Origin of the sequence: Parapedobacter sp. 2B3 (assembly GCF_041925275.1) — a bacterium.
GTDB lineage: Bacteria > Bacteroidota > Bacteroidia > Sphingobacteriales > Sphingobacteriaceae > Parapedobacter > Parapedobacter pyrenivorans_A.
The window spans coordinates 288,357-346,027 of record NZ_JBHEUZ010000001.1 but is presented as its reverse complement, the minus strand read 5'-3'; the positions used below and the strand labels follow the sequence as shown (position 1 = coordinate 346,027).

At 49.9% G+C, this 57,671-nt stretch carries 44 protein-coding genes and 2 tRNA genes (2 of these 46 cut by a window edge); 33 read left to right on the top strand and 13 right to left on the bottom strand.

Features of this window, described 5'->3' with window-relative positions:
• Together ACEVG1_RS01310 and thrC are read left to right on the top strand one after the other, a co-directional pair.
• Positions 1 to 477 carry the 3' portion of a homoserine kinase gene (locus tag ACEVG1_RS01310; protein ID WP_374741739.1) on the top strand. The gene continues 465 nt to the left of window position 1, outside the view, so 477 of the gene's 942 nt are visible here — the last part of the coding sequence; the start codon falls outside the window, past its left edge; the stop codon is at positions 475 to 477.
• Between the two features lie 15 nt (positions 478 to 492).
• Positions 493 to 1,800: a threonine synthase gene (gene thrC / locus ACEVG1_RS01305; RefSeq protein ID WP_374741738.1), complete on the top strand. Its 1,308-nt coding sequence runs from the start codon at positions 493 to 495 to the stop codon at positions 1,798 to 1,800.
• Position 1,801: 1 nt separating this feature from the next.
• Here the strand turns inward: thrC and ACEVG1_RS01300 are convergent, their stop codons facing one another.
• On the bottom strand, positions 1,802 to 2,437 hold the full coding sequence (locus tag ACEVG1_RS01300; RefSeq protein ID WP_374741737.1) for an ABC transporter substrate-binding protein: 636 nt from the start codon (positions 2,435 to 2,437) through the stop codon (positions 1,802 to 1,804).
• Positions 2,438 to 2,464: 27 nt separating this feature from the next.
• On the bottom strand, positions 2,465 to 2,644 hold the full coding sequence (locus ACEVG1_RS01295; RefSeq protein ID WP_374741736.1) for a hypothetical protein: 180 nt from the start codon (positions 2,642 to 2,644) through the stop codon (positions 2,465 to 2,467).
• A 223-nt stretch (positions 2,645 to 2,867) separates the two neighbouring features.
• Between ACEVG1_RS01295 and ACEVG1_RS01290 the strand changes: the two genes are divergently transcribed.
• From ACEVG1_RS01290 to ACEVG1_RS01275, 4 genes are all read left to right on the top strand, one after another.
• Positions 2,868 to 3,884, top strand: coding sequence for a sensor histidine kinase (locus ACEVG1_RS01290; protein ID WP_374741735.1), 1,017 nt, complete (start codon positions 2,868 to 2,870; stop codon positions 3,882 to 3,884).
• Positions 3,885 to 3,903: 19 nt separating this feature from the next.
• Positions 3,904 to 4,620, top strand: coding sequence for a LytR/AlgR family response regulator transcription factor (locus ACEVG1_RS01285; RefSeq protein ID WP_374741733.1), 717 nt, complete (start codon positions 3,904 to 3,906; stop codon positions 4,618 to 4,620).
• Positions 4,621 to 4,775: 155 nt separating this feature from the next.
• Positions 4,776 to 5,012 (top strand): GIY-YIG nuclease family protein, encoded by a 237-nt coding sequence (locus ACEVG1_RS01280; protein WP_374741732.1) that lies wholly within the window; start codon positions 4,776 to 4,778, stop codon positions 5,010 to 5,012.
• A gap of 27 nt (positions 5,013 to 5,039) precedes the next feature.
• Positions 5,040 to 5,113, top strand: a tRNA-Pro gene (locus ACEVG1_RS01275).
• A 315-nt stretch (positions 5,114 to 5,428) separates the two neighbouring features.
• On the opposite strand, the gene ACEVG1_RS01270 is transcribed toward ACEVG1_RS01275, so the two are convergent.
• The 3 genes from ACEVG1_RS01270 to ACEVG1_RS01260 are packed head-to-tail and all read right to left on the bottom strand — an operon-like array spanning position 5,429 to position 5,994.
• Positions 5,429 to 5,662 (bottom strand): PIN domain-containing protein, encoded by a 234-nt coding sequence (locus ACEVG1_RS01270; RefSeq protein WP_374741731.1) that lies wholly within the window; start codon positions 5,660 to 5,662, stop codon positions 5,429 to 5,431.
• A 4-nt stretch (positions 5,663 to 5,666) separates the two neighbouring features.
• Positions 5,667 to 5,834 carry a hypothetical protein gene (locus ACEVG1_RS01265; RefSeq protein WP_374741730.1) on the bottom strand — a complete coding sequence of 56 codons (168 nt, stop codon included), beginning with the start codon at positions 5,832 to 5,834 and terminating at the stop codon, positions 5,667 to 5,669.
• A complete protein-coding gene (locus ACEVG1_RS01260; protein ID WP_374741729.1) occupies positions 5,827 to 5,994 on the bottom strand; it encodes a hypothetical protein in 168 nt (55 codons plus the stop codon). The genes ACEVG1_RS01265 and ACEVG1_RS01260 overlap by 8 nt, the downstream gene beginning before the upstream one ends.
• A gap of 281 nt (positions 5,995 to 6,275) precedes the next feature.
• Between ACEVG1_RS01260 and ACEVG1_RS01255 the strand changes: the two genes are divergently transcribed.
• From ACEVG1_RS01255 to ACEVG1_RS01235, 5 genes are all read left to right on the top strand, one after another.
• Positions 6,276 to 6,659, top strand: a complete 384-nt coding sequence (locus ACEVG1_RS01255) for a hypothetical protein (protein WP_374741728.1) — start codon at positions 6,276 to 6,278, stop codon at positions 6,657 to 6,659.
• A complete protein-coding gene (locus ACEVG1_RS01250) occupies positions 6,656 to 6,862 on the top strand; it encodes a helix-turn-helix transcriptional regulator (RefSeq protein WP_374741727.1) in 207 nt (68 codons plus the stop codon). The genes ACEVG1_RS01255 and ACEVG1_RS01250 overlap by 4 nt, the downstream gene beginning before the upstream one ends.
• An 18-nt stretch (positions 6,863 to 6,880) precedes the next feature.
• Positions 6,881 to 7,372, top strand: coding sequence for a hypothetical protein (locus ACEVG1_RS01245; protein WP_374741726.1), 492 nt, complete (start codon positions 6,881 to 6,883; stop codon positions 7,370 to 7,372).
• A gap of 329 nt (positions 7,373 to 7,701) precedes the next feature.
• A complete protein-coding gene (locus ACEVG1_RS01240; RefSeq protein ID WP_374741725.1) occupies positions 7,702 to 7,896 on the top strand; it encodes a hypothetical protein in 195 nt (64 codons plus the stop codon).
• 309 nt (positions 7,897 to 8,205) lie between these two features.
• Complete coding sequence (locus tag ACEVG1_RS01235) at positions 8,206 to 10,743, top strand: tetratricopeptide repeat protein (protein WP_374741724.1); 2,538 nt, start codon at positions 8,206 to 8,208, stop codon at positions 10,741 to 10,743.
• Positions 10,744 to 10,849: 106 nt separating this feature from the next.
• Here the strand turns inward: ACEVG1_RS01235 and ACEVG1_RS01230 are convergent, their stop codons facing one another.
• The 3 genes from ACEVG1_RS01230 to ACEVG1_RS01220 form a co-directional block, all read right to left on the bottom strand.
• Positions 10,850 to 12,091, bottom strand: coding sequence for a hypothetical protein (locus ACEVG1_RS01230; protein ID WP_374741722.1), 1,242 nt, complete (start codon positions 12,089 to 12,091; stop codon positions 10,850 to 10,852).
• A gap of 71 nt (positions 12,092 to 12,162) precedes the next feature.
• Complete coding sequence (locus ACEVG1_RS01225; protein WP_374741720.1) at positions 12,163 to 12,468, bottom strand: winged helix-turn-helix domain-containing protein; 306 nt, start codon at positions 12,466 to 12,468, stop codon at positions 12,163 to 12,165.
• Positions 12,465 to 13,091 (bottom strand): hypothetical protein, encoded by a 627-nt coding sequence (locus ACEVG1_RS01220; RefSeq protein ID WP_374741719.1) that lies wholly within the window; start codon positions 13,089 to 13,091, stop codon positions 12,465 to 12,467. The genes ACEVG1_RS01225 and ACEVG1_RS01220 overlap by 4 nt, the downstream gene beginning before the upstream one ends.
• Before the next feature lie 108 nt (positions 13,092 to 13,199).
• Between ACEVG1_RS01220 and ACEVG1_RS01215 the strand changes: the two genes are divergently transcribed.
• The 16 genes from ACEVG1_RS01215 to ACEVG1_RS01140 all read left to right on the top strand — a co-directional run bounded on the left by ACEVG1_RS01215 (position 13,200) and on the right by ACEVG1_RS01140 (position 34,247).
• Positions 13,200 to 13,276 (top strand) — tRNA-Pro (locus tag ACEVG1_RS01215).
• Positions 13,277 to 13,561: 285 nt separating this feature from the next.
• Positions 13,562 to 14,635, top strand: a complete 1,074-nt coding sequence (locus ACEVG1_RS01210) for a substrate-binding domain-containing protein (RefSeq protein WP_374741718.1) — start codon at positions 13,562 to 13,564, stop codon at positions 14,633 to 14,635.
• A 358-nt stretch (positions 14,636 to 14,993) separates the two neighbouring features.
• Positions 14,994 to 15,944: a Gfo/Idh/MocA family protein gene (locus ACEVG1_RS01205; RefSeq protein ID WP_374741716.1), complete on the top strand. Its 951-nt coding sequence runs from the start codon at positions 14,994 to 14,996 to the stop codon at positions 15,942 to 15,944.
• A 184-nt stretch (positions 15,945 to 16,128) separates the two neighbouring features.
• Positions 16,129 to 17,481, top strand: a complete 1,353-nt coding sequence (locus ACEVG1_RS01200; protein ID WP_374741715.1) for a Gfo/Idh/MocA family protein — start codon at positions 16,129 to 16,131, stop codon at positions 17,479 to 17,481.
• A 10-nt stretch (positions 17,482 to 17,491) separates the two neighbouring features.
• Positions 17,492 to 18,808 (top strand): sugar MFS transporter, encoded by a 1,317-nt coding sequence (locus ACEVG1_RS01195; protein ID WP_374741713.1) that lies wholly within the window; start codon positions 17,492 to 17,494, stop codon positions 18,806 to 18,808.
• 29 nt (positions 18,809 to 18,837) lie between these two features.
• Positions 18,838 to 20,070 carry an N-acetylglucosamine-6-phosphate deacetylase gene (nagA, locus tag ACEVG1_RS01190; RefSeq protein ID WP_374741712.1) on the top strand — a complete coding sequence of 411 codons (1,233 nt, stop codon included), beginning with the start codon at positions 18,838 to 18,840 and terminating at the stop codon, positions 20,068 to 20,070.
• An 8-nt stretch (positions 20,071 to 20,078) separates the two neighbouring features.
• Positions 20,079 to 20,837, top strand: a complete 759-nt coding sequence (locus ACEVG1_RS01185) for a glucosamine-6-phosphate deaminase (protein ID WP_374741710.1) — start codon at positions 20,079 to 20,081, stop codon at positions 20,835 to 20,837.
• A 110-nt stretch (positions 20,838 to 20,947) separates the two neighbouring features.
• The gene (locus ACEVG1_RS01180) at positions 20,948 to 22,495 is read left to right on the top strand and encodes an MFS transporter (RefSeq protein WP_374741708.1); all 1,548 of its coding nucleotides are present in this window, start codon (positions 20,948 to 20,950) and stop codon (positions 22,493 to 22,495) included.
• Between the two features lie 2 nt (positions 22,496 to 22,497).
• Entirely contained in the window at positions 22,498 to 22,722 is a 225-nt protein-coding gene (locus tag ACEVG1_RS01175) for a DUF6814 family protein (protein ID WP_374741707.1), read from the top strand.
• Positions 22,723 to 22,749: 27 nt separating this feature from the next.
• Positions 22,750 to 24,261 carry a GNAT family N-acetyltransferase gene (locus ACEVG1_RS01170; protein ID WP_374741706.1) on the top strand — a complete coding sequence of 504 codons (1,512 nt, stop codon included), beginning with the start codon at positions 22,750 to 22,752 and terminating at the stop codon, positions 24,259 to 24,261.
• Positions 24,262 to 24,400: 139 nt separating this feature from the next.
• Entirely contained in the window at positions 24,401 to 24,931 is a 531-nt protein-coding gene (locus ACEVG1_RS01165; RefSeq protein ID WP_374741705.1) for a sigma-70 family RNA polymerase sigma factor, read from the top strand.
• Between the two features lie 84 nt (positions 24,932 to 25,015).
• A complete protein-coding gene (locus tag ACEVG1_RS01160) occupies positions 25,016 to 26,194 on the top strand; it encodes a FecR family protein (RefSeq protein ID WP_374741704.1) in 1,179 nt (392 codons plus the stop codon).
• A gap of 155 nt (positions 26,195 to 26,349) precedes the next feature.
• On the top strand, positions 26,350 to 29,811 hold the full coding sequence (locus tag ACEVG1_RS01155) for a SusC/RagA family TonB-linked outer membrane protein (RefSeq protein ID WP_374741703.1): 3,462 nt from the start codon (positions 26,350 to 26,352) through the stop codon (positions 29,809 to 29,811).
• 51 nt (positions 29,812 to 29,862) lie between these two features.
• Complete coding sequence (locus tag ACEVG1_RS01150) at positions 29,863 to 31,764, top strand: RagB/SusD family nutrient uptake outer membrane protein (protein WP_374741702.1); 1,902 nt, start codon at positions 29,863 to 29,865, stop codon at positions 31,762 to 31,764.
• An 18-nt stretch (positions 31,765 to 31,782) separates the two neighbouring features.
• On the top strand, positions 31,783 to 32,994 hold the full coding sequence (locus ACEVG1_RS01145; protein WP_374741701.1) for a DUF4959 domain-containing protein: 1,212 nt from the start codon (positions 31,783 to 31,785) through the stop codon (positions 32,992 to 32,994).
• 23 nt (positions 32,995 to 33,017) lie between these two features.
• The gene (locus ACEVG1_RS01140; RefSeq protein WP_374741699.1) at positions 33,018 to 34,247 is read left to right on the top strand and encodes a DUF4998 domain-containing protein; all 1,230 of its coding nucleotides are present in this window, start codon (positions 33,018 to 33,020) and stop codon (positions 34,245 to 34,247) included.
• A gap of 475 nt (positions 34,248 to 34,722) precedes the next feature.
• Here the strand turns inward: ACEVG1_RS01140 and sprA are convergent, their stop codons facing one another.
• The 5 genes from sprA to ACEVG1_RS01115 form a co-directional block, all read right to left on the bottom strand.
• Positions 34,723 to 41,706, bottom strand: a complete 6,984-nt coding sequence (gene sprA / locus ACEVG1_RS01135; RefSeq protein WP_374741698.1) for a cell surface protein SprA — start codon at positions 41,704 to 41,706, stop codon at positions 34,723 to 34,725.
• 109 nt (positions 41,707 to 41,815) lie between these two features.
• Positions 41,816 to 42,397, bottom strand: coding sequence for a Holliday junction branch migration protein RuvA (gene ruvA, locus ACEVG1_RS01130; RefSeq protein ID WP_374741697.1), 582 nt, complete (start codon positions 42,395 to 42,397; stop codon positions 41,816 to 41,818).
• A gap of 6 nt (positions 42,398 to 42,403) precedes the next feature.
• Positions 42,404 to 44,698, bottom strand: a complete 2,295-nt coding sequence (locus tag ACEVG1_RS01125; protein ID WP_374741696.1) for an NADP-dependent malic enzyme — start codon at positions 44,696 to 44,698, stop codon at positions 42,404 to 42,406.
• 77 nt (positions 44,699 to 44,775) lie between these two features.
• Positions 44,776 to 46,191, bottom strand: a complete 1,416-nt coding sequence (gene dacB, locus ACEVG1_RS01120; RefSeq protein ID WP_374741695.1) for a D-alanyl-D-alanine carboxypeptidase/D-alanyl-D-alanine-endopeptidase — start codon at positions 46,189 to 46,191, stop codon at positions 44,776 to 44,778.
• 26 nt (positions 46,192 to 46,217) lie between these two features.
• The gene (locus ACEVG1_RS01115) at positions 46,218 to 46,937 is read right to left on the bottom strand and encodes a hypothetical protein (protein WP_374741694.1); all 720 of its coding nucleotides are present in this window, start codon (positions 46,935 to 46,937) and stop codon (positions 46,218 to 46,220) included.
• A 178-nt stretch (positions 46,938 to 47,115) separates the two neighbouring features.
• On the opposite strand from ACEVG1_RS01115, the gene ACEVG1_RS01110 reads away from it, so the two are divergent.
• From ACEVG1_RS01110 to ACEVG1_RS01085, 6 genes are all read left to right on the top strand, one after another.
• Complete coding sequence (locus tag ACEVG1_RS01110) at positions 47,116 to 47,712, top strand: RNA polymerase sigma factor (protein WP_374741693.1); 597 nt, start codon at positions 47,116 to 47,118, stop codon at positions 47,710 to 47,712.
• Positions 47,713 to 47,880: 168 nt separating this feature from the next.
• Positions 47,881 to 49,077 (top strand): FecR family protein, encoded by a 1,197-nt coding sequence (locus ACEVG1_RS01105; protein WP_374741692.1) that lies wholly within the window; start codon positions 47,881 to 47,883, stop codon positions 49,075 to 49,077.
• A 194-nt stretch (positions 49,078 to 49,271) separates the two neighbouring features.
• Positions 49,272 to 52,820: a TonB-dependent receptor gene (locus tag ACEVG1_RS01100; protein ID WP_374741691.1), complete on the top strand. Its 3,549-nt coding sequence runs from the start codon at positions 49,272 to 49,274 to the stop codon at positions 52,818 to 52,820.
• Positions 52,821 to 52,913: 93 nt separating this feature from the next.
• The gene (locus ACEVG1_RS01095) at positions 52,914 to 54,449 is read left to right on the top strand and encodes a RagB/SusD family nutrient uptake outer membrane protein (RefSeq protein WP_374741690.1); all 1,536 of its coding nucleotides are present in this window, start codon (positions 52,914 to 52,916) and stop codon (positions 54,447 to 54,449) included.
• Positions 54,450 to 54,866: 417 nt separating this feature from the next.
• Positions 54,867 to 56,375, top strand: coding sequence for a chondroitinase-B domain-containing protein (locus tag ACEVG1_RS01090; protein WP_374741689.1), 1,509 nt, complete (start codon positions 54,867 to 54,869; stop codon positions 56,373 to 56,375).
• Between the two features lie 107 nt (positions 56,376 to 56,482).
• A protein-coding gene (locus ACEVG1_RS01085; protein WP_374741688.1) for a glucuronyl hydrolase crosses the window boundary here: on the top strand, positions 56,483 to 57,671 show its 5' portion. It continues 29 nt past the right edge of the window; only the first 1,189 of its 1,218 coding nucleotides appear in the window; it begins with the start codon at positions 56,483 to 56,485; the stop codon falls past the right edge of the window.

The window sequence follows — 57,671 nt, the reverse complement described above, 5'->3', positions numbered from 1 at the left end:
ATACGGGGCTATGCCCCGCTCGACGTGGTGAAACTGCCGGCACCGTCGTCGCTTTTCGCATCGGTGGTATTTCCTCATGTGGATGTGCCTACACGCGATGCACGGCAGATGATCCGTAAGAAAGTAGCACTCAAGGATGCCGTGACCCAATGGGGAAACATCGCCGGATTGGTGGCGGGGTTATACAGCAGCGACTATGAGCTAATTGGACGGAGCATGCACGATGTGCTTATCGAGCCTACGCGTGCCATCCTTATCCCCGAGTTTTATGAGATGCGCCGCGTGGCGGAAGAAGAAGGTGCACTCGGCTTTGGTATTTCCGGTTCGGGGCCATCGGTTTTTGCGTTTGCGCAAAGCGAAGAGACCGCTGCACGGATTACCGCCGCTGTGCAGCGGCTCTTGGGCCAGCAGGGCATCGAAAGCAATGGTTACGTATCGGGCATCAACACCACGGGACCGAAAGAAATAGACGATTAATCGGATTAGATAACCATGCAACTATACAGTACGAACAATAAAGAACTACGTGTGCCGTTCAAGGAAGCGGTGTTCAATAGTTTGCCGGCAGATAAAGGGCTATATATGCCGGTAATTATCCCGACCTTGGATGCGCATTTCATCCAAAACCTCGCGCAGTTTACCTTTCAGGATATCGCCTTTCAGATAGCGTCTGCATTGATCGGCGATGCCCTTCCTGCGTCTACCTTGCGGCGGATCATCGATGATGCGATTGATTTTGAAGCACCTGTACGTCCGCTGGATAGCGGAACAGCGGTATTGGAGCTGTTCCACGGACCTTCGCTGGCATTCAAGGACTTCGGTGCCCGTTTCATGAGCCGTGTGATGGCGGCCCTTTCGCAATCGGATGAGCGGGTGCTCGATGTGTTGGTGGCTACCTCCGGCGACACCGGGGGGGCTGTGGCGTTGGGCTTTTTGGGCGTGCCGGGCACGCGGGTAACCATCCTGTACCCCAAGGGGAAGGTAAGCCCTGTGCAGGAACTGCAGTTGACCACCAACGGGCAGAACATCCGGGCCATTGAAGTGGACGGTACATTTGATGATTGCCAGGCGTTGGTTAAGGAAGCGTTCAACAACCCCGAGCTGAAAGCCGCGTTGCGGCTCACGTCGGCCAATTCGATCAACATCGCCCGGCTTATTCCACAGACATTTTATTATTTTTGGGCATATGCCCAACTACAGGCACAAGGCATACGGAAGGTAGTCTTCTCCGTACCCAGTGGTAATTTCGGCAACATAGGGGCGGGGTTATTGGCTTATAAAATGGGATTGCCCGTGGAGCACTTCATCGCGGCTACCAACGTGAACGATACGGTGCCACGATTTTTGCAGAGTGGCCGGTATGAGCCGCGTCCATCGGTGCAGACGCTGGCCAACGCGATGGATGTGGGCAATCCGAGCAATTGGGTGCGGATTATGGACATGTTTGGCAATGACCGGGAAGCGTTGGCACGGCTGGTTTCGTCATATACCGCTACCGATGCGGAAACCCAGGATGCCATCCGGGCAATATTCGACCGGTACGGCTACGTTGCCTGTCCGCATACAGCCATTGCCTGGCTGGCCGCTAAACGCTACCGCCAGCGGCATCCAGGTACGTACGCGGCAGTTTTCTTATCGACAGCCCACCCCTGTAAATTCCCCGAGGTATTCCCGGAAGAACTTGCTGCAAAGATTCCGATGCCAACTCAGGTAAATGATTTGGAAGGCCGCGAAAAACAGACTGTGGCACTGGAAGTGGATTTTGATGCGTTCAAACGCTATTTGATGACCGGGCAGTAAGTTATTGGCCCTCGAATTTCATCCAAGCATCTTCGTCACGACCAAAAATGAACTGTTTTGGGTAGAGGATTTCGGCCAGGATTTCGATGTCATCGGCGATGAGGGCTCCGGGCTGCCGCAAGTGGTCCGGGTGATGGATGATATATACATTTCCATGTTTTACTGCTGCCGTTTGTGCCCATTCCGGCAGGGCAAGCATCGCTGGTAATACGGCCAGTACGTGTGGTGTGGGCTTTTCGCAGACGACTACGACTGCGTCGGCGGTGTCTACCGCCGATGCGTTGATGGGGATACCCCCTGCAATGCGGGCAATGATTTCGAGATACGTATCGCTATGGATTTTGACGGGCGACACATCGGTTAGGAACACTACGCGAGGCTTGCTTTCGTCGGCAATAAACTTCAGCTTATGGGCAATGATATTGATGCGTTCTTCGAGGTTTTCAATCAGTTGATCGGCCTTTGGGTTCGCATGGAGTGTGTCACCGATGGAGCGGATGGCAGCATATACGGTATCCGGCGTGTGGGCCTGTAGGAGCTCGTGGTACGTGGGGGCCTGTTCCAGCAAGGGCAGGCAGGCGGCGTCGACATCAAGGGCGGTCAGTATGCTGTGGAGAGAAAGAAGTGTACTTCGCATGTGGGCAAAGGTACACAAGTGGCCCCACTATCGCCATAGCAATGCTTTAAAAACATGGATATCCGGCAACGAAATGAACGATGCGTTCAATTGGATGCGCTCTTGGGTCACGGCACTCTGCGGTTGCGTTGCCACTATTATCAAACCGACAAAAAATGGAATGACAAGTAGCAGGAAGGGCGAAATGTTACTGGTTAACTTCTTCATCTTTCATTGTGTTTCAGGGTTAGCAAATCACATCAATTCCTCTTGCACACTACAAAGAAACCGATTACCTACTTGGTACGGAAAAGTTTTAGACCAACGGTGGGATTTTCTAGACCAACGGGATTTGGGCGTTTGTCTGTCCGAATGCGGGATTGGCCGATGGAAGTAGGGAGTTTGTCGATAAGCGCAGCTGATATTGGCAGCTAGTCCTATATTTGCAATTATGCGCAACAACAGAGCGGTTTTAACTCACGGATTGGTATGGCTGGTGCTACTGGCAGTCCTGTTCCTGTTGAATGTGAGGGAGCACCCGGACCGTGCCGCTATTATGGTGCTGTTGTACGGGGCTTTGAATATCGTTATTTTCTATGTACACTATTTCTTAATCAACCCGTTACTCATCGGCGCTGGCCGGTATTGGCGTGCCGCTACTTACATGGCCATTGTATTGGTGGTGTCAATTGCGGTAAAATATGGGATTGCTCTTTATTACGACGATATTATTCTGCAATACCGCGACAACGATAACCAGCAACAGACATTGACGCCGATGCGGTATTCCGTGGCCGTATTGATAACCGGGTTATTCTTTATGCTGCTAAGCACCGCCGTGTACGTGATTTCGTCCAATTTCAAAACCCGGGAAGACCGCAAAAACCTGGAAACGGAAAAGCTAAATGCCGAACTGGCTTTCCTACGGTCGCAGATCAATCCGCATTTCCTGTTCAATTCGTTGAACAACATCTATTCGTTGGCCTACCAGAAATCGGACAAGACACCCGAGGCCATCCTCAAGCTATCGGCGATAATGCGGTATATGCTATACGAGAGCAATGAGGAGTATGTATTGCTTGAAGAAGAGATAAATTACCTGGAAAACTACATAGAACTGCAGAAATTGCGTTTCAAGGAGAAAGTCTACGTGGATCTGCATGTTAATATCGATGAGAAGGGCCACCGCATCATGCCCTTGCTGTTGATTTCGTTTCTTGAGAACGCGTTTAAGCATGGCGTTTCTACCGATCCAGACAAGCCCATCCGCATAGATATCAGTGTGCAAAGCGGAAGGCTGCATTTCAATGCAGAGAACGCCAAGAACCAAGTGAATAAAGACCAGACAAAAGGCGTGGGGCTGACCAACCTTAGGCGCCGTTTGCAATTGGGGTATCCCGACCGGCATACCATCAACGTCGTGGAATCGGAGCATTATTACAGTAGTGAACTTTTCATATATTTATAGCCCCAAAAAGAATATGCCCATGGTACGATGTATTGCTGTAGACGACGAGCCGCTGGCATTGGATATCATCTCGGATTACGTTGCCAAAGTGCCTGAACTGACGCTCGTGGCCAGTACGACCAATGCCATCGAGGCCCTTGCCATGGTACAGAACGGGGAGGTGGATTTGGCGTTTCTGGATGTGCAGATGCCCGAGCTGACCGGGATACAATTCCTGAAAATCATCAATGGTAAATGTGATGTGATTCTTACCACCGCGTATCCGCAGTATGCGTTGGATGGCTATGAACTGAATGTGGTGGATTATCTATTGAAGCCCATCGCATTCGATCGGTTTTACCGTTCGGTGCAAAAAGTGTTGGCTAATCGCCCGCAGCAGGTCGCGCAGCCTGTTTCGACATCGCTACCGAGCGATACGGTTGATTTTATCTTCATTAAGACAGAGCACAAGATTCAACGGGTAGACCTCGATGACATCTTGTATATCGAAGGGCTGAAAGATTATATCTCGATCTATACGGCAGCCGAACGGATTGTTACCCTCCAAAACATGAAGAAGATGGAAGATATTTTGCCTTCCAACCGGTTTGTACGGGTGCACCGCTCGTACATTGTGGCGTTAGAAAAGATAGCCAGTATTGAGCGTGGTCGTATTTTTATTGAAGACAAGATCATCCCGGTGGGCGATACCTATCGCGATGCGTTCTATAAGTATATCGGCGACAAAAACGGTTAATAAAATGCCGTTATTTTTATCCAACCTGAATAGAAAATTTTTTTATCTTTTCACTCCCAATCGGGTTGTAGTCACGCTATTAGCGTGATAAAATCCGCTAGGTATCGCGTGGCGCTTTGGCGCCAAGGTCGTGCGCGGTAAAACTTCGTTAAGTCATGTATTCTTTTTATATCCTTTCCAGCGAACGTTTGCATCGATATTACACGGGGAGCTGTGTTGATTTGGATAAACGGCTGATGGAACACAACCGAGGGCAAAGCCGTTATACGAAGCACGGCCTTCCTTGGCGCCTTGTATGCAGGTTTGAGGTTTCTAGTCGCAGTGAGGCACTAAAGTTGGAGATGAAGATAAAAAAGCGTGGAGCAGCACGTTTTTTATCTGACCTGAATTGAAAAATTTTTTATCTTTGCACTCCCAATCGGGTTGTAGCGTAGCCAGGTATCGCGCCAGCATGGGGTGCTGGAGGTCGTGGGTTCGAATCCCGCCAACCCGACGAAAAAGCTCAGCGAATGCTGGGCTTTTTTGTTGTTGGGATAGCGGGATGGGAACCCCGGGTTCGATTCGTAGAAGACTCAGGGCCGTGTCGGTGCATTGTGGGGCTGAACCAATCCTGCCAACCCGACAAATCAATAAGGATTGCCAACCGGATTGTCAAGGTATCCGAGGTTTTATTAAGGTCACCAATAGCGGAGCCTTTTTATAACAGCCATATTTCTGGATTTCCGATTGCCCAGATTTATCGGATATTTAGGAATGCCACAATATCTTAAATTCCGGTCAGGGGGGTGGCGCAACTGAAAAATGGGAGTTACAGAAAAGGATTGATGATGGTGATGCTTTTATCCACGATCAGTTTATGTTGCATGTCCTCGAAGTAAAGGATTTCGCAACCGCCCTCGATGCAGGCAGCGACAATGATGGAATCGAACAATTGGAATTGGTATCGTTTCGCAAGCCCTGCGGCATGTTGTAGGGTATCGGGCGACACGGGGACGATGGGACAGCCGTCAAGCAATGCAGCCGTCTGTTCCAACAGTTCCACCTTATCAAATTTCAGCAGCCTCCGGCAGGTGTTGATGTATTCGGAAATGACCTGAGAGGGGGATTTTTGGGATATCGGCAAGCAATCCTTTGGCAATGGCCCTTTTTTCCTGTGCGGAGTTGTCGTGCAGGTATATCAGCACGTTGGTGTCCACCGCAAAAGGTTTAGCCATCGTAGTCATTGGCTTCGTCCCGGTCAAAGGTGAATCGGCTCAAACCCACGAGGGAGGATTTGGTCAGGGCTTCAATCCGGCGGAGACGCTGCGCCCTGCTCAGCTCCTTTTTCGCCGTTTCGATTTCAAAGGCAATCACTTTCACCGTCTTGCCGACCATTTCTTCGGGCAGTTACTGGAAAGAATAAGCAGCTTAAAAACAAGGGGTTGTTGTATGAACCAAAAAAAATTTGGTCTCTTCGTATACAAAGATTATTGCGCATATTTTAGAGTTAGCAGTCATTGTAAAGCGACACCCACTACTTTCCGAAAAACATTAAACTTCAACATACCAACTATTCACATGAAATATACTTCTGGAATTTTTTCTCAAAAAATGTCGCATATACTTTACATTTAGAATGTGTTACTTATCTTTGTGAAAATTATATACGACTTAATATGAAAGAAAAAGTAAATATGAAGAATATATTTTGGGCTCTGATTTTTGCCGTCTGTTTCCCAATCAGCGTGTTTTATCTATCCGAATATTCCCTATCTGTACCTATTGCATTACTAATTGTTGCCATTAATGCTCTTTTGTTCGGGGTTTATGCTTTCAAGCAAATGCAAAGTGTAAAATCTTTAGACGAAGTTCAAATCAGAATACAATTAGAAGCGGTATCCATTGCGTTTGTTTTATCATTGCTATTGATAATGGTATTAGGTATGTTAGGATTAGTTAAAGATTCGGGGTTAGATAATTTAAATTATTTGTATGTTTTTCCCTTGTTCTTTTTGTTCTATTTTGTTGGTTTATTCATTTCAAAACGCAAATACAGATGAAGAATACAATAAAAGTAGAAAGAGCAAAAAAAAACTGGACCCAGGCCGATTTAGCAGAAGAAATCGGTATATCCAGACAAGCAATGAACTCAATAGAAACCGGCAAATTTGTTCCTTCTACTGTATTGGCACTTAAAATGTCAAAAGTATTTGGAACACCGGTAGAAGAAATTTTTCAACTAGAAGATAAAGATTTTAAATAGCACCCAAAACGAATGAAGATGAATGCACATTCCATTGACAATAGGACATTCCAACTGATAGAAAACAATCAGGTATTAAGTGAAATTATTTATGCAGATCCATATTTTTTGAAAGCTGAAATTAACGTATCCAATACGGATGGATATTTAGTAAAACCCGTTGGAGTATTTCAAACAAGTATAAGCGTAACCAATAATGGAACTGAATTTGCCAAATTAGTAATGAATTGGAGTGGTAATATTGTAATTTTCTATCGAGATAAAAATAAATACGTTCTAAAGTTGAACAAGTTTTTCCACGGAAAGTATATCATTGAAAATGAAGATAGGGAAAACATCATCCAACTTAACCCAAAATTTAGTTGGAAGGAATTTCATTATCATTATGATATTAACAACAATATCTCTAATGACGGTATTTCGAAAGACCCATTATTTCTTTCGCTAGCAGTTTATGCAGCGAATTACTTCGTTGCCACTATTTCAGGAGCAAACTCAGGATTAGTGTAAATAACAACGGACGGCTAACATCGGTTTAGCTTCGCTGCCACTCCGTGGTTGCGTCAGGCGTGCTAACGTGGTAAATTGAACGTTAGTGCATTTTATTAACTTTGGTGCAAGATTGAACGCTTGTGCCTCTAATCCCGCCCGAACGCAAAGCCGAGGATCGTTAGCGGCTATATTAACCGACTACTTCCAAGACAAAAACAAATTTTGACTTTTGACAACAACATCTCAAATACTAAATCCCGCAGTTCAAAATGACTATCGGAAAATAAGGGAGACATTTCAGGCAGCGACACTGTTCCTGAACGACTTGATAGAATATTTCAAAGCCAATGGATGGGAAGTTATGGGCGCTGACAAGGCTTACAAGGGGCGTCATTTATAATGAAGCAACTAACAACATTCCAGCAGGAGAAAGCCTCATTTGGACATTGGCAAAACAAACCGGTAGGTTTGAAAAAGCACTAAGGTACCCGGCTGAAGATGGAGACTATGAAAAACCGTTTATAGATAAATTAGGGCCTTGAAACACCGTGTTTGATTGAAGCATCTTGTAACCGCTGTTATTTGTTATTATTGATAAAAGATAGGGTTTTATCGTTGATGCCAAAATAGCATCATTACAAATTATTCTTTCCATTTTTCTCAATAAAACCCCCGATTACACTCAAAATTTCCCGTAGGTGTTCTAGCAGGTTCTCATCACCCCGACGAAAAAGCTCAGCGAATGCTGGGCTTTTTTGCCTTTTTGGGCCCATTTTTTGCTAACGATTTGCATAATTGCATCATTCCTCGGCGAAAGAACATCTAGAAAAGCTTTGGAATGCGGACGGACAATGATATCGAAAGAAAGGATAGGCCATAGCTATTTGAAATACCTGTTTACCGGGATTTTTTCGGCCCTGCTGGTTATCGGATATGCGCAGGAAGAGGAGGGACAGCAGGAAGAGAAGCAACAATCCGATGAGCGACAGGACGAAAGGCAACCTGCGCTTTTGGATTCCATCGACATCGTACGTGACTACCGGCCGATGCTGGCCGATGCCGTAAAAATCCGCCGGAGCCCGGATATGCGTATCGACCGGGAAGCACTTGCAATCGAACTGCGCCAGATCGCCGCCTCCACGTATTTTGCAAAGAACGAATTCAAACAAGCTTATTACGGTAGATTGCTGGAACGGCATCCGGATGCGTTACGCAGCAATATCGATAATTACCGGATCGGCTTCCTGGCCTACCAAGCAGGCGAATATGAACGGGCAACCGCTATTATGGGGAAGTTGGCGACTTCGGATGCCTTTTATCAGGGGTCGATGATTGCTTTGGGCCATATTGCCCTGGAAACCGGCGATAAGCGACATGCACGGAATGCGTTTGCCACAGCGTCCAGACTGGATTTCGATCAGGTATTGAAAGCGGATGGGCTGTTTAATTATACCAAAATCTTATATGAATTGGATTCCGCCCAGGTGGCCCTGAAAGTCGCCCAGGAATATATCGCTCAGAAATATGCGGGCAGCAATCCGGATGCCAACAACACAGAAAATCCGGAAACACTGTTGGCCGAAATCTTGTCGGGCACGAGTAATTTCCACGCTGCGGTAAATATGCTGGAATCGTTTAGCAACAGGGAGGCCAAAGCCGATATAGCCTATCAAAAGGTAACGTATTACCGCGGATTGGAGTTTTATAATGAGCGCGCTTTCGAAAACAGTATTTCCATGTTCATGCGATCGGAAAAGTTCCCGATCGATGTGGAAATGGCGGCGTTGGCCACGTATTGGAAAGCGGAGGCGATGTACGAGGTACGCAAGTACAGGGAAGCGGTGGAGAATTTTTCCCGGTTCCTCCAGTTGCCCGCTGCACGAAACACCGATGTATACAGTTATGCGAACTATGCCTTGGCTTATGCAGCGTTCCGCAACAACAACTTTGGTATGGCTGCGGATTATTTTGAACGCTTTTTGGCTGCCGAGGGAAGTTCGATAGCGGAAAACGTACGTTACGACGTAATCGCTCGTCTGGGCGATTCGTATTTGTCTGTGCGCGACTATGGCCGGGCCAACCGATACTATGACCAGTTGATCAATAGCAAAGCCCCCAATCAGGACTATGCGTTGTTCCAGCGTGGTATTATCCAGGGATTGCAGGGCGACAATGAAACCAAGCTCAGCACCCTGCGGTCCGTTGTTGCGCAGTTTCCGGGCTCGAACTATGCGGACGACGTGGCCTTTGAGATCCCTTACACGTATTTCACTACGGGAGATTACGATACCGCCATCGAAGGGCTGCAACAGATGATCGAACAATACCCCCGCAGCAGCTATGTCCCTCGGGCGCTGATGACCATCGGGCTTGTCCAGTACAATAAAGATGATACCGAAGCGGCGACGGCCACTTTCCAGCGGGTGGTGGAAGAACACGCCACAACCGACGAGGCACGGCAAGCGCTGCGTTCCATTGAAAATATCTACTTGGATCAAGGGGATGCTTCGAGTTATATTGATTATGCGACCAGCACCCATATCGGTGATCTGAGTACGGCAGAGCAGGATAACCTAACTTTCCAGGCGGCACATTCCTTGTTTGCCAAGGGAGAATACGGATCGGCTGTGGAAGCGATCAATGCGTATTTTGATAAATTTCCAAAACCTATAAAGGAAAAACATGCCCGTTATATCCGCGGAGTGAGTTTGTACCATGCCGGGCACCCAAAGGAAGCGCTGCACGACCTAAACATGATACTGAACGACTGGACGAGCCCGTATACGGAAAACACCTTGCTGACGGTGGCCGCGTTATACCTGAGCTTGGAGAAATACAACGAGGCCATCGTGCACCTCAAAAAACTGGAGCTGACTTCAGAATATAAAAAAAACTATGGTTACGCGGTAACTAATCTGATGGTTTGTTATTTCGAAATCGGTGACTTGGAGCAGGTGGCCAAGTATGCGAAGTTGATAAAGAACTACGATCGGTCATCGGGCGAAGACATTGCCAAGGCACACTTATACGGTGCTCGGGCCATGCTGCGGGAAGGGAAAGTGGAGCCCGCCATGAAGGAACTGAATCTGGCGGCGCTGAAGAGCCAAACGGCAGTCGGCGCAGAGGCACGGTATCGCGTGGGGCAACTGCAGTATGAAGACAAGGAATACGACAAAGCCTTGGAAACGGCCTTTGATGTGATCAATAACATGGGGTCACACGACTATTGGGTGGCCAAGAGCTTCATCCTGCTTGCGGATGCCTATGCAGGCAAAGGCGATGATTTCCAGGCGAAGAGCACCTTGGAAAGTGTAATCGAAAATTATGAAGGGGATGATGACATCATCCCTTCAGCAAAAGAACGTTTACGGAAATTAAACAACGAGTAATAGGGATTTCTAGTTGGACATCGCCTATTGATGAGCAGTAGATGAAAGTTGCCGGGCGACATGGGCAGGTTCGCAAGAAAAATATCGTGACAATGTAGGTCGCCGATTATATCCCGAATATCAGCGGGAATAACAACATGACGATGAGACCCCATAGGCAGTAGACCGGTAGGTACCGGGCTACGACGTTCCGGACGTTCGCTATGGGAGCGTTTTTAAACAGTACGCGAAGGAGTTGGGCAAGTACCAGCAGCAGGTTGACAAGAACCACAACGTTGGCGCCCAATACAGCGGCTCTGTTAGGGGTTATTCCCCATTCGGCAATGCGGAACAGGATGGCAGAGAGCGCCACACCATTGACGATGACTGTTACGGCTGCTAGCAGCGTAATGATCCATATTCCCATGCGGTTCTCTGTCGTTGTTGAGGTGCCGGCGATGGAAAAGAAGATGATCGCCATTACACCGATCAACAGGAGGTTGAAAATCAGCAAAAAGTCCCGGTCGGTATAGGGGTCTTTTCCGCCGTAGACCATGGTACTGAGGTAAATGACCAGCATCACCAACACGAGCGGGCAAAATATCCGGGCGATGACCGGGGAAATTTTACCGACCAACTGTGGATTGGATTGGATAAGGTAAGTCGCTACCATCGGTGTGGCGGCCATCCCGGTAATCCCAATATACTGGAAGTAAGTCTCTTCGATATTAAACCCAATCGCCGAGAACAAGGCGATGGTGACACCACTGAGCATGGCCCCGGCGATGGCAATCAGCGCCATCATAACCAATAGGTCTCCGTTGAACGTGAGGAAACTGATTCGCTGTTCCCCCGTATTGGGTGCGTTGCCGACGAACGCAAGCCCCGATATGGACCACAAAACCAGTATCAGATGGAAACATGACAGCAAGACGGTATCACTCTCCGGCGCATTGGGCAATAGGTTGATGAAAACCAAGCCGATCACCATGGTTCCGAATACAAGAGCGATTTTGCCCCGAGGTAATTTATGCTTCCACGCAAAATACATGGCTAACGGAGGAAATACAATGAAGCCGACGTTTCGGGGATAGAAAAAGTCGTCATCTATAGAGAATAACGCTGGAAATTGAGCAACGAAGGCAGCAATAACGGACACGATGAGGATGACCGACCATTCTTTTCGGGTACCCCATTGGATAGCTTCGCCCGTATAATTCAACCGCTCGTTCCAATAGTCGGCAAGGATATTGCCTTTGAGTGTTGGATATAAGGCATTGAATGACAGCTTGAAGGCTGTGCGGTTTGTCCGGTACAACGCCTCCAATTGGGCGGGGTCATCGAGATGGGTTTGAATTTCAGTTTTCATGATTTTGTGTGTAAAGACAATGAGTTTATTTAAAAAGAGCTTTGACTTTCAAAGTGATAGAGTAAAAAAATTTAGCCTGTTTTCTGCGACTTGATTAATTGTTCCAGCGCGTTGAGGTGCTGGTGGAATGCCGTTCTTCCTTCATCGGTAATGAAATACTGTGTATTCGGTTTTTTACCGACAAACGATTTGGTAACACCGATGAACTTCTCTTTTTCCAACGCCTTGATGTGGCTTGCCAGATTGCCATCAGTGAGGCCGAGGAATTCTTTCAGCGCGTTGAAGTCGAGTGCATCATTCACAGCCAATGCCGACATGATGCCCAACCTTACCCGGCTTTCGAAAGCCTTATATAATCCGTCTATTGTTAATTTCACTTCTCGTAGCGATAATGGATGTAGATACCATACACGATATGCAGCACACCGAAGCCGATGGCCCAACAGAGTAATCCATAGCCAATGAAATAGGTGCCGATAAGTCCAAGCGTGATTTCCATCGCCCCCAGCAACTTAATCGCACCGTAAGTAAAACTGCCTGCACCGTATAGGGCTAAGCCATAAAAGATAAGCGAAAAAGGTGCGGCTAGGCCGACCATTCCGTTGGCAAATAAGGCAAGGATCAATAAACCACCGGTAACCAGGGGGATAGCCATATTGGCAACCATGCGCCGAGATGTGGCATTCCAAAGCTTTTCGCCCCGTTCGCTTGATTTCCGTTGGGAAAGGAAGACGGCGGTACCTACTGCGAGCAGTAAGGTGCCGATTGCCAAGCTCAATAGCTGGGGTGGAATCGGGAATCCGTTTGTTGGTGTATCGATGGGTGGGGTTATTTCCCCTGGGTTAAAGCTGAGTACCGCATACGAAAGATAGGCGGCCGCGAGCGCATAGACGCCGGCCATGACACCCGCCCAGCCCGAAAGCGACAGAAATTTTGAGGAGCGCTCCATCATCGAACGGATTTCGGCGATATCCCCGATATAGTCTTTCTCTTTCTTCATTTGAAAGTACTTTTTTTTTCAAAGTTAAATAAAAAATCGAATATGCAAGATGTTCGTGAAATTTTTTCGTAAGAAAGTGATACTTTTGCACACCGTAAGGGAAAAAAGCGGGATGTAGCGCAGCCCGGTAGCGCGCTTCGTTCGGGACGAAGAGGCCGCAGGTTCGAATCCTGTCATCCCGACCAATCAGATGAAGCCCTTGCGGAAGCAAGGGTTTTTTCATGTAGCGGGCGTGCCAAGCTTGCTTGAGCGGGTTCGATACATGAAAAAACCAAGGCACGAAGTGCTGGCTTCATTTGATTGAGACTTCCCCCGTAAGGATGGCTGTGGAATGGTGTGTGGGGATTGCGGGACACAGCCAATCCTGTCATCCCGACCAATCAAAGAAGCTTTTTGCCAATGGGCGGAGGGCTTTTGTTGTTTTAGGATGGGCCAACTCATACATAGGGGTTTGGCAATAAATTATTTGGATGAAGAAAGAAAAAACGGATCGGCAGCTTTCGGGGGTAAAGGAAATCGCCAGAAGAGCGAATGTTTCGATAGCAACGGTAGATCGGGTGATTCATAATAGGAAGGGTGTTTCGGAAACAACCCGCCGGAAAATTAATGAAATAATCCAAGAAATCGGTTTCCAACCGAATATCTTGGCAAGTAGGCTGGCTTCAAAAAAAACCAACCAATTTGCCGTTCTTATCCCCAATGCAAAGGAGACCGACTATTGGGAAGCACCGCGCAAGGGTGCGGAACGCGCCTACAACGAAATTAGGCAATACGGTGTCGAATTGGAACTATTCCTCTTCGACCTAAATGACAAGCAGTCGTTTGAAAAGCAAGCCAACGCGATTTTAGAAGGTGGATTCCACGGCGTCGTGCTTGCGCCGTCTTTCGTCGATGAGGCACGCAAGTTTATAACCACGTGTGAATTGCGAAAGCTACCCTATGTATTCATCAATTCGGACATGTCCGATGCCAAAGGATTGGCCTATATCGGGCCACATCTATTCAAAAGTGGATGCTTGGCGGGGAAGCTGGTACGGTTTGGATTAAAACGGGGGAAGGTACTTGTTGTGAACATATCCAAGGAAATCGATGCCTACCATCACCTATTGCGAAAAGAAGAGGGGTTCCGTGCTTACATGGAGGCAACAAATACGGCAGGGGGGCAGATCCAAATCGAGAAGATAGATATCACCAACACAACAGATAGGGCAGTTAACGAAGCGTTGCAGAATTGCTTGGAGCGACATCCTGATATCGAAGCTTTCTTTGTTACAAATTCGAGGGTACGGAGCGTGGCAAAATATTTACAAAAACGTGCGGCTACACATCATATCGTGGTAGGCTATGACTTGATCACCCAGAACGTGGATTACCTAAAGGACGGCACCATCGATTTCCTGATTGGCCAGAAACCGGAGGAACAGGGGTATGCGGGGGTGATGGCGCTATTTCAACACGTCATTGTGGGTGGCCCGGTAGTGAAAGCGCAATATATGCCCATTGACATCATCACGAGTGAGAATGTAGCATTTTACAAAAACTAGCCACGCACAACGGACCTCAACTTACTATCCGTGTATTTTTCATCAAATAATTTGGAAGTGGAAAATATAATCGCGTAATTAGCGGGTACGTTACCGCAACAACGATTATAAGCAGTATGGGTGTCCCATCTTACATTAAATAAATATGGTATATGATGCTTGGGATGGTTGCGTGTACGTAAACGTAGGCGAATGGTGATGTTTTATCAAGGCATTTAAATGGCGGTTCAAGCGGGTCTTGTAAGCCGTCGGTTGTTGAGGGAACGAATCATGTTGAAGATGTTTGCCAATCAGTAAGCATATTATGAAATCAAATAGGAGAATATTTATAAAAGCCGCAGCCCTAGCGGGCGCCGGGATGTCCTTAAGGAATCTCGATGTTTTCGGTCGCAGTGAACACACATCCGGCACGGGTAAACGTGTCGGCATTATCGGGTTAGATACGTCTCATAGTGTAGCGTTTACGAAAGCGCTGAACGCTACCAGCCCCGATGTAAAGCTTAAGGGATACCATGTGGTAGCCGCTTATCCATACGGGAGTAAGACCATCGAAAGCAGTGCGAAGCGCATACCTGGGTATATAGATGACGTGAAGGGGTATGGGGTAACCATCGTGGATTCGATTGGCGCCCTGCTGGCGCGGGTGGACGTTGTGCTATTGGAAACCAATGACGGTAGGTTGCATCTGGAACAGGCGTTGCCGGTAATCGAAGCCGGTAAACGGTTGTTTATCGATAAGCCGATTGCAGCTTCTTTGGAAGATGCACAAAAGATTTTTGAAGTTGCCGCGAAGCATGTGGTACCTGTATTCTCATCTTCATCGCTACGGTACACGGATAACATCGCATTGATCCGGTCGGGTGAATTGATCGGGAAGGTTACCGGCGCGGATACTTTTAGCCCCGCTGTCATTGAATCGACACATCCCGACTTGTTTTGGTATGGTATCCATGGGGTGGAGATGCTGTATGCGGTGATGGGTGCGGGCTGTGCAAGCGTCTCGCGCACGCACAACGAAGGTACCGACATCGTGGTCGGCACGTGGCACGACGGACGTATCGGCACGTTCCGGGGAACACGTACCGGCCGCCCTGATTATGGCGGAATTGCCCATGGCGAAAACGGCCATGTAGCCATTTCGAAGTATGAAGGATATACATCGCTCCTTTATGAAATCGTCGAATTTTTTGAAACCGGTATATCGCCTGTCGATCCTTCGGAAACATTGGAAATCGTTGCCTTTATGACGGCTGCCGACGAAAGCAAGCGGCAGGGCGGCAAAGCCGTGAAATTAAAACAAGTTGGTTAGCCTGGGAGCGATTGCCGGCAACGGTGGATAGGTGATCTCTGTTAAAGCGTGGAGCCGGCAATGATGCCAGGAACAGCAGAAATCGTATGTCATTTTGGGCTTGAAAGGACCAAGCCGCATGAAAAGGGGGCTGCACAGAATTAAAATAACGGTTACAAAACAATATAAAACAGTATAATAGGTTATGAAAGAGCCAATTGATTCAAGAAGAGACTTTATCAAGAAAGCAGTGGTTGGTGCGGCAGCGTTCTCTTTCGGAGGTGCCTTCCCGGCATTTAGTGCAAAAAGCTATGCCAATATTGTAGGTGCAAACGAGCGCATACGCGTGGCGGTAATGGGTGTGAATGCCCGTGGACTGGCATTGGCAAGTAATTTTTCTGCGCAGTCGAATTGTGAAGTTGCTTATGTTTGTGACGTCGATAGCCGTGCAACTGAAAAGTGTAGCGGCATCGTTGAGAAAAGCCAAGACAAGCGTCCGAAACCGGAATCCGATATTCGTAAGTTGCTATCATATACCGATTTCGATGCGCTGGTGGTGGCTGCGCCAGACCATTGGCATGCTCCGGCAGCCATCTTAGCCTCACAGGCGGGGAAGCACGTTTACCTCGAAAAGCCGGCAAGCCATAATCCGCATGAGGGCGAGTTGCTGGTGGCGGCTCAAAGAAAATACGGAAATGTTATCCAAATGGGTAACCAACGTCGTTCTTGGCCTAATGTGGCCCAGGCCATTCGAGCGCTCCACAACGGTATTATCGGTAAGCCGTACTATGCGAAAACATGGTATACCAATAATCGGGCATCCATTGGTATTGGCAAGGAAATAGCGGTGCCTTCGTGGTTGGACTACGAACTGTGGCAGGGCCCTGCTCCAAGAAGGCCACTGAAGGATAACCTTATCCACTACAATTGGCACTGGTTCTGGCATTGGGGCACGGGTGAAGCGTTGAATAATGGAACCCACATGGTTGACCTTGCCCGGTGGGGCTTGCAGGTGGACTATCCCACCAAGGTGACGTCTACCGGCGGGCGCTATCGGTATAAGGACGATTGGGAAGTGCCAGATACACAGCTTATCAATCTCGAATTTGCAGACAGCAGCATGATTTCATGGGAAGGCAGAAGCTGTAATGGTACACCTGTAGAAGGATCTACGGTGGGGGTCATTTTTTATGGGGAAAACGGCTCGTTGCAAATCGATGGCGGAAATGCGTACAAGGTGTATGACTTGAAGGGCAAGCTTGTAAAAGAAGTGAAGAACGAGGTAACCATAGACGCCCGTAATGTCACCAATCCTTCCCAGGCCCTAGACGCACTCCATATCCAGAATTTCTTCGAGGGCATAAAAAGTGGCCATGAGCTGGCATCGGATATAGAAAGTGGGCATATCAGTACGCTATTGGTGCAGCTAGGCAACATCGCCCAGCGCAGCGGGGGGATGTTGGATATTGATCCTTCGAACGGCCATATCCTAAACAATGGGGACGCGCGGAAACTGTGGAGGCGTGAATATGAGCCGGGTTGGGAGCCATCGATTTAAGCGAACCCCGATGACAGTTTCAAAGGCTAAAATAAACGTGGCGTCGCTTTCGCGGCGAGACACCATCGTTTCCATTGTCATCATTGCGGGGATGTTTTTCATCTTCGGTTTCCTATCGTGGATAAATGCCATCCTCATTCCGTATTTTAAAATTGCCTGTGAGCTCACCCATTTTCAGTCGTATCTCGTCGCGTTCGCGTTTTACATCGCATATTTTGTCATGTCCGTGCCTTCGTCTTACCTGTTGAAGGCCGTCGGTTTCAAAAAGGGGATGATGGTCGGTTTTTTTGCGTTGAGTTTGGGGGCTTTTATCTTCGTGCCTGCGGCGATGGCACGCACATACGAAATCTTCCTCATCGGTTTGTTCACGATTGGTGTTGGATTAGCGATCCTGCAAACCGCTGCCAATCCCTACATTACGATTCTCGGACCGAAGGAACGGGCGGCGCAGCGTATTAGCATCATGGGTATCTGCAACAAATTTGCCGGCATCGTGGCACCCTTGCTTTTCGCTGCGGCCGTGTTGCGCCCCACCGATCAAGCGCTGTTCGATAGCTTGGCGTCGATGACGGAGAGCGCACGTTCAGCCGCACTAGACGAACTGGTTGCACGAGTTATCGTACCGTATACGATTGTTGGTGGTACGCTGCTGCTGATCGGAATCGGGGTGCGCTATTCGCCATTGCCCGAAATCAATACGGAAGAGGAATCGGAAGAAGTATCGGCAGCCAATCGGGGGAGGACGTCGATTTTCCAGTTTCCACATTTGGTTTTGGGTGCGGTAGCGATTTTCATTCACGTCGGTTCGCAGGTAATTTCCATCGATACGATTATCAACTACGCGGGTTCCATGGGGGTATCGTTGATCGACGCGAAGGTTTTCCCCTCCTACACATTGGGGATGGCGATCGTGGGGTACCTTCTCGGTATCTCGTTTGTGCCGCGCTGGATAAGCCAGAAGAACATGCTGCGCGTGGTGACTATTATGGGAGCTATGCTCTCGCTGTTGATAGTATTTGCCCACGGACAAATTCGCTTGTTTGGGCACCAAACCGATATATCCATTTGGTTTATCGTCCTCTTGGGGATTCCCAATTCGCTCACTTGGGCGGGCATTTGGCCCCTGGCCATCGATGGGTTGGGTAGATTCACCAAGGTGGGGGCATCCCTGTTGATCATGGGGTTATGCGGCAACGCGATATTGCCTGTTGTATACGGATATTTTGCAGACACGGTAGGGCCGCGTGAGGCCTATTGGGTGCTGCTGCCATGCTACGTGTATTTGATTTATTACGCCATGTGGGGGCACAAACTGAGAAAGTGGTAAAAGCCAACGCTTTTTTATTCAACATACCGATGTCAAAGAAATATATAAAAGTTATAAACGGGAACATCATTACCCCTTATCGCATGATCAAGAATGGCGAACTCTTGATCGCTGATGGTAAGGTTGAAACCGTCAGTGAGGGCCAAATAACAGTATCAGACGCCGAGACAATCGATGCGAAGGGAGCTTATGTATCACCCGGGTTTATCGATATCCATGTCCATGGCGGTGGCGGGGCAGACTTCATGGATGATGACGTCCATGCATTCCTGAAGGTCGCCGAAACACACGCGCGGTTTGGTACCACCGCGATGTTGCCTACGCTGCTTACCAGTACCAAATCGGAAATCATCCGGTCACTGGCGGTGTATGAAGAGGCAGCCGCACGGAACGTAAAGGGTGCAAGGTTTCTGGGGGTGCACATCGAAGGCCCCTATTTCGCCATGGAGAAACGGGGGGCACAAGACCCGCGCTACATCCGTGACCCGGACCCGGACGAGTATCTGGATATCTTGAACAGTTCGTCATCCATCAAGCGTTGGAGTGCGGCACCCGAACGCCAAGGTGCCATACCGTTTGGCGATGTCTTGCGGGATCGCGGTATCCTGCCGTCCATCGCCCACACCGATGCGTTGTACAGCGATGTTATCCAAGCTTTCGAACACGGCTATTCGTTGGTCACTCATTTATATTCGGCGATGTCGGGCGTTACCCGGCGAAATGCCTTCCGCTATGGCGGGGTCGTCGAAAGCGCCTATCTTATCGATGAGATGGATGTGGAAATCATCGCGGATGGCAGGCATTTACCCGCGGAATTGCTCAAACTGGTCTATAAGATAAAAGGGGCGGACCGCATTGCATTGATAACGGATGCCATACGGGCCGCCGCTATGCCGGAGGGGCCGAGTATATTGGGTAGCTTAACGGACGGTATACCGGTGCTGGTGGAAGACGGTGTTGCCAAATTGCCCGATCGATCGGCGTTTGCCGGTAGCACGGCAACTGCCGACCGCTTGGTGCGTACTTTGGTAGAAGAAGCGGACATACCCCTTGTGGATGCGGTACGGATGATGACCGCAACCCCGGCACGTATACTTGGGGCCGAGCGGCATATTGGAACACTGGTATCGGGGAAAGATGCCGATATGGTCATCTTTGACAGTCAAATAAACATAAAGATGACGATGGTAAAAGGGGAGGTCATCTATCGTAGTGATGCGGTTGCTTCGCCGGGTATCCGTAACGAAGACATGGTTAGTTGAAACAAAAGATGATGCGTAAAGAAATAGATTCGTTGACGGTCAAACAGTTCGATAATCGCCTCGCGATGGGCAGGGCGGCTGCCCAGGCGGTAGCCGATACCATGCTAGCCCTGCTCGGAAAGCAAACCGCCGTGAATATGGTCTTCGCGGCCGCACCTTCCCAGAATGAGTTTTTAGAAGCCTTAGGGTGTTACAATGCCATCGATTGGACGCGTGTTAATGCTTTCCACATGGATGAGTACATCGGCTTGCCAACCGAAGCTACCCAACGATTCGGTAACTTCCTCAAGGAACGGCTGTTCGGCAAGCTGCCATTTCGATCGGTCAATTATTTAAATGGCAACGCCACGGATGCCGATGGCGAATGCCGGCGCTATGCAGGTCTGCTAATGGAATACCCCATCGATATCGTCTGCATGGGAATCGGTGAGAATTGCCATATCGCATTCAATGACCCCCATGTTGCAGACTTTAACGACGCGGCGTTGGTGAAAGTGGTCGATTTGGATACAGCCTGCCGGCAGCAGCAAGTGAACGATAATTGTTTCGATGTACTGGCTGCGGTTCCAACACACGCCCTAACGCTGACCATCCCGGCGTTGATGGCAGCAGGCCGTGTCTTCTGCATGGTACCCGGGCCGAATAAAGCCAAGGCCGTTCGGCATACCTTACTGGCCGATATCACACCCTTGTACCCCTCCACCATGTTGAGGTTGCATCGCAATGCCATCTTGTATATCGATAACGAAAGTGCCGCGAGATTATAATTTTTTTATCGACCCGCTACCAAGATTTCGATAATTGTAATTAATTTAGGCCCCATTGTATCCCATTTTTGAACGAATGGGATATTTTTTGACCAGTTATCAAATCATATATGCAAGCATCTTCCCCCGTCGGCACAGCTACTCATAAAAAAACGTTATGGAAAGTCATCGGCGCATCTTCCTTGGGCACCCTGATCGAATGGTATGATTTTTACATCTTCGGCAGTCTCGCGATTGTCATCTCCACCAAATTCTTCCCACCAGACAATCCTACAGCAGCATTCTTATCTACATTAGCTACGTTTGCGGCAGGTTTTGTAGTCAGGCCCTTTGGTGCCCTGTTCTTTGGTCGGCTCGGCGATATCATCGGGCGTAAGTACACCTTTATGGTCACGTTGCTTGTGATGGGCCTGGCTACCTGTGCCATCGGACTGGTTCCGGGTTACGAAACCATCGGCTTCGCCGCACCGGTTATCGTGCTGGTGTTAAGGCTGTTGCAAGGACTGGCACTTGGGGGCGAATATGGCGGAGCGGCCACTTATGTGGCAGAATATTCCGAGCCGGGAAAACGGGGCTATCGCACGTCGTGGATCCAAACAACCGCCACTTTCGGACTATTCATCTCGCTGGCGGTGATTATGCTCACCAAGAACAGCATGTCGGCCGAGGCCTTTGACGAATGGGGTTGGCGCTTGCCGTTCTTGATTTCATCGGTTATGGTAGTGGTTTCCTATTTCATCCGCCGGAACATGGATGAGTCGCCGCTATTCAAAAAAGCCAAGAGCGAGGGGAAGACCTCGGCCAACCCGTTGCGCGAATCATTCGGTAAAAAGTATAATTTCAAATTCGTACTGCTGGCGCTGTTCGGTGCTACCATGGGGCAGGGGGTGATCTGGTATACCGGCCAATTCTATGCATTGTCGTTCCTCCAAAGCGTGTGTAGGGTAGATTTCGACCAAACCAATTACATCATCGGGGCGGCGTTGCTGGCAGGTACGGGTTTCTTCGTGTTTTTCGGGTGGTTGTCTGACAAAGTGGGGCGCAAACCGATCATGCTGGCCGGTATGCTACTGGCTATCCTTACGTATCGCCCTATTTTCGACCGTATCTATCAATTAACGGACGTGGCCAACAAGCAGGAGCTGGTTGACGCGTATGCCTCCCACCAGTACGTGGAAATGCACGGTGAAACGGGCGATTCGTTGCGGGTGACTACCATGGAGCATTTCTATGCGGATGGATCCGTACGTACCGTGGTGCAAACGGAAACCAAAACCGCCGGCGAAACGGCCTTCTCAGCGCCTGTAGCCAATGCGCATGTCCACGTTGGCTCGAGTGCTTTTGCATCACTCGTATTGCTGGTGTTCGTACTGGTCTTATACGTCACCATGGTCTATGGGCCCATCGCGGCCTTTCTGGTGGAGATGTTCCCCGTCCGGATCCGCTATACGTCGATGTCGCTGCCCTACCACATCGGAAACGGGATTTTCGGCGGCCTGCTTCCGGCGGTGGCGACCTATTTGGTTGCCAAGGCCCAGTTTGCCAACTCCCTCGAAAAACCTTACCTGGAGGGACTTTGGTACCCCATCATCATTGCCGTCGTCAGCTTCATCATCGGATTACTCTATCTCAAGAACAAGAACCAAAACGTACAGTAAGCATGAACACGATCAAACGGATATTGGGAGTTGTATGGATTGCTCTCGGATTGGCGGCAGGTTATTATCTGATCATCAGCCAGGCGATACCGCAGTTCGCCAGCGGAAGGTCCGAGGACTTGGTGCCCGCTATCATCTATACCTTTATACTGATGCCCATCATTACGGGTGGCCTATGTATATTTGGATGGTATGCATTGCGGGGTGAATATGACAAGACCGACTGAAAACCTTGCAATGTCAAATTAGACGGTATGAATATTCAAGTCAGGAAATTATCGCTGAAAGACTACAATGACCTGAGAGACTCGATGCATCAGGCTTACGGCGGCGCAGGTGGGCTGTGGACCCGTACAAACATCAAGGACCTGCTCAGCCTCTTTCCCGAGGGACAGCTATGCGTCGAGGTGGACGGTCGCGTCGTAGCCTGTGCCTTGGCCATCGTCATCGATACGACGAAGACAGCTATTACGGATACGTACCGCGAGATCATCGCCGAAGGTACTTTTTCGACACATAATGCCGAAGGCAACGTGTTATACGGTATCGAGGCCTTTGTACACCCTGATTATAGGGACCTACGCTTGGGGCGGCGGCTGTATGATGCCCGCAAGGAGTTGTGCGAACATTGGAACCTCAAAGGTATCCTGTTGGGTGGGCGTTTGCCCAAGTACCACGAACACGCCGACGAACTCACGCCCAAGCAATACATTGAGAAGGTTAAGCAGAAAGCAGTGTACGACCCCGTATTGACGTTCCAGCTGGCAAACGACTTCCATGTGAAGAAAATTCTTAAAAATTACCTGGAGGGCGATACGGAATCCCGGGAGTATGCTACCCTGCTCGAATGGAACAATATTTATTACGAACCGAAAACAAAAGCATCGTCGCCATCCAAACAAACCATCCGGTTGGGTCTGGTGCAGTGGCAAATGCGCACGTTCAAGGAAATTCAGGCATTCTATGACCAGGTCGAGTTCTTTGTGGATGCCGTGAGTGGGTATGGTGCCGATTTCGTGCTCTTCCCCGAGTTCTTCAACACGCCATTGATGGAGCCCTATAACCATATGCCCACCACGGAAGCGATGCGCGAGCTGGCAAACATGAGCAGCGAGATCCAGCAACGTATCCAACAGCTGGCCGTTTCGTACAACGTCAACATCATTGCTGGCACGATGCCTGTAATTGAAGAAGATGGGAAGCTATATAACGTGTCGTTGCTTTGCCACCGGAGCGGTAAGACCGAAGCCTACCGAAAGATACATATTACACCCAATGAAACGAAGTACTATGGGATGCAAGGTGGCAGTGAAGTCCGTGTTTTTGACACCGACTGTGGCAAGATCGGCATACTGATCTGTTACGACGTGGAGTTCCACGAATTGGGCCGGATCCTCGCCGACCAGGGCATGCAGATTTTGTTTGTCCCATTTTTAACGGACACCCAGAATGGTTATGTGCGGGTTAGGAACTGTGCGCAGGCGCGTGCCATCGAGAATGAATGCTACGTGGCAATCGCGGGTGCGGTCGGCAATTTGCCCAAGGTAAACAATATGGATATCCAATACGCACAATCGGCCGTATTCACACCCTCTGATTTTGCATTTCCAACAAATGCAGTCAAGGCTGAAGCGACCCCGAATACCGAAATGGTATTGGTGGTCGATGTGGATTTGAACTTATTGAAAGAACTCAACCAATACGGTACGGTGAAAAACCTGGTTGACCGGCGCGTGGACCTGTATCGGGTCGTATTGAATAAATGAACGCTTGTTCCCGCTGTGCCGGGTAAGGTTCAGGACACCGCAGGATGGTTATTGTGTCATTTTAAATAGATTTGTGGGTAGGCTTATATTGGAATGTTCCAGTTGTGCCAATGACCTTAAAAACAAATCGATTGTGAAAATGCTAACCAACGAAACGGGACTGTCAAAAGATACCTTCAATGAAATATTCGAGCGGTATTATCGGTCCATTTGCTACTTTATTTTCCAACTAACGGATAATCGGCAACAGGCGGAGGATATCGCCTCGGAATGCTTCCAGAAAGTTTGGATTAATCGGATGAACTTCCACGAATTGCCTGCGGTGAAGGTATTTCTATACAAAGCGGCCAGAAATGCAGCACTCGATTATTTGAAATCGGTGAAAGTACGTTCAACGGCACATGACGAAATCCTATACTTTTCCGAACATTCCGAAGATTTTGTGCTGGCGAAAATCATCAAGACCCAACTCCTTCACTATATCTATGACAAGGTGGAAACGATGTCTCCCAAAGTCAAGCAGATTTTCAACCTGATTTATCGGGATGGTCTTTCCACAAGGGAAATATCGCAAAAATTGAACACATCGGAGCAGCATGTCCGCAACGTCAAGACCCGTGCACTCAATTCCCTTAAGAAGTCGTTGACGCCCCAAAGCTTGGATTGCTGATATCCCTGATTTATTTTTAAAAAATAATCGACTCGGTGAGTTGAAATTTCACTTCAGTCGTTTATACATATGAAATAGACCTTTATGAGTGCGGAACAAGAGCGTATAGAAAAATTGTTCAGATTGTTTGTCGATGGCAGTCTCACCGAGCTGCAACGCATTGAGCTGGAGGGGTACTTGCGGAAGCACCCCGAATTGGATGCGCTGTTTGCCGATTTGAGCGATGGTGATGCCTTCTTGGCGCGCGAATGGGCAGACTTCGTAGCGTTCGACCCCGCTGCGGACACCAGGGAAACAAACAGATCTGGCCGCGTACGGAAACTCTTTTTACCGATTCGGATCGTCGCCGGCCTGTTCCTATTTCTGTTGGCGTTTGCTGCCATTTGGTTTTACAAAACCACACCGAATAATAGGGTAGACATGCAAGTACGGACGGAGCGGTATAAGAATGATGTCATTGCCGGATCGAATAGGGCGGTTGCCACACTTGCCGATGGCAATTTATTATTCCTTGGCGATACGGTATCGACCCATGCCGCGGCCGGAGGCAACGCCGTGGCACTTTCGGAGGGTCAAATCAGGTTTAAACCCTTGGAAAAAGACAGGCCGAATAATGGTAGTTTCAATTCGGTTACCACGCCCCATGGCGGGCAGTATAGTGTTATATTGCCCGATGGTAGCCTGGCCAAGTTAAACGCCGGATCCAACATCCGTTTTCCTGCCGCTTTTGAAAAGAAGCGACGGGAGGTCGAAATACTGGGAGAGGTGTACTTCGATGTCGTGTCTGATAAGACGCGGCCGTTTATCGTGAAACTGCCGAACGGTGCGCAAATCGAAGTGCTGGGGACGTCCTTTAACGTGAAGGCCTACCCCGACGATACGGTGATCAAAACAACCCTTGAAAAAGGCAGCGTGAAATTCAAAGCGGGTGAAGATGCCCTGCTGATAAAACCCGGTGAACAAATACAGCTGGCTACGCAAGCATCGAACCCTGTGCTATTGAAACGAACGGTGGGGTTGAATACCGAAACTTCCTGGAAAGATGGTTACTTCAACTTTGAAAATGCAGAGCTGAAGACGATCATGAAGGAAGTTGCCCGGTGGTACGATGTAGATGTTGAATATAAAACACAGATCACAGAACAATTCAGCATACTGATGCTCCCCCGGAGTTTTTCTATTTCCAGGTTGCTGGAGTTGCTGGAACTGACAGGTCACGTTAAATTCACAATCGATGGGAGGAGGGTTACCGTTATGACATAAAGCATACTACCCTTATAAACCTGGAGAAACCACACCGGGGGCAACCGGTGTGGCTGATTCGTCCAGTTCAGTAACACCTATAAAGCTTTGCGATCACTTTTAGGTTATGTGTTATATAGCTAAACGAAATCAAAATTATGCAATTTTTTTCTTTTATGGGGAGAAATATAGTATCTCCTGTCACTAGTTTTTTATTGTATTTGAAAATCACCGCGTTTTTTATCGTATTCGCCTCCCTTCAAATCCATGCAAAGGGAGTGGCGCAAACCGTGCGGTTGGACATGTCCAACGGTAGCGTAACGGCATTGATCAAAGATATACAGCAGCAAACCGGCTATGCCTTTTTGTATAACCGGAACGATATCAAAGATCTCGATGCCATCAGTATTTCCATCGAATCCGATAATATCAGCGAGGTGCTTGCCGAAAGCCTGAAGGACCTCCCGCTCGATTTCCTGGTAAAGGAAGACGAGAAGGTAGTTATTCTAAAAAGAAGCGCCAGCAAAACAAACCGGGAGCGGTTGCTCGCCAGCCTACGGCAGCAACCCACGGTTCAGGGAATCGTTGTCGATACCGCCGGGACCCCGCTAACCGGGGTAACGGTGTCGGTAAAAAACCGGCCAAGTATAGCAACGGGTACCGACCTGAACGGACGGTATGTGCTGCAGGCGCCCGAAGGTGCTATCCTCGTATTTACGATGGTTGGGTATCTCACCCAGGAAGTAAGTGTGGGTAACCAACGGGAGATCGATGTGGTGCTTGAAATGTCGGCTTCCATGCTTGACGACGTTGTGGTGGTTGGCTTCGGTACCCAGAGACGGAGGGATGTAGTCGGCTCGGTCACGTCCGTTAGTCCCGGCGACCTGAAAGTGCCTTCCAGCAACCTGACCACGGCATTGGCGGGCCAGGCGGCGGGTATTATCGCCTATCAGCGAAGCGGGGAACCCGGTCAGGACAACGCAGATTTCTTTGTCCGGGGTATCACGACCTTCGGCACAAATACCAATCCATTGATATTGATCGACGGTATCGAACTCTCGGCAAACGACCTAGCCCGCCTTCGCCCGGACGACATCCAGAGTTTCTCCATACTGAAAGATGCTACCGCCACGGCTTTGTACGGCTCGCGCGGTGCAAACGGGGTGATTCTGGTCGTCACCAAACAGGGCAAAGAAGGTCCGGCAAAATTCTCCTTCCGCTTCGAGAATTCGATGTCGGCTCCGACGCAGACGGTTGATGTCGCCGACCCCGTGACGTATATGAAAATGCACAACGAAGCCATCCTTACCCGCGACCCCTTGGGAACCATTCTGTATTCGCAGGAAAAAATTGAAATGACAGAGTTGGGTAGGTACCCGCTTATCTATCCCGCCAACGATTGGCAGCAAATGTTGTTCAAGGATTATACGATGAACCAACGCAGCAATGTGAATGTGAGCGGAGGTGGAGGGGTTGCGCGTTACTATGTGGCCGGCTCATTCAATCGTGACAACGGTATCCTCAATGTGGACAAACGCAATAATTTCAATAACAACATCGCCATCAATAATTACGATCTGCGTTCGACCGTCAATATTGACCTTACCAAAAACACCGAATTGATTGTACGTCTGAGTGCCAATTTCGAAGAATACAAAGGTCCTTTGCGCGGTGGGGCGGATATGTATAATTTAATGGTACATTCCAATCCGGTGCTGTTCCCGGCTTATTACCCGGCAGACGAAGATTTCCAATATGCACAACATATCTTGTTCGGCAACTGGAACAATAGCAAAATCAATCCCTATGCCGAAATGGTCCGCGGTTACAAAGAGAAATCGCGCTCGCAGATATTGGCTCAGCTGGAATTGAAACAGGATTTGGGTTTCATTACCCAAGGGTTGACGGGCCGGGGAATGTTAAACGTCAGCCGCTTATCGCAATTTGCCGTCAACAGGTCGTATACTCCGTTTTATCATGAAATTAGCAGATATAACCGACTAACGGGCGATTACAACCTGATAGAAACGGATATCGGTACTGAATATTTAGGATACGGCGAATTGCCGGCGGACAGAGAACAGTATTCTTCGTTCTATTTTGAAGGAAGCTTAAACCATGTCCGTGATTTCGGGAAACATAACATCAGCAACATGTTGGTGTTTCAGGCACGGGAGACGTTGACTGCCAACGCAGGTTCGCTGCAATTGTCGCTCCCCTCCAGGAATTTAGGTCTGGTAGGACGCGCAACCTATGCGTATGACTCCCGGTATATTGCCGAATTTAACTTTGGATATAATGGAAGCGAACGTTTTGATAAAAACAACCGTTTCGGGTTTTTCCCATCGGCAGGCGTGGCCTGGCTCGTCTCCAACGAGAAGTTCTGGGAAGATTTGGAGCCCGTTGTTAGTAACCTGAAGCTGCGTTACACCTACGGTTTGATCGGGAATGACCAGATAGGCGACGCCGCCGATCGATTCTTCTATCTTTCCGAAGTGAACATGAATAACACCGGCAGGCGGGCCATCTTCGGATCGGAATACAATACGATTTATGATGGAATCACCATCAGCCGGTATGCCAATCCCTATATCTCCTGGGAAAAATCTTACAAACAAAATTTTGCGCTTGAATTGGGTTTGTGGAATCAACTGAACATCGTTGCGGAATATTTTACCGAGAAAAGAGACAATATCCTGATGACGAGGGCGAGTATTCCCAATACCATGGGCTTGACGGCCACGCCCCGCGCAAATGTGGGCGAGGCATCGGGCAAAGGGGTAGATATGACGCTGGAATACCAGAAAAACTGGAATAGCAATTTCTGGTCTTCAGCGCGTGCCAATTTCACGTATGCGACCAGCCAGTTCGATGTGTATGAAGAACCGGAATACAACGAACCGTGGCGTTCAAGAGTGGGCTTGTCATTGAATCAGGCAACCGGCTATATTGCCGAGCGGCTTTTTGTGGATGATGCAGAAGCGGCTAGCTCGCCACCGCAAAATATAGGGACTTCCCAATATGGTGGTGGCGACATCAAATACCTGGATGTAAACCGCGATGGCCAGATTACCGAAGCGGACAGGGTCCCCTTGGGCCATCCTACGGTCCCTGAAATTGTTTATGGATTTGCGGTTTCCATGGGATACAAAGGATTTGATTTCTCGGTACTCCTCCAAGGAGCGGCCCGGCAATCGTTTTGGATCAATGCACACAGTACGGCCCCGTTCCTTGGCGATGCTCAGATTCTCCAGGCGTATGCTGACAGCTATTGGTCTGAGGAGAACCAAAATCTATATGCTACCTGGCCCCGATTGGATACCAGGGTCAACACCAATAATGTTCCGGGAGCCTATATTGATGGAAACGGTGCCTATCAATGGCCATCAGACCAACGGAACACCTGGTTTATGCGCAACGGCAACTTCCTGCGCGTTAAACAGATGGAGGTGGGCTATTCGGTACCCGACCGGTTAACCGAGCGGATAAAAATGAACAATCTCCGGCTCTATCTCAGTGGAACCAACCTGCTTGTTTTCAGTAAATTTAAAATGTGGGATGTGGAAATGGCCGGTAACGGATTGGGCTATCCCAACCAGCGAGTGTTTAATGTTGGGATAAATTTTGCTTTTAACTAGTTAAGTGTGAGCGACATGAAAAAAATAAGAATCATAATATTTGCCGCTGTAATGAGTTTAACCGCTGCTTGCGGCGACTGGCTGGACGTAGTACCCGATGGCATTGCCACCTTAGATATGGCATTCAATTCGAGAACGCAGGCCCGTAAATACCTAGCGACGGCCTATTCCTATATGCCAAAAAATGGCGGGTCGGGCGATCCCAGCACGCTGGGAGGAGACGATATATGGACGCGAAGGACCACCCACTTTTCTAACCGTTTTTCACTTGCCGGTTTGGATATCAGTGAAGGATTCCAAAATGCCACCAGTCCGATACTTGCTCGATGGAGCAGTATGTACGAGGCGTTGCGTGTTTGCAATACCTTTCTGGAAAATGTCGATTTGGTCCCTGACTTACCTGCTTGGGAGCGGGAACAATGGGCCGCTGAGGCAAAAGTGTTAAAGGCCTATTATCATTTTTGCCTCGTACAGATGTACGGTCCGATACCCCTGATCCGGGAAAATTTGCCGGTGGATGCGGACGTGTATGCGGTGAAAGTAGAACGGGCACCGGTAGACGAATGTTTCGACTACATCGTGCAACTACTGGATGAAGCCAGCGATGGCGACCAACTGCCCACGGTTATATTGGATCCGGCAAGCGACTACGGACGCATTACCAAGCCGATTGCACTGTCATTGAAGGCCAAAGTGCTGGTAACGGCGGCGAGCCCGTTGTTCAATGGGAATAATGACCAGGCAACGTTGAAAAACCACGACGGTACGCTCCTGTTCGACGCCACCTTCAAAGCCGAAAAATGGGAATTGGCCATGGCCGCCTGTAAGGAGGCCATTGATATTTGCCATGAAGCAGGGATGCTATTATATAAGTTTGAGGATGCGGCCAACCGGTACAACGATACAACCGTATTGAACGTAACTCTCCGGAATGCTTTTAATTTGCGCTCAAACAGCGAAGTTATCTGGGCAAACACGCAAATGATTTCAATTCCCGGCAGTGGCGGGATGATCCATGCGTCGATGCCAAAACTGAATTCGGCTTACGTCAATAGCAACGATATTTGCCAGTGGCTGGGTATGCCGATCAAAATTGCCGAGATGTTTTACACGGAAAACGGCGTGCCGCTCGATGAGGATAAAACGAGGAATATCGGAGATCTTTATAACCTGAGAACCGCACAAGCGGACGATAAGCTTTATATTCGGCAGGGGAGAACCACAATTGATATGCATTTCGATCGTGAACCCCGATTTTATGCATGGGTAGGCTTCGATGGCGGTGTGTGGTTCGGAGCAGGGCAATATAATGATAAGGATGCATCGTCGTTAAGATACCTTGCCTTTAAGGTAGGCGAAACAGATGGCTCGCAGGGGCAGGGCAACTGGACCGGCTATCTCCCTAAAAAATTCATTCCCTATGAGGCCCAGCTGAATGCGATCAACGTTATATCTTCACCCAGCTACGCTTGGCCGGTCATGCGATTGAGCGATCTTTACCTATTGTATGCCGAAGCGATCAACGAAGCCGAAGGACCTAACGGAGCCAATAGTGCGGAGCTGTTTCGATATATCGATCTGGTTCGCAATCGTGCCGGTTTGAAAGGAGTGAAGGAATCTTGGGATACCTATACCAATAGCCCGAAGTACAACACCCAGCCGGGTATGCGTGAAATCGTACAAAGCGAACGCTTGATCGAACTTTCGTTCGAAGGGCAACGCTTTTGGGATATACGGCGTTGGAAAACCGCGCCGACGGAATACCATACCCCGCTGCAAGGGTGGAACATGATGGTATCTACCATTGACGGGACCGAGGAAGAAGTAAACCGGATGATGTACCAGCCGCAGCTTTTGTTGGAGCAGAAATTTGGCATCCGCGACTATTTCTGGCCGATCAGGACCGGTGATATTGAAGTGAATCCAAATCTGGTACAAAATATTGGGTGGTAACGATTAACCTATTACATCATGAAAAATAGTATTATATATATCATTATCCTACTGACATCGATGTTATGGATCGGTTGCCAGGAAGAGGGGCGTATTGATTTTATGGACGATACGGCGGCAGCGCCTGGTCAAGTGACCAATGTGACCGTAGAAAACAAACCGGGGGGAGCTGTATTGAAATATATGTTGCCAGTAGATAAGAATGTACTTTATGTACGGGCTGAATATGAAATCAAACCCGGCGTCATACGCGAAACGAAGTCTTCTTACTTCAAGGATTCGTTAGTGCTCGAAGGATTCGGCACCACGGATACGTACGACGTTAGACTATATTCCGTAGGGAAAAATGAAAAGGAATCGGCGCCTTTTACGGTGCAGATAAACCCAACGACGGCCCCCGTACAATTGGCGACGAAGACGTTTAGGGAGACTTTCGGAGGCGTAGCGATCGATTTCGAAAATCCGGAAGAAGCCAATCTGGCCATCGTATTGATGGCAGACACCGCGAATTTGGGGTATATGAGCGAGTTAATCACCTATTATACCGCTACGCCAAAGGGTACATTTACGTATCGCGGTGTTGACGGGTTGGATCCTGAAGAACATGAATTTGCGATGTACATCCGTGACAGATGGGGTAATTTGTCTGATACCGTCACAGCCGAAGTGACACCGTGGTTTGAAGAGTTTATTTCCAAAGCCACGTGGAACGCGTATACGTTGCCGGGCGATATCCCTCCGGTCAATTCAGGTTACCCAACAACAAGAATATGGGATGAGAATTATGACCAGGATGGATTCCATGGTCTGGAAACCCAAATGCTCCCGCATAACATCACATGGGACATGGGAAGGACCGTCAAATTAAGCCGGTTGAAATACTGGCCGCGTAAGCATAGTGACGACCGATGGAAGCGGGGACATGCAAAAGTATTTGAAATATGGGGTTCTGTCTCGCCCAACCCTACCGGGGAGCTTGACGACAGTTGGATACCGCTCGGACGATTTGAGAGTTTGAAGCCATCCGGGTCGGGTGCACAAATTACCCAGGAAGACATTGCTTTTGCAGATGAAGGTATCGAGTTCGAATTTGGCGTGAGTGATTTCGCCCCGAATCCCTTCACCCCAGTTAGGTATATCAGGTTCAGGACCGTATCTACCTATGCCAATGCATCCTTTTCGACTGTTCACGTCTTGGAACTGAGTTTCTGGGGAGAGTTAATTAATTAAAGTTAAATCATTAGCAATCATTTATGATGAAGAATACGATATTTGTCATCTTTATTGGGGTCATTTTGGGATTCTCTTCATGCGATAGCCCGTCGGATATTTACAAGGATTATGTGGTTCCCAACGGATTGATATATCCGGGGCCGGCACAAAACCCGATTGTGTATCCCGGGAATAATCGTATCAAATTATCGTGGCTCAGAGGTACCGATCCCCGGATACAGAAAGCGAGAATATTCTGGAATAATTACACCGACTCGGTTGAACTGCCGGTGACCGCAGACATGGATACGGTCAGTCATATTATCGACGCGATCAGTGAAAACACCTATTCCTTCATGATCCATACTTACGACGATGAAGGGAACAAGTCTATTCCGATTGAGATAATGGGTACAGTGTATGGCGACAATTACCAGGGCATGCTTACCAATCGTCTGTTGAAGAGTACCTACTACGATGGACAGGACCTTACGCTAAATTGGGGAACAGTTGAAAGCTCTGAAGTAGGTGTCCAGCTGAACTGGACGGATTTAAACGGCGACAGCCAGACGACGGATGTTGATACTTTGGAAACCGAAACGCTGCTTCCAAACTTCAACATCGATAAGCCGTTAGCCTACCGTACGGCACATAAGCCGGACTCCCTGGCCATCGATGTATTCCAGGCGACAACGGTCGAAACCATGATTGATCCGGTATTATTGATCCCAAAGGCGACCTGGGCTGAAAAGCTTTTGCCGGGTGATGTGGAAATCAATGGCAGTTACCCATTAGCACGATTTTGGGACGGGAACACCACCAATTTCATGCACACAGCAGATCCGGCGGCCGTACCAAGTACCTTCACATGGGATTTGGGTCTGAAGGCGAAACTGGATAGGATGAGGCTATGGCCACGTAACAGCAATGATGATCGTTGGAACAGGGGCCATCCGAGGGTATTTGAAATATACGGGTCATTGGACCCGAATCCGGACGGCAGCTTGGACGGCAGTTGGACGCTTCTGGGGAAATTTGAATGTGTACAACCGTCGGGTAACGGACTTGCCGATCCCTGGCAGGCGCCTACAGCCGAGGACATCGCGCTTTCTGATAGCGGTCTGGAATTTGAATTCGTACCGGGTGCTGGGGTCAATCCCGATGCAACGGTAAGGTACATCCGGTTCAGGAGCCTTGAGCATTTCAACCCTACGCAACCGCCGCGTATGTTACTTGCTGAAATCAGCTTTTGGGGAGCGTTGGTAAAATAGAAGCATTTCACGTGTTACCCAAAGGTGCTCAACCGGACCCGGTTGAGCACCTTTTTTATGCAGACAGGTGTCTAAAAAGAATGGCGTATCGGTGCTCCGTTTGACTTTGTTGCCGCATTTTTCCAGTACAATTGATTTGCTTTCTTCTCACCGCTCCATGCAGGCTAGGCCGTCTGCGTTCGGAGGTCGGATCGGCCTTGGCGCAATTGGACGTACAGGCCGTGGTGGTGCGTTGCAGAAACGGTCTGGTGAGCACTGAAACAAGCAGAACCCAGCCACCGGGTGGGCCATGGGGGCAGGCGGCCTAGGGTTCGCGCCGTTGCACCGACGCGCAGCCGGAACAACAAATACGACACAGCCTTGTGCTTTGGTTCTTTGGGGCAAGCCAAAGAACAAGGCCAAGTCGCGGCCAGCGACAACTGGCACTACAATCCTTATTTTTTGCGATCAAATAAAAATAAGCTCCTCTTATCTTTTACTGCAGCATCAACCGCAAATTGAATCCAAAGTTAGCGTACGAAGTCGCAAATGTTTGCGACGTGTATGGCCGCACCGAGTTGCTATCGAAGAAGAGCCGGATGTTGAACCGTTGGTTGATGACATAATCTACGGATGGCCGATAGGAGATGCTTTTGTTTCCCGCCGATACTTCCGATTCGTTGATGTCCGATCGGTACACGAGCGTTTTCAGGTCGTTGAGCGATATATCCAACCGGAAATTGAGGTCGTTGTTCATCCGGAAGCCGCTGAACCATCCGAACGGCATTTGGAACCCCGTCGCCCGGTAGCCCGCACCGATTACCAGCGATTGATCGCTAAGCATGGCTAACTGGCTGTTTTGCAAGCTGAGGTTCAATGTCCGCGCCCGGCGGTATTCGGCGTTTGCGGTGAGGTTATTCTTAAACCGGGCATCAAAACCAATCAACGGCGTGAATTGCTCAAAAATAGACACCTGTTGGAATTGGAATTCCGGCAGGAAATTCTGGTTAACGTCCCGCTCGGAAGGGAAGCCACCGACTTCGTTATATCGGATCAATGAATTGTACCCGTTGATTGAGTAGCGGGAGTTGTAGCCATGCCGAAGCGTAAGTGACGTGAGAAACTCGCTAAACAGGGGGATATTGTTCAACCCGTTGTAGGTGATGTTCCAGTTGGGTATAGGGATAGCGGGGAAGCCACCAAGCTTGACGCGCTCGGCATCCTTGCCGCGGTAGGCTGCCAAAAAGGAGTTGACCACCACATCTTGGGCGGTACGGTCGTAGCCATCCGCATAGCCACCCGATTGTCCAAGAGAGTTCGGATTGCGTTGACCAAGCCGACTGGAAATGGTCTGTCGGTTGCGCTCAAATTCACGGAACAATGCTTCGTGATCCTTAAACGCCGTCCCGAGCGTTAAGTATGAGATACTGTAGTTTCCAGTGGTCACCGGAGTTAAGCTCCGGAAGTCATTGGCCGCTGCCGAATACTGGAAAGACGTAGTGTAATTCTGGTTGTCCAGTTTCACTGCTGTCAGTTCAATGTTCAGGTCACGAATCGGCTCCACGATCGCACGTATTGACAGGTCTTCCGTGAGCGACGTCATATATAGCTGGGTCTGCAAGGTATCGGTGGTGATCCACCCATTCTCTGCGGCCCGTTGGCGGATGTCGCGTTGGCTACCGAAGAGGAAGCCCCAACCGGGTGCGTTAAGGTCAAAATCGTATCCCAACAGATTGGTTTGTGGGGTGTACCCCGGAAGGAAGGTGTTCTGCACGCGTGTATAGGCGGCATTGACATTTTTGATGCTCGTCAGCAGACCGGTAAAAAAGGCGGCCGGACCACGGGCATCGAGTCCGGTATGGTTGCGGATAAATCCAAATTTGTTATACAGACCGGCCATATTGAATGTGGGGTTCACTTGGACGGTACGCGAGTTCTGGATACTGTTGCCCATGTTGATGTCTTGGCTGAGGATAGATAACAGGGGCTCGGTTTGCCAGTTGAATTGCGTACCATAGCGCGCATCTACATTTATCCAATCCAACCCCGGTAACTTGTGGACGGGCAGCGTATAGGTAATGTTCATCATGTGGTTGTAATCGGTGGTACGCCCCAGGCGCCAGAAATTTTCCCACAAGGTATCGCGCTGAAGTCCATTCAATCGGCCGTCCGGCTCATCCACAATGGCGTAGTTGGTGGCATTGAAATCGAGTTTCAGCGATTTGGATAGGTTCCAGCTGATGCCATAGATACGGTTCATCGTGAAATTCTTGTTGTACAGCGTACCCATCGCGGGCAAGAAATTGTCGGCCGAGTTATTAATACGTAGCGTATTTTCATTGTACACGCGGTTCACATCGATACGGAAGTTGAGCAGCGATGGCATCAGATTGAAGTTGAAGTCGCTTAGGATGCCCAAGTGCTTGTTTTTAATCCACTTTTTGAACGGCTCGAATGTCAGGTCGTCGTTGCTGGTGAAGGTGTAGTCCAGTGCGGCCCGGTAATTTTTCTGCAAAGCAACTTCGGTCAGGTAATCGCGGTGGTAGTGCTGCGAATAAGCGTATGTGGCACTGAAGTTCTCAATATCCCAAGGCCGCACCGGTTTTTCGATATTGGTCCGGATCTTCCGCACATTGGTAAGGTTGAAACTCCTGCGCGTGGTAAAGTCTTGGGTTGCGCGCAGGAGCGAGTCGCGCCGATTACGCGAAAGATTGGCCAAGGCGCTGTTGAGCTCAATGTCGGGCATCAGCGGGTTGTATTCGGGGGTGCCCACCTGGCGGGTATAGCTAAAGAAAAGGGGTATCCGCAGCCCGAAATCGGCCGGGAAAAATTTGCCCAGCTCGGCATTGGTCACCAGGTCAAAGTACAAATCATCGCTACGGCTCCGCTCGCCGATGCGCTGTTCGATCGAACCGAAGCCGACCGTGCTTTTGCTTCCCGATACGGTGATGTTGGCAAAGTCAGCCAGCTGGGCGTTCATCCGCGCGGTAACCGCCCATCCACCTTTGTCGTCGAAATCGGTGAGCCGCAGTTCATTGAACCAAAAGAGTCCCGATTTATCCAGCCCATCGTCGGCAGGCGTGCTCACGTCGCTGCCGCGCAACGGATTCATCACACCCAGCATGTAAAAGCGTACTTTGCTGATGTCGGGCTGTCCCAAGATGGTTACGCGGTTTTCACCATCGAAGAAGGTAAATGGCAGGTTGTAAGGCCATGGCTGCCCATTGAGCATCGCCTTGTTGCGCGCCTCTTTGGCTTCCTGGAAAATGGCTATCCGTATGTTCATGCGATTTTCCTGCGGCCATATCAGTTCCGCATCGCGCGTACCCGGTTGGGTTATTTTCAAGGGCATGTCATACTGGTAGTAGTTGTACTGGTCGTCCGTGCCTACCCGTACAAATGCCCGGAAGTCACCGTCCTGCAGGTACTGTCCTTCCGCGTGTATGAACATTTCAAGGCGGCCATACGCCCGGAAATCATTGGTGGCAGTACGGTAGGCTGCACGCCCATAGCCGTCGCGGAGATTCTTCACATCGAGCGAGAGTGATTGCTCGTTGAGCTGTACGTTGTTGTTGAGATTGCCCCAGTCGAGTTGGCGCTCAATGCCCGGCGGCACTACGTAAGGAATGGGTTGCCGGTTGCCATTCTGCTCGATGTTTACGGCAGCTACCTCGACGGTTGAATTATCGAGCGGCACCGCACCCATACTCGGTTCGGCAATGACTTTTGCATGGTTGTTTTCTGCATTGTATCGGCGCCACTCACCCCGCACGAGCTGTAATTGAGCAAGGCGAACTACGGCGGTGTCGGCAAAGTCTGTCATGAACATGCGGACGAACCGGATGGATTTGAAGTCGCGGATATCACCCACACGGTCTTCAAACTCCGTGAGGGGGATGCGGAATTGGTACCACTTTACCTGCTCCTTGCGGCCGTTGCGGAGCTCCACCTCGGCCGTGTGCATGTCTGAAATAAAATTGTCCCCCACCTGCATATCCTGTGGGCGGAGCGATATGCGGTACTGGTAGTACTCTTCCGCCTCATTCATGTTGTTGTCGCGGTTGATGTCCTCACCATCGGGGAGGAGGGTAGAAGCCGAGGTTTCCACGCCTACCGACTGTTCGGGAGTTTTGGAGTTGCCCTCGGGTCCGTTAAACCGTTCATATCGTTTAAGGATACCTGCGTTCTGGTTGTCGAGTTCCGGTCCGCGGAAGTACTGGAAATTATCGCCCGACGGGTCGTTTGCCAATTCCTGTGCTGCGGCCGACGTCAGCAAGCCCTGCATTTGGCTCAGGAAATCACCGTGGAATCCGCGCTCGTCGGTATCGCTTAAGCCGTCCAGACCGATATCTTGGCGTGCCCGCGCTGCCGGGTCGTTATCAAATGCTTGTATAACGGGTTGGTTGCGGGGGACACGCCCCCAGTTGGTCTCATCGATCTGCGAGAGGTCGCCCGATGGTGACATGCCATTTTCCATCGCTTTCCGGCCGTCTTTCAGGATATCTTCCGAGATGTTCCCAAGGTTTACATACAGATCGCCGCCCTGTGAGCTGGGATTGGTCAGGAATGGATCCATCATCCATATTTCGACAAACTCGATATTCTGTGCCTCGAAATCGGGCGCATCGATTTTGCGGAACATGCCACCCCAGCGGCTGCGCGGATTGGCCAGCGTACCGTCGGGATTCACCCCCGTCCTCGTGAAATTGTAAGGCCCCCGGAGGGTGGGGTAGAATGCCAGGTCGAGCGTCGACAGAAAAATCGGAAGTCCCGTTGTCGATTCACGGAAGGGGAATACTTCCTGTTCCAGCACTTCGCGTACCCGGTGGTTGGACAGTTCCGTGCTGCCGATGTTTTTGGGTGTGAGGTTGATATCACGGTAGAATATAGGGTCTATGTTGTAAAAGGCGAAGCGTGCCCGGTTGAATCCATACTGGAGGTCATCCATCAGCTGTGCTTCGGGAAAGAGTTGCGGGGTGCCCGATAGCTGCCAGGTGAAGGCCCCTTTGATATCGATAAAAGAACGACTGTTTTCAAAGTCGTCGATGTAGGTGATGCCGCTGCGCGTACCCGCGAAATTCAACGCCCGGGGATGCCCCGGAAGCAATTGCGCAAATTCGCCGTAGAAAGAGATCGATGACGGTTCTTTGGTGTCAAGGAATGGGATTTTATCCACCATCCGCGTGAGCCACCTCGATGGCGAGTTATAAGACATATCCAATCCCCACATGGTATTGGAGATGGGCTCTTCCCCGATGTTCACCTTTTGTGTGAGGGGGCGTTCGGTGAGGCTCATGATCGTGCCGCCCAACTGCAATTTGTCGTTAACTGCGTAGTCGAGCCGGCCACCGAGCATGGTGCGCTGTTGCAGGCCGAAAAGTTGGTTGTTTTCCATCTTGATACGGATGGGTTGTCCCGATTGCAGCAGCGCTTGGTTGAGTATCCGCACACGCCCGATATCATAATCGACCATGAAGTCTACACCTTCCTGTAAAGGTGCGGGGCCGGCAAAGACCTGCACCGAACCACGGGGTACATTGATGGCACCCAGCTGAAATTCGGTGCCCACCTCCGATTCGTACGATCCTTTGATGAGGTACCTGTTTTGGTTGGGGAAATACTGCTGTGCAATCACTTTGGTAGAGTCGTACAGCGCTTGGTACGTATACTTATCTATGAGCGCCTGCTCAGCACCGGGCATGAATTGGCGGGCGAGGTCATTGCCAAAGGGCTCCACCAAAGGGAACATGATACGGCCACGTTCCGCATCAATGGTGATGCCGGGGAGAAAGTCGAAGAAGCCATCGGGCTGCTGGGCATTCTGTGGGTTTAGCCTGTCGAGCCCCGTAAGTTGTATCCACAATTTGTTTTGCGTGTTTTGCCCTTCGTACATCGCCGGTCGCTCCACGCCGCTTTCGTCTTCGATACGGAAAATATTGAACCTGAAATTGTTTTGACCCACCCCATAAGCACCGATAGAGTAGATGTTTTTCATCATCAGGTCCCATATCGGTAGGTTGGTCTTGAGTATTTCGTTTTTCAGCAACTTGGCTACCAGCATTTGGGGTTGCGAAGGTGTTACAGGCACATCCGTAGAGAACTCTCCCACCTGGTATTCACGTCCACCCGCCGTATAGCGATAGGCAACGGCCAAGACTTGGTCGTTATTGAGCGGCATATTGAGCGAGATGAAGCCCAGCCGTCTGTCTACGGTATATTCGGTGCCTTCGCGGAGTTTCCGGGCGTAGGTGAGTTTGGCGTAGTTGTCGTTGGCACCGTTGCCTTGGAAAAACTGCTGCGCCCCATTGGATTGGGTAAGCCGTGCATCGCTTGGCAGCACTTGGAGAAGGGTATTGGAATACAGCTGTACAGGCTCACCGGGTATCCCCGTTGAGGGGTAGCGCGTATTCCCCGGGCCGATAAGTGCGGTGTTGTAAGGCTGGTACTCGCCAAGGTCCATCAGGGCCAACACATCCCTGGAGTCGTCTACAGCGTTGCTTCGGTTGCTTATCCATACCTCAATCTGGGTAATGTTGACATCGGTGGTTAAAATGGGGGCCAGGGCCATCGCCCTGTTGAAGTTGTCTCTGAAGTATTGGGCCAGAAAATAGTGCTGGTTATCTTCGTATTCATCAGCCTTCAGCGCGAACTCGCTTTCCTGAGCACCGTTCTTGATGGTAATCTCCCGTTGTTGCGACCGTTGTTGGGAAAAAATGCCCGTTACATTCAGTCGGCCGAACTGCAATTGTGTCTTGAGGCCGAAGAGTGCCTGCGTGCCGTTGATGAGCGTGGTGTTGAGGGGCATGCTCACATTGCCCAGCTCGATCCGTTTGATAATGTCGTCGTCCTTGCCGGTATAATCCAGGCGGATTTGGTTTTCAAAGTCAAACTGCGCTTCGGTATTGTAATTGGTGGTTAGCTTCAACCGGTCCCCGATTTGCCCCGTCAGGTTCATCTGGATGCGCTGGTCGAAATCAAACCCCCACTGCCGGCGCTGCCGCTCGTTGAACATCGGGTTGGCATTCTTGTTGCGCTGGGCCATGATGCTGATATCGGCGCTTCCCCGTGGGATGATATCGATGGTATTGCCGCCGAAAATCTTTTCGAAAGCCTCGCTTTGCACATAAATGGTCGGAATTAGCCGATCCTGCCGGTAATCGGTCAGTTGCTGGTCCGAAAGCTTGCGCCAATAGTTCCGTTTCAGCAGATTTCCTTCGTATTCCCGGTATTCGTCGATGGTGAGGTATTGCGGGGGGCGGTACAGCCGGTTCCCCAGTTTCTCGCGGATGATATACTGGCGCGTTACGGGGTCAAACACGACCTCACGCTCGATGTTTGACGGAACCCCGAGGTCAAATGCTTGTTTTTTCTGGTATAGGTTGAGGAAAGGCAGATCGGTTAACGGGTACCTCAGTTTTACGCTATCCCGGCGGAGCGAATCGGGTGTTTGCCCCATTGCGAGGTCACCTATGGCGACCATCAAAGGCAAAAGCAACAACAAAACGCGAAATCGTACGGCTCGTTCCAAGTAGATGTTCTTTTAATACCCGAGATAGAATTTTTTACGCGGCCAATTTATGTAAAAAACCTCAAAGTTTTTTCAAGGCTTCCTTAATCAGGGCCTCCACGGTCAACCCCGGATTGCCCTGCGATATGCTTGCCAATACCTTTTCTGCCTGCGTACGTACAAACCCCAGCATAATCAGGGCACTGAGGGCCTCCTCGGGCACACTTTGCTGGTGGCGTACCACGGTCAATGCATCCGGCCCCTGTTTCTTGAGCTTATCTTGCAATTCGAGTACCATCCGTTGGGCCGTTTTTGGCCCAATGCCCTTGATGCGTTGGATAAGCGGCACATTGCCCTGGATGATGGCTGATTGTATTTCATCGGGCGTGATCGACGAGAGGATCATCCGGCCCGTATTGGGGCCGATGCCCGACACCGATATCAGGTGATCGAATAACCGGCGCTCGCCTTCTTCCGCAAACCCGAAAAGGGTATGCGCGTCTTCCCGCACCTGGAAGCTGATGAATAATTTGCACTGCTCACTATCCTTTATCTGCGAATAGGTATGGAGCGAAATGTGGATATGGTAGCCTACTCCGCCAACATCGAGCACCACGTGTGTCGGCGCCTTGTACGCCAGTTTACCATTCAGGTATTCATACATATCGCCTTATCTTTTTTTCTGTTTACTCACTTGCGGTTCCCTCGATTGTACATCGACCACGGCGATGGTAACCATATTGACGATCTCGCGTACCGAGCTGTCTAGTTGCAGAATGTGCATCGGTTTGTTCATGCCGAGTAGAATAGGACCCACTGCTTCCGCGCCACCGATTTCCTGCAGCAATTTATAGGCAATATTGCCCGATTCGAGGTTCGGGAATACCAACGTGTTGGCGGGGGTTCCATTCAGTGTGCTGAACGGGAAGTTGGACGCCAGCAATTCGCTGTTCATCGCGAAATTAGCTTGCATCTCGCCATCCACATGTATTTCCGGGTGTAATTCGTGGAGTATCTGGGCCGCTTTGCGCACCTTATCGGGCACGTCGCCGCTGTTTGAACCGAAGTTGGAATAAGAAAGCAGCGCGATGCGCGGGGTGATGTTCATTTTCTTCACCGCATGGTGCAGCAGCACGGTAATATCAACCAACTCTTCGGCCGTAGGGTTGGCATTCACGGTCGTATCGCCAAAAAACACCGGTCCTTTGGGTGTTAGCATCATGTACATCCCGGCCAGTTTGCTTCCCGGCTGGGTGCCGATTACGTGCAGTGCCGGGCGGATGGCCGTTGCGTAGTTCTTGGTGAGGCCCGAAATGAGCGTGTCGGCTTCGCCGAACTGGACCATGCTCGAACCGAAGTAGTTCCGGTCGAGCATGAGTTTCTGGGCATCTAAGTAAGAAACGCCGCGACGTTGCCGTTTGGCATACAGGAAATCAACGTATTTCTGGAAACGCGCGCCCCCTTTCTCTTCCACTGGGTCGATAATCGGCACCCCGGCCAATTCCAACAGGTTGTCGTCGATGAGCTGTTGTATTTTCTTTTTGTTGCCCAAGAGTATGGGGATGGCCACGCCGTCTTCTTTCACGATTTGTGCCGCCCGGAGTGTCTTGTAGTTGTCTGCTTCCGTGAAGACAACACGTTTTGGGTTGAGCTTGGCGGCATCGCTCAGGTTGCGCATGATGCGGTCATCCTGTCCTAAGCGCTGCCGTAGTTCTTCGCGGTATTTGTCCCAATCGGCAATCGTTTTGCGGGCTACTCCCGAATCGATGGCTGCCTGTGCCACGGCCGGTGCTACCACCGTGATGAGCCGTGGATCGGTAGGTTTGGGGATAATATATTCGGGCCCGAATTTTAGATTCTGCGCATCATAAGCCTGGTTTACCGCTTCAGGCACCGGCTGCTTCGCCAGTTCGGCAATGGCCATCACCGCAGCGATTTTCATTTCCTCATTGATGGCTGTGGCGCGCACATCCAATGCGCCGCGGAAGATGTAGGGGAATCCCAGCACATTATTCACTTGGTTGGGGAAGTCGGACCGGCCGGTGGCCATGATCACGTCTTTACGTGTGTTTACAGCCAGTGGGTAGGCGATTTCCGGGTCGGGGTTGGCCATGGCGAATACGATCGGATTTTTTGCCATGGTCCTGAGCATTTCGGCGGTAACCACATCGCCTTTGGACAGGCCGATAAATACGTCGGCGCCCTGTAGTGCATCATCCAGCGATACTATTTTTTTATGGGTGGCAAACTCGGCCTTGGTTGCATCGAGGTCGGACCGATCGGCGCGGATACATCCTTTGCTGTCGAGCATGACGATGTTTTCCTTCCGGGCACCCAATGCCATGTACATCCGCGTGCAGGAGATGGCTGCCGCACCGGCGCCGTTTACGACAATCTTTACCTTGTCCAATTTCTTTTTCTGCAGTGCGCAGGCATTGATCAGTGCCGCCCCTGAGATGATGGCCGTACCATGCTGGTCGTCGTGCATCACGGGGATATTCAGCTCCTCCTTTAACCTGCGTTCAATCTCGAAACACTCAGGAGCCTTGATATCTTCTAGGTTGATACCGCCGAAGGTTGGCTCCAGGCACTTCACAATACGGACAAATTCGTCGACATCTTTCGTGTCCAGCTCGATGTCAAACACATCGATATCGGCAAAAATTTTAAAGAGCAGGCCTTTGCCTTCCATCACGGGCTTGCCCGCCTCCGGGCCGATGTCTCCCAGCCCGAGCACAGCGGTACCGTTGCTGACTACGGCCACCAGGTTGCCCTTGGCGGTGTATTTGTACGCATCTTCCTTGTTTTCGGCAATCCGGAGGCAAGGCTCGGCAACACCCGGCGAATAGGCCAATGAAAGGTCCCGCTGTGATTGCGTAGGTTTCGTTGGTACAACGGCTATTTTCCCGGGCCTCCCGTTGGCGTGGTAGTCCAGGGCATCCTGCTTCCGATTCGTTTTATTCATGCTTTATTGGTTTTTTGCTTACTTGGCTTCGCCGCGAGCAATCCGGCGCAAAGGTAATAGTTTATCTTTATCCCTGCTCACTTAAGCATGTCCAACAGTTGAAACATCCGCTTCCGCATCGGCGTGGCTGTTCCGTTGTAGTTGTTTACAAGCAGGGCAAACACCAGCGGCGTTCCGTCTTTGCTGGTTTGGTACCCTACATAACCCAGCACCCCGCCAATCGTTCCACTTTTCATCTTCATGCCGTTGTAGGTGGGCAGGCTTTCAAAAAAACTGGCAAACCAGGGTTCGCCTTTCACCGATGTTAAGACACGCGCAAGTGCATGAGTCGTGATCCGGTTTTCCGGCGAAAGACCGCTTCCATCCATGATTTTCAGTTCGCCCGATGGTAGTGCCAATTTTGTTGACCAATATTCCTGGAGCATCTCCGCGCCATCGCGCGTGTTTGTTTTTCCGGTTTGGTGCTGTGCCATGGCCAGTAAGAATGCTTCGCCATATAGGTTGATGCTTTTTTGGTTGAACCAGTAAATCAACTCACCGAGCGTTGGCGAACGGTAGGTATGGATTATACGGCCGCCGCTGGGTAAGCTACTTCCAGCCAACAACAGCAGGTGGGTGGTGGTCGGCGTGCCGATTACATCTACGCCGTGCCGTTGCAGCGCTCTTTGCAGTTGGTAGGCGGCATCGTACGCGCCATCGGGGAGCGAGAGGTAAATCGTCTTTTTTAGGTCGATGCCGTAGGTGCCCCTCAGGTATATGCGGCTGGAATAAGGGGCAGAAAAGGCATACACGCGATCGCCCGTACCGCGGTTACCGGTTGTTGTTTCGTTTATCAACTGTAGATAGCCCACGTCGGCGGTGGTGTTGGCTATGCGCGTAGCAGTTTCTGGCGATGCGCCCGCTATGAAATTGACGCCCACTGCGTTTTCGCGCCAGTTCAATGCCGATACGCCGGCACCATAATAGTTGCCCATATCTTGCCATGTCCACCCCCGGGGTGCCGTTTGCCCGTTGTATAGCCGGTCGTCAGCGACGATACGCCCTTCGATTTTACGGATACCCGCGGTCCTTACGGCCTGCAGCCAGGCAGTCAACAATACGGTGTCGGCCGTTTGCGGAAAACGGTCGCTGCCGAGGGACGGGTCGCCCGACCCTTGGATCACGAGGTCGCCTTTTAACGTACCCGCGGCGTCTATCTGGCCGGTGTAGTAGAGCTTGGTCTCGAAGGTGTGGCCGGCGCCCAATAGATAATAAGCGGTCGCTGAGGTTACCGTTTTTAAGGTAGAAGCCGGCGCCATGCCCAACTTTTCGTTTTTGGCAAATAGTACCTCGCCGGTTGCCGCATTGACAACGGTGAGCGATGCCACGCCGTTGGCCAGGCTTTCATGGGTTTCGAATGCCCGGAAGGCCGTGGCTATTCGTTGCGCCAATGATTGGGCGCTTACCGGGAGCACGAACCATAAAAACAATACCGTAAATGATAATCGTTGCATGCGTAACTGTTTGTATGGGGGCTAAGTTAGCTATTACCCGGTACACTTTCCCCATGTGATTCAACCTCGCCCTCGCTGACAGCTTTTTCATCATCGAGCCGTAATTCCTCGTACTCCGGGTTATCATCTGATTCTAAATCCGCTACCAATTTACCGATGTCTTCGGGCGAGAGGTAAAGCGCTTCGATTTTATTACGGTACGCCTCAGGCAATTCGGTATGGAGCAGGATAAACCATTTCTTTGCCACTAGATAGGCGCCCATCTCGCGGTTTACAGCATACGCATCCGCAATGCGTTCGGCTTTGCGGACATAATTCCGGGATAGCGAATAGGCAATGCCCATGCCCATCATTCCCCATGCGCTTTTGTGTTCATAATCCATTATATGGCCCAGCTCGTGCCCCAACCAGCCCACCATCACACTGTCCGGGATCCGGTTAATCGATTCGATGCCATAACCCAATTTGAAGGCAGGGTTGATCAGCACCTTATAAGTCCGATTCTGTTTCTTTTTAAACAACGACCAAAAGGTGGGCCTCGCAGCCATGATGGACTTTTCCAGTTTGTCCGTAAAAACGAAGTGGATAGTCGTTTCTTCCAACTCGGGATAATGGGATAATGCTTGGCGTATGGATTCCTCAATGGCAGCAGGAATCACCTTGTTTTGTTTATACTGGAGTAATTCCTGGGCTGCCAAATGCTTGCTCAGCAAAAGCAGCCATCCAATAAATGCAAATCGAAGCATGGCGGAGCTATTGGTGACAGGCCAAGATAACCAAAAAATGGCGGAAATGCAAGGTGTTTGCCAATCAACACCGTCATTCATCGGTTTGCATTTCACTTTTTATCGCTAAATTCGTATCATTGTCCGGTAATACCGGTGTGGAATACACCGCTACAGCTAACCAGGCTTTTCTAAAGAAATGATGAAAAAGCACCTCCCGGAACCTGCGCTTTGCCGCCGTTTAATAGACGGTGATGAGCGTGCTTTCCGTGAGGTATTCGATCGATTTCACCGTAAGATTTTTCAATTCGCTTTCAACTTTATTAAAGACAAAGCGCAGGCTGAGGAAATCGTTCAGCATACTTTTCTCAATTTTTGGCTTCACCGGGACCGCCTTGACCCGACAAAGCCGATAGCTCCGCTGCTGTTTACGATTGCTAGACGAACGTTAGTCGATGCGTGGCGAAAGGCAGCATCTTCAAAGGAATACCGGGAATACGCCCTCAAGGCCATGGAGCCAATCAGCAATGAAACGGAAGAAAAGGTGTTATTAGGCGATTTGGAGCGGATAACGCAAGAAGCACTCGATTTACTCAATGAGCAGCAGCGGCAGGTATTCCGACTTAGTCGAAACGAAGAACTTTCATACGAGGAAATTGCAGAACGGTTGGGGCTTTCCAAACATACCGTGAAATACCATCTGGTCAATGCATTGAAAATTTTGAAAGCCCATTTAAGAAAGCACGATATCCATTATTTATTCGTTGTTTATTCGTTGTTTAATCAGCTGCCATAAGCATTTGATTTTTTTTCTTTCCAAATCCTACCCGCTTACCGACGTTATCCGTACTACTATTTGGAATGGCGGAATAAAGGTCTATCCGTACCAAGGTAGTCTTGAATAACGCGTGTTTGTCTATAGAATAAAGAAAGATGGTAAATCGCATCGAAAAATATTCATAAAATGGAAAAAGATAGGCTGCGAGCACTCCTGACCAAGTATGTGGCGAATGCAACGAGTGCGGACGAATTAGATGAGCTGCTGGACCAGATAGTCTCCGACCGGATACACCCCGAATTGGAAAAGCTGATGATACAAATGCTCGAAGAAACGGAAGCCAATAACGATGCCGACGTGGACGGGGATGCATTGTATCAGCGGATTGTAAGCCATCGAAGTTTTACAAACCGAAAGAAAGTACGCACTATGAGGAATTGGTGGTGGTATGGATCGGCCGCCGTTTTGTTGCTCGCGTTCAGTGTTTGGATGGCGGGATGGCGTGTTTTCCAAAATGACCCTGTGCAACACGATGGCGAATTGATGCGTACCGTTACGACGTCTCCTTCAGAACGGCCGTTGCTCCGCTTGGCAGATGGCCGGACCGTTGAACTGGATAGTGTGGTGGACGGGTTGCTCGCCATAGAAAGCGGTATTCATATTACCTTGCAGGGCAACTCCCTGCATTATCGAGGTGAGTTTGCGGATGGCGAAGAGGGGGTACCCACGAATACGATTGTCATTCCGAAAGGCCGACAATATCAGATAGAACTTCCGGACGGCAGCAAATTATGGCTCAATGCTGCCTCATCACTGACCTATCCGATTCGATTTGGAAAGGATCGGAGGGAGGTGGAGCTTTTAGGCGAAGCGTATTTTGAAGTCAAGCACGCTGCCGACTGGCCATTCGCCGTCACCACGCCAATGCATCACGTGGAGGTGTTGGGGACGCATTTCAATGTATCCGCTTATCAGGACGACAACTATACCAAAACGACATTGGTTGAAGGGCGGGTGAAAGTGACGCCCGTAGCCGATCCACTGAATGACCTAGCCCCCCAAAGCGTAGTCCTGACGCCGGGTCAGCAGGTTAGTTCGCGAAGTGGCCAATCCCGCTTTACGGTAAATTCAGTTGATCCGGAAGAGATCATTTCCTGGAAAGATCATCTGTTTGTCTTTAGTAACGAAGAGATCAGCGAAGTGATGAAAAAGGTGAGTCGTTGGTACGATGTGGAAATCGAATACTTGGATGGAATGGCAGGTAAGCGAATCGGGGGGAGCATCCCGCGATTAACCAATGTGGAGGAATTAATGGAAGCACTTAAAGATACAGGATTACTACACTATAAAATGGAAGGAGGTAGGATTGTAATCATGAAATAACCAAAATACGCCTAAATAATAAAAAAGGCGGTCAACGTTGCAGCGTTCACCACCTCTTCGTAACCGTTAAGAACGGTTACGGCAGTTCAATAAATATGAGTTACCACTATTATTAAACCTACTTGCAAATGTATAAAAAAATTACAGCATATCGGCGTAGTGTTGCGCCAACCAGTTTATGCAAACCTGTTCTCATGCGACTGTGCTCATCCCTGCTGATTATATGCATTCACGTTAGCGTATTTGCATTCGGCCAAAAAGTGACGATTAACCGGAGTAGCGTTCCGCTGACCACCGTTATCAAGGAAATCAAACGCCAAAGCGGTTATAATTTTCTATATGATGCCGGTGCACTCTTCAACACCCCGCCAATAACCGTCAAAGCCATCGATGCGGATTTGACCGAGGTACTTGAGCTTTGTTTGGACGGGCTATCATTGGATTATGTGATCCGGGATAACTACGTCATCATTTCTAAGCGGGTCCTGCCCGTTCCCGATGCCAAAGGCACACAACAACGCGAACTGTCAGGCCGGGTAACCAGCAGCGATGGCGAGCACTTGGAGGGGGTCACCGTACGCGTGCAAAATTCGACGATTGTTACGTCTACCGACGCCAGCGGGGCGTACCGGGTAGCTGCTCCATCCGAAAGCCTGACGTTAACGTTCTCGTTATTGGGATTTGAAAGTCAACAGGTAGTCGTCGGGCCAGCTCAAATGAGTGTCGATGTGGTCATGAGGCCCTCCATTAGTGATTTAGATGAAGTAGTCGTTGTCGGCTTCGGCGAGCGGCGGCGGGGAGACTTGACCGGGTCCATATCCACCGTAACTGCGGCCGATATCGGAAGGATACCGCAAGCATCCCCTCAGTTTGCGCTACAGGGACACACAACCGGCGTCCGGGTTGCCCCCGTAAGCGGAAACCCCAACGATGCCCCACAGATATTTATCCGGGGCGTGGGTACTTGGAATGGATCCTCACAGCCACTCTACGTGGTAGACGGCCAAATATTCGAACCACCCCGGGAAGGAAACGAAGACGTTATTGGTTCTAGCGCGCTTAGAACGCCACCAAACATCTTCAATCTAATCAACGCCAACGATATTGAGTCAATTTCGGTATTGAAAGATGCATCGGCGGCGGCCATTTATGGTAGCCGTGCGGCCAACGGGGTGGTGTTGATTACGACCAAACGCGGCAAGTCAGAGCGTCCGATCATTGAGCTCGATGTGAACATGGGCATTCAAAGTATGCCCACATTCTCGATGTTAAACACCGAACAGTATGTACAGTTCGTACAGGAGATGTATCAAAACAATCGCAATCCAGACGTTTCTATCGAACGGAATCTGTATGGGCGGGATGAACCCAACGATGCAGTGAGATTGACGAGTTTCAATCCGCAGTTTGATCCGCAAAGCCCTTACTATATCAGTGACCGAACCACGTACAAATGGCAAGATGAATTGGTCGAACAAAATGCCTTCAACCAAAACCATTCGCTGCGCGTTTCCGGTGCCACGGATCGTGTGGATTATTATGTTTCTGGTGGCTATTTTGACCAGGATGGTGCTATTAACGGGAATAATCTAAAGCGGCTAACAGGTGCAATCAATGTGAACGTCAAAGCGACAGACTGGGCGAAGATCGGTGTGAACTATAAGTACACCAACCAGCGCTCGGTTAATTTTGGTGGCGATTTGGAACAGTTGGCCGTCGCGCCGCCGTGGCAGCCGATATATGACCCGAACGATCCGACTGGTTTTGAACGGGTTATTGACCCGTTCCTCTTCGGCTCCCAATGGCAAGGGTTGAAAAAGTACGGACAAGGGTCGATACCAAACGTCAGGGCACAACGAGAGTATAATACGCTCCATTTCGACCTAGATCGTAATTTCGCGCAATTGTATCTCGAGTTGAAACCCTTAAAAGGATTGATGCTTCGGGGAAGTTTAAACTTCGACTATACCAAGCAGGACCGTTGGCAAGTTGACCAATATCCGATCGCCAATTATTTCTCGCCAGCGGGCCAGGATCCCCGGGAGGTTAATCCGAATGCACCCAACTCACAGGGGCGGTTGGGGCATCGTATTAATAATACCTTCAACTACCAGTCGGATTTCACAGCGACGTATGACCGCGTGTTTGCCAGTAAGCACAATTTGAATCTCGTGGTGGGCGTACAGGACCAACGCCACCGGCGTGAAATACTGGATATTACCGGCGGAAACCTCACAAACATACCTGATAATCCGCGTTATATTGGATTCGGTGGTGACCTAGCCAACAATAACGGTTTTTACGGCTGGAACCACCGTTTCTGGTTTGGTATGGTTGGACGGGCCAGCTACCATTACGACTCCCGCTACTACCTCGACCTGTCATTGCGCCGCGATGCGAGTAACGGTTTCGCAAAAGACTACCGCTGGGGAAAATTCTTTGCGGCCTCCGGTGCTTGGCGTGTCAGCAGCGAGCCTTTCTTTAACGTGGACTTCGTCGATGATTTAAAAATACACGGTGGCTGGGGCCAAGCCGGTAACGATGAAGCGGCAGTAGGCCGCTACGCATTCCTTTCGGGGGTCAATACCGGTTCGACAACGTACCGATGGGGATCTGGCAATGGCGATGCCATCGGCAACATGAACCTGGGCGCTGTTGTGAACGATTTCCCGAATCCTACACTCTCTTGGGAGGTAGCGTCTACCATAAACATTGGTTTTGACGCCTTGATGCTAAATAACCGCTTGAATGTGACGGCGGAATGGTACAAGCGACGCACCAACGGCATCCTCCAAACGGTAAGCCTTCCTTTTTCCGTCGGTACGAACAACCCCTTGTTCAACATCGGCGAGCTGGAAAACAAAGGGGTCGATCTTTCGGTAGGATACCGGGATAAGGCCGGTGATTTCAGTTATGGTATTTCCGGAAATATCAGCTTCCTTTCTAATGTGGTTACGAAGCTATACAACGACCAACCCTTGCTGATTTCGGGCCTCCACCGGCGCCATGGCGACAACGTGGTGCGCGTGGAAGAGGGGCGGTCTATCGGTGCGATATGGGGTTATAAGGTCGGCGGCATGTTCCAGACCCAGCAGGAAATCGACGAGCATTTCGCCAATACCCCCGATAACTCGGTGACCAACGTTAACCACGTGGCGCCAGGAGACCTGTATTTCCAGGACGTGCAGGGCAACCCAACGGATGAGGAGCCCTTCTATAGCACTACGCCCGATGGGCGGGTCAACGATTTCGACCGTACAGAAATTGGTAATGTATTACCCGGATACACCTATGGCCTTAACCTGAATTTTGGCTGGAAGGGACTGGACCTGATTATGAATTTTTATGGCGAAGGCGACGTAGACCGGGTTAATAGTTCGCGCAGGCGCCTTGAGAGTATGTCTGGTGTGCACAACCAGTTGGCTACCACACTGGATCGTTGGACGCCGACGAATACCAACACGACGGTCCCTAGGGTAAGCGGCAGTGATCCAGCGGGGAATAACCGTATTTCTGACCGTTGGGTTGAAGATGCGTCTTTCTTCCGTCTCAATACGTGGCAGCTCGGGTATTCGTTGCCTGCATCGGCTTTGAATGCGCTCCGCAATCGTATCAGTAGCTTACGTGTATTCGTGGGGGGGCACAACAATATCTACCTGCACCGCTGGAGCACGTTGGACCCGATTAACGATACCTACCCGTTACCGAGATCATTTACGTTCGGGTTAAACGCAAGGTTCTAGTCCATGCACGTTGGAAATATGATGTTGCACTTGTTTAAAAGAAAGAAAATGAAAAAATATATAAGGTTAGTTCTTTGTTCCTTAGGTTGCGCAATGTTGAGTTGTGACCCGAGCTTGGTAGACCAAGAACCGTTCTCCCCAACAGAACAAAGTTACTTTTCATCAGCAAACGAATTCCGGGCGCAGTTGGTAGGCATTTATGCAGGGATATATGACGATTACAACTTCTCGGGTGTTGGATACAACGGATGGGTTAGCGGAGCTTGGCTCTTGCCTGGCGACGATCTGACCGAAAGCCGGGGGGGCAATACTTACTTTGAACTGTTCGATGGATCGTTAAACCCGAATAATTCCAGGGTGGAGTTTATCTTTAGGAGTGCATATAAGCAAATCGCGAAGACCAACGTGATGATTGATCGCGTCAAAACCGTCGACTTTTCGACATTCGACGGAGCTGATGAAATTGCCGGAATGGAAGGCGAGGCGCTCTTCTTCCGGGCTTATGCGTATTTTAAACTGTTTAATGTTTTTGGCTCCGTGCCGTTGGTAACGAAGCGGCTCCAAACCCAAGAAGAAGCTAATACGCCTAAGAGTCCGGCGTTGGACGTGCTCTCGCAAGTAATCACCGACTTGAAAGCCGCACTCGCTATCGTGCCGGAAAACAGGCCGGCTGCCGCTGCAGGAAGAATCACCAAGAATTCCGTACGGGGGCTATTGACCAAAGCCTTGGTGTTTCGGGGCGGTTATACCGGGAGCACTGCCGACCACCAAGAAGCATTGACGTACTTCAACGCGATCACTGCAGTACTGGTACCCGACTATTTGCATAATTTTAGTGCGGCGACCGAAAACAATGCTGAGTCGCTATATGAATTGCAGGCAACCACGCCCAGTAGCGGTAACAATAACCTGAACCTTGCCCACGATGGGGCATGGCGGGGGGTGGAAAACATGAGTGTGTTTCGTGGCTTCATGATGGAAGTCGCTGGCCGTGGCGACTTTAATGACGCCGTGAACACCAGATACCTGGTCACCGAGAAGTTGTTGTCGGCATTCGGTTCGGACCCGCGGATTAGTGTTTTTTTGAACCCCGAAGATGGGGTGGAAGGACGGATCTTCCAGAAGTACAACAAGCCTGACGGTGCGAACCAGTTGTCCGGTTTCCACGGAGGGTCGGTGAACAACGAGCGGATTCTTCGCTACGCCGACGTGAAACTCTTGGCCGCAGAAGCCGCATTGAAAGCTGGAAACGCAGCCGCGGCGATCGGACATGTCAACGACATACGGGCTAGAGCGAGAACATGGGCGCAAGCCTCGGGCCATGGCGACGGAACGGTGCCTGCAGCGCGCCCGACAACTGAAACCAACGTGGGCACCATCATGCAGTGGATCATGGACGAGCGTTTTGTGGAGTTGGCAGGCGAAGGGCACCGTTGGTGGGATCTGAAACGCTGGCACGCGGCAGGGGACATCAACCTGTCGGGCTGGACTGGGGATAATAACGGGTTCAGTACCTATCTGGCTTCTCCCGTACAATTTGATGTGAACAAACACTTGGTGTTTCCGTTACCACATGCGGAGATTGAGCGCAATAGCGGGATCATCGAAAATAATCCAGGCTACGATTAATTAGCAAAGCAAAATGCGCATGAAGCGGTTGCTTTTGCGCGATGGTTTACCTAGGTCTGTCTAAGGCTACCGGCCTGTGGACAGGCCAAGGTATTCATGCTGTTTCCCTGAACGGCGGTGGAACCCCCGTTTAATAACCGATGATTCCCCGTGTCTATAAAGCACGTCAAAATAAATCATAAGCAGATGATAAAAAGGATAATCTTTTATCTACCAATGCATAAACAATGTTTTTTACGGCAGCGACTTCCCGGCGCTGAATAAAATTGCTGCGGGATTTATTGGTGCGGGCATTGAAAGGCCCGCCCGGAAATTAGAGGACCGTGAAATATATAAGGATATGGCGGTTTGGAAAGAACCGGACACTGGGTCACCAGCCTGCAAGGGAAGAATCACTAATGTTAATGAAGACGAATTATGAAAGCGATTTTAGCAAAGAAAACGAAATTTTCAGGTGTAATAGCCCTATTTTTAATGGTGCTGCTAGGAGCCTGTAAAGATAAAGGTTCGGAAAATCTGGCATACAACGACTTGGCGCTTAGTCAGATTGAAATCGATGTAATGCCGGGCGAAAGTCACATCGTAAACATTACTGCAGGTAGCGGGAGCTATACGGTGAGCGTTGATTATGAAGCCGTTGCAGCTGCTAGCTTGAATGGAAACCGGATCACGATAACAGGCAAATCAAGCGGTACCGCTACCATTCATGTAAAAGACATCGAAACGCAGCAAACGGCCCAGGTGACGATTACCGTTGAGGGCATACCCGATGAAGGGGAGATGTATCCGCAGTCAAAGAAATTATGGGTATCGCCGGCCGGCAATGGCACTGGCTGGCGAAGGAATACGCCGGGTTCATTGGCCGCTATCATCGATGCGCAGCCCGGAGACACCGTGGTGTTGCTGGAAGGTACATATACGAATATGAAAATCGAAGACCTGAAAGGTACGGCCGAACAAAACATCACGATACGGGCCGAAAATATAGGTAAGGCGTTTTTCGACGGTCAAGTAAAAATTAATCATGTGATTGAGATCAGGCGTTGTGAATATATCAACTTCGAGGGTATCAAAGCGGGTAATGCCCTCCACTCCGTGTGGGTGACCGAGTTTAGCAATAACCTGACGTACAGGAGGTGCTCGGGCTTTAATGCCGGGTATGAGGTTTTGTCAGATGGCAATGTATTAAACACCTACACAGACAACTGCCATGTATTTGCCTTTAACGAATCCGAGTATATTCTGGCTGAAGATGTGTGGGGATGGGGAACGGGCAGGTACCTATTTCTTTACTACGAATGTAAAAACAGTGTACTCAGAAGAGGTGTTTTCCGTGGTACAGCGCCGGAGTTGGGATTTGGAAGTGACCGTGGGCCGCATTCGGGGCTTAACCTTTACAATTGCGACAACAGCATCGCTGAAAACTGTATCGCCTTCGAAACCCGCTTCCATCCCGAATCGAACCAGGCGCCCGACAACCCATGGGGATTGGTTATGGGCGGCATGGTCTTCGACGATCATTACGACCGCGGATACAATTATGTTTTTGGGTGTTTTGATCTGGGCAATGGGAACTGGCGGGACGATATACCGCGGGCCAATCCGGCGGTCCATGTAATGAGCAAATGGAATGGCAAGTTTGAAGACATCGTCATCTGGAAAAATGCGCTTAACTATCGGATTCAGATTACCTCAAGCGGTAAGGTGGATCTTCCGGAAAGGGCGTTGATCGGCGGGCCAACAGCCATACATCAGAACACGATTGATGCCGAAAGGCTAAAGTACCGGTATGTGGATGGCGTGCTCACAACAACACCGCTGTGGCCCTGGCCTTACGAGGATAATATCAAAGAGCAAATGGAAATGGAGGTCACGATGACGGAATACGTTCATGAAATGGTTGCCCCTCATTTGGATCTGAAATAGCCTGGTGCCGATAACAAGCAAAGTTAAACGGATGAAGCTGCCAGTATGGGCGGTGGTATCGCTAGCTTTCGTGGCACGTCATACCGATTTCTGAAAACACAATCATAATGAAGATATTACCTTGGAAAGTGCTGGCAACTACTGCAGCGATATTATTGGCGAATGCTTGTGGCCCCGATAATCATACAGACACCAGTGTCTTGGATGAAACATACATCCAACAGGAGCTATCTGCAGCCACCGAACAAATCAAGGAGTTGATCAGCGCCACTCCCTTAGACAGTTTCCCGAAAACCTTTGAGCGTGGCCGGCATGCCTTTTCGGACAGCCGATGGTGGACGTCTGGCTTTTATCCGGGTACGTTGTGGTATCTGTATGAATTTTCGGGAGATACAACGTTGCGCGTCGAAGCTCGTCGTAAGCTGACTTTTCTGCAAAAGGAAAAAGATAACCGGGGCACACACGACCTGGGATTCATGCTGTACTGCAGTTTCGGCCATGCTTGGCGCTTAGAAGGAAATCCGGGTGATGCGGCTGTCTTGTTAGCCGGAGCCAACTCGCTAGCCAGTCGGTTCAACGAAACGGTGGGGTGTATCCGCTCCTGGGATTTTAGCCGTGACCGGTGGCAGTTCCCGGTGATCATCGACAACATGATGAACCTGGAGCTTTTGAATTGGGCCAGCCGGGTATCGGGAGAAGAGCGTTACCAAGAAATTTCCAGGAGCCATGCCGATAAAACGTTGGCCAACCATTTCCGGCCGGATTACAGTACCTACCATCTCGTGGATTATGACACGGTTTCCGGCCAAGCGATTCAACACCTAACCTATCAGGGAGCATCCGACGAATCGGCTTGGGCGCGCGGACAATCGTGGGCGCTATATGGGTATACGATGATGTACCGCGACACACGCGATTCCGTCTATCTCAGTCAGGCGGTAAAGGTCGCAACGTACATCCTTAATCATCCCGGTCTGCCCGAGGATCTCATCCCTTATTGGGATTTCGATCTGGCCGGTACGCCCGGCACGTATCGGGACGTATCCGCTGCGGCGCTGAACGCTTCCGCACTGATCGAGCTGAGCGAATACGTCGAGTCCGACCAGCGTACCTCCTTTTTAAATGCCGCGGAAACGATCTTGCTGAATCTGGGGAAAGCGCCGTATCGGGCGCAGCCGGAGGAGGTCGGCGGGTTTTTGCTGAAGCATTCCGTGGGTAATTTTCCGGCAGCGTCTGAAATTGATGTGCCCCTCTCTTACGCCGATTATTATTACGTGGAGGCACTTATCCGCTATG

Bases quoted from the DNA above. Each gene is read 5' to 3' on its own strand.
- ACEVG1_RS01240 (WP_374741725.1), top strand. From the start codon at position 7,702: ATGGATGGGAAGTTATGGGCGCTGACAAGGCTTACAAGGGGCGTCATT.
- ACEVG1_RS01115 (WP_374741694.1), bottom strand. From the start codon at position 46,937: ATGCTTCGATTTGCATTTATTGGATGGCTGCTTTTGCTGAGCAAGCAT.
- ACEVG1_RS01250 (WP_374741727.1), top strand. From the start codon at position 6,656: ATGAAGAATACAATAAAAGTAGAAAGAGCAAAAAAAAACTGGACCCAG.
- ACEVG1_RS01095 (WP_374741690.1), top strand. From the start codon at position 52,914: ATGTTGAGTTGTGACCCGAGCTTGGTAGACCAAGAACCGTTCTCCCCA.
- ACEVG1_RS01280 (WP_374741732.1), top strand. From the start codon at position 4,776: ATGTATTCTTTTTATATCCTTTCCAGCGAACGTTTGCATCGATATTAC.
- ACEVG1_RS01210 (WP_374741718.1), top strand. From the start codon at position 13,562: ATGAAGAAAGAAAAAACGGATCGGCAGCTTTCGGGGGTAAAGGAAATC.
- ACEVG1_RS01170 (WP_374741706.1), top strand. From the start codon at position 22,750: ATGAATATTCAAGTCAGGAAATTATCGCTGAAAGACTACAATGACCTG.
- ACEVG1_RS01290 (WP_374741735.1), top strand. From the start codon at position 2,868: ATGCGCAACAACAGAGCGGTTTTAACTCACGGATTGGTATGGCTGGTG.
- sprA (WP_374741698.1), bottom strand. From the start codon at position 41,706: ATGGTCGCCATAGGTGACCTCGCAATGGGGCAAACACCCGATTCGCTC.
- ACEVG1_RS01255 (WP_374741728.1), top strand. From the start codon at position 6,276: ATGAAAGAAAAAGTAAATATGAAGAATATATTTTGGGCTCTGATTTTT.
- ACEVG1_RS01140 (WP_374741699.1), top strand. From the start codon at position 33,018: ATGATGAAGAATACGATATTTGTCATCTTTATTGGGGTCATTTTGGGA.
- ACEVG1_RS01175 (WP_374741707.1), top strand. From the start codon at position 22,498: ATGAACACGATCAAACGGATATTGGGAGTTGTATGGATTGCTCTCGGA.
- ACEVG1_RS01285 (WP_374741733.1), top strand. From the start codon at position 3,904: ATGGTACGATGTATTGCTGTAGACGACGAGCCGCTGGCATTGGATATC.
- ACEVG1_RS01300 (WP_374741737.1), bottom strand. From the start codon at position 2,437: ATGCGAAGTACACTTCTTTCTCTCCACAGCATACTGACCGCCCTTGAT.
- ACEVG1_RS01200 (WP_374741715.1), top strand. From the start codon at position 16,129: ATGAAAGAGCCAATTGATTCAAGAAGAGACTTTATCAAGAAAGCAGTG.
- ACEVG1_RS01145 (WP_374741701.1), top strand. From the start codon at position 31,783: ATGAAAAATAGTATTATATATATCATTATCCTACTGACATCGATGTTA.
- ACEVG1_RS01110 (WP_374741693.1), top strand. From the start codon at position 47,116: ATGATGAAAAAGCACCTCCCGGAACCTGCGCTTTGCCGCCGTTTAATA.
- ACEVG1_RS01155 (WP_374741703.1), top strand. From the start codon at position 26,350: ATGGGGAGAAATATAGTATCTCCTGTCACTAGTTTTTTATTGTATTTG.
- ACEVG1_RS01265 (WP_374741730.1), bottom strand. From the start codon at position 5,834: ATGGCTAAACCTTTTGCGGTGGACACCAACGTGCTGATATACCTGCAC.
- ACEVG1_RS01245 (WP_374741726.1), top strand. From the start codon at position 6,881: ATGAATGCACATTCCATTGACAATAGGACATTCCAACTGATAGAAAAC.
- ACEVG1_RS01100 (WP_374741691.1), top strand. From the start codon at position 49,272: ATGCGACTGTGCTCATCCCTGCTGATTATATGCATTCACGTTAGCGTA.
- ACEVG1_RS01105 (WP_374741692.1), top strand. From the start codon at position 47,881: ATGGAAAAAGATAGGCTGCGAGCACTCCTGACCAAGTATGTGGCGAAT.
- dacB (WP_374741695.1), bottom strand. From the start codon at position 46,191: ATGCAACGATTATCATTTACGGTATTGTTTTTATGGTTCGTGCTCCCG.
- thrC (WP_374741738.1), top strand. From the start codon at position 493: ATGCAACTATACAGTACGAACAATAAAGAACTACGTGTGCCGTTCAAG.
- ACEVG1_RS01220 (WP_374741719.1), bottom strand. From the start codon at position 13,091: ATGAAGAAAGAGAAAGACTATATCGGGGATATCGCCGAAATCCGTTCG.
- ACEVG1_RS01165 (WP_374741705.1), top strand. From the start codon at position 24,401: ATGCTAACCAACGAAACGGGACTGTCAAAAGATACCTTCAATGAAATA.
- ACEVG1_RS01205 (WP_374741716.1), top strand. From the start codon at position 14,994: ATGTCCTTAAGGAATCTCGATGTTTTCGGTCGCAGTGAACACACATCC.
- ACEVG1_RS01230 (WP_374741722.1), bottom strand. From the start codon at position 12,091: ATGAAAACTGAAATTCAAACCCATCTCGATGACCCCGCCCAATTGGAG.
- ACEVG1_RS01295 (WP_374741736.1), bottom strand. From the start codon at position 2,644: ATGAAGAAGTTAACCAGTAACATTTCGCCCTTCCTGCTACTTGTCATT.
- ACEVG1_RS01160 (WP_374741704.1), top strand. From the start codon at position 25,016: ATGAGTGCGGAACAAGAGCGTATAGAAAAATTGTTCAGATTGTTTGTC.
- ACEVG1_RS01195 (WP_374741713.1), top strand. From the start codon at position 17,492: ATGACAGTTTCAAAGGCTAAAATAAACGTGGCGTCGCTTTCGCGGCGA.
- ACEVG1_RS01180 (WP_374741708.1), top strand. From the start codon at position 20,948: ATGCAAGCATCTTCCCCCGTCGGCACAGCTACTCATAAAAAAACGTTA.
- ACEVG1_RS01125 (WP_374741696.1), bottom strand. From the start codon at position 44,698: ATGAATAAAACGAATCGGAAGCAGGATGCCCTGGACTACCACGCCAAC.
- ACEVG1_RS01235 (WP_374741724.1), top strand. From the start codon at position 8,206: ATGATATCGAAAGAAAGGATAGGCCATAGCTATTTGAAATACCTGTTT.
- ACEVG1_RS01260 (WP_374741729.1), bottom strand. From the start codon at position 5,994: ATGGTCGGCAAGACGGTGAAAGTGATTGCCTTTGAAATCGAAACGGCG.
- nagA (WP_374741712.1), top strand. From the start codon at position 18,838: ATGTCAAAGAAATATATAAAAGTTATAAACGGGAACATCATTACCCCT.
- ACEVG1_RS01150 (WP_374741702.1), top strand. From the start codon at position 29,863: ATGAGTTTAACCGCTGCTTGCGGCGACTGGCTGGACGTAGTACCCGAT.
- ACEVG1_RS01185 (WP_374741710.1), top strand. From the start codon at position 20,079: ATGATGCGTAAAGAAATAGATTCGTTGACGGTCAAACAGTTCGATAAT.
- ACEVG1_RS01090 (WP_374741689.1), top strand. From the start codon at position 54,867: ATGAAAGCGATTTTAGCAAAGAAAACGAAATTTTCAGGTGTAATAGCC.
- ruvA (WP_374741697.1), bottom strand. From the start codon at position 42,397: ATGTATGAATACCTGAATGGTAAACTGGCGTACAAGGCGCCGACACAC.